Annotated in this window: 56 protein-coding genes and 3 tRNA genes (1 of these 59 only partly in view); 23 read left to right on the forward strand and 36 right to left on the reverse strand. The window is 62.2% G+C overall.

Annotated features, from left to right (window positions below; translation table 11 throughout):
• Positions 1–201, reverse strand: a 201-nt coding sequence (locus tag NKH30_RS10035; protein WP_352995129.1) for a glycosyltransferase, incomplete at its 3' end; no start/stop codon positions are given.
• A 494-nt stretch (positions 202–695) separates the two neighbouring features.
• Between NKH30_RS10035 and NKH30_RS10040 the strand changes: the two genes are divergently transcribed.
• The 10 genes from NKH30_RS10040 (at position 696) to NKH30_RS10085 (ending at position 8,467) form a co-directional block, all read left to right on the forward strand.
• Positions 696–1,052 (forward strand): SPW repeat protein, encoded by a 357-nt coding sequence (locus tag NKH30_RS10040; protein ID WP_352451366.1) that lies wholly within the window; start codon positions 696–698, stop codon positions 1,050–1,052.
• Between the two features lie 131 nt (positions 1,053–1,183).
• Entirely contained in the window at positions 1,184–1,633 is a 450-nt protein-coding gene (locus NKH30_RS10045; protein ID WP_352995132.1) for a DUF2231 domain-containing protein, read from the forward strand.
• Positions 1,633–2,979, forward strand: coding sequence for a PQQ-dependent sugar dehydrogenase (locus NKH30_RS10050; RefSeq protein ID WP_352995135.1), 1,347 nt, complete (start codon positions 1,633–1,635; stop codon positions 2,977–2,979). The genes NKH30_RS10045 and NKH30_RS10050 overlap by 1 nt, the downstream gene beginning before the upstream one ends.
• A 93-nt stretch (positions 2,980–3,072) precedes the next feature.
• Positions 3,073–3,261: a hypothetical protein gene (locus tag NKH30_RS10055; protein WP_352567649.1), complete on the forward strand. Its 189-nt coding sequence runs from the start codon at positions 3,073–3,075 to the stop codon at positions 3,259–3,261.
• Between the two features lie 59 nt (positions 3,262–3,320).
• A complete protein-coding gene (gene coxB / locus NKH30_RS10060) occupies positions 3,321–4,136 on the forward strand; it encodes a cytochrome c oxidase subunit II (protein WP_352719181.1) in 816 nt (271 codons plus the stop codon).
• Positions 4,137–4,227: 91 nt separating this feature from the next.
• A complete protein-coding gene (ctaD, locus tag NKH30_RS10065) occupies positions 4,228–5,997 on the forward strand; it encodes a cytochrome c oxidase subunit I (RefSeq protein ID WP_352470447.1) in 1,770 nt (589 codons plus the stop codon).
• Positions 5,994–6,698: a cytochrome c oxidase subunit 3 gene (locus NKH30_RS10070; protein WP_352539753.1), complete on the forward strand. Its 705-nt coding sequence runs from the start codon at positions 5,994–5,996 to the stop codon at positions 6,696–6,698. Before ctaD ends, NKH30_RS10070 begins: the two co-directional genes overlap by 4 nt.
• Before the next feature lie 13 nt (positions 6,699–6,711).
• Complete coding sequence (locus NKH30_RS10075; RefSeq protein ID WP_352995139.1) at positions 6,712–7,434, forward strand: heme-copper oxidase subunit III family protein; 723 nt, start codon at positions 6,712–6,714, stop codon at positions 7,432–7,434.
• A 10-nt stretch (positions 7,435–7,444) separates the two neighbouring features.
• Complete coding sequence (locus NKH30_RS10080) at positions 7,445–7,849, forward strand: cytochrome C oxidase subunit IV family protein (RefSeq protein WP_352470444.1); 405 nt, start codon at positions 7,445–7,447, stop codon at positions 7,847–7,849.
• A gap of 144 nt (positions 7,850–7,993) precedes the next feature.
• Positions 7,994–8,467, forward strand: a complete 474-nt coding sequence (locus NKH30_RS10085) for an aminoacyl-tRNA deacylase (RefSeq protein ID WP_352470443.1) — start codon at positions 7,994–7,996, stop codon at positions 8,465–8,467.
• 66 nt (positions 8,468–8,533) lie between these two features.
• Here NKH30_RS10085 and NKH30_RS10090 read toward each other — a convergent pair whose 3' ends face one another.
• The 5 genes from NKH30_RS10090 to tig form a co-directional block, all read right to left on the reverse strand.
• Positions 8,534–9,346 (reverse strand): DUF2189 domain-containing protein, encoded by an 813-nt coding sequence (locus tag NKH30_RS10090; RefSeq protein ID WP_023678906.1) that lies wholly within the window; start codon positions 9,344–9,346, stop codon positions 8,534–8,536.
• A gap of 315 nt (positions 9,347–9,661) precedes the next feature.
• The gene (locus NKH30_RS10095) at positions 9,662–10,594 is read right to left on the reverse strand and encodes a heme o synthase (protein WP_352500859.1); all 933 of its coding nucleotides are present in this window, start codon (positions 10,592–10,594) and stop codon (positions 9,662–9,664) included.
• Between the two features lie 147 nt (positions 10,595–10,741).
• Complete coding sequence (locus NKH30_RS10100; RefSeq protein WP_502893720.1) at positions 10,742–11,095, reverse strand: c-type cytochrome; 354 nt, start codon at positions 11,093–11,095, stop codon at positions 10,742–10,744.
• Between the two features lie 212 nt (positions 11,096–11,307).
• Positions 11,308–11,829, reverse strand: a complete 522-nt coding sequence (locus NKH30_RS10105) for a hypothetical protein (protein ID WP_352470439.1) — start codon at positions 11,827–11,829, stop codon at positions 11,308–11,310.
• A gap of 161 nt (positions 11,830–11,990) precedes the next feature.
• Entirely contained in the window at positions 11,991–13,466 is a 1,476-nt protein-coding gene (gene tig, locus NKH30_RS10110) for a trigger factor (RefSeq protein WP_352771498.1), read from the reverse strand.
• A gap of 343 nt (positions 13,467–13,809) precedes the next feature.
• Here tig and NKH30_RS10115 point away from each other — a divergent pair.
• Positions 13,810–13,894: transfer RNA gene (locus NKH30_RS10115), tRNA-Leu, on the forward strand.
• A 91-nt stretch (positions 13,895–13,985) separates the two neighbouring features.
• On the opposite strand, the gene NKH30_RS10120 is transcribed toward NKH30_RS10115, so the two are convergent.
• Both NKH30_RS10120 and NKH30_RS10125 read right to left on the reverse strand, forming a co-directional pair.
• The gene (locus NKH30_RS10120) at positions 13,986–14,570 is read right to left on the reverse strand and encodes a GDYXXLXY domain-containing protein (protein WP_352470438.1); all 585 of its coding nucleotides are present in this window, start codon (positions 14,568–14,570) and stop codon (positions 13,986–13,988) included.
• A complete protein-coding gene (locus tag NKH30_RS10125; protein ID WP_352470437.1) occupies positions 14,567–15,685 on the reverse strand; it encodes a DUF2157 domain-containing protein in 1,119 nt (372 codons plus the stop codon). Before NKH30_RS10125 ends, NKH30_RS10120 begins: the two co-directional genes overlap by 4 nt.
• A gap of 222 nt (positions 15,686–15,907) precedes the next feature.
• On the opposite strand from NKH30_RS10125, the gene NKH30_RS10130 reads away from it, so the two are divergent.
• The 3 genes from NKH30_RS10130 (at position 15,908) to trmFO (ending at position 18,010) form a co-directional block, all read left to right on the forward strand.
• The gene (locus tag NKH30_RS10130) at positions 15,908–16,048 is read left to right on the forward strand and encodes a DUF1127 domain-containing protein (RefSeq protein ID WP_091596947.1); all 141 of its coding nucleotides are present in this window, start codon (positions 15,908–15,910) and stop codon (positions 16,046–16,048) included.
• Between the two features lie 48 nt (positions 16,049–16,096).
• Positions 16,097–16,237 carry a DUF1127 domain-containing protein gene (locus NKH30_RS10135; protein ID WP_023678914.1) on the forward strand — a complete coding sequence of 47 codons (141 nt, stop codon included), beginning with the start codon at positions 16,097–16,099 and terminating at the stop codon, positions 16,235–16,237.
• 363 nt (positions 16,238–16,600) lie between these two features.
• On the forward strand, positions 16,601–18,010 hold the full coding sequence (gene trmFO, locus NKH30_RS10140; RefSeq protein WP_352614036.1) for a methylenetetrahydrofolate--tRNA-(uracil(54)-C(5))-methyltransferase (FADH(2)-oxidizing) TrmFO: 1,410 nt from the start codon (positions 16,601–16,603) through the stop codon (positions 18,008–18,010).
• 26 nt (positions 18,011–18,036) lie between these two features.
• On the opposite strand, the gene NKH30_RS10145 is transcribed toward trmFO, so the two are convergent.
• Genes NKH30_RS10145 through yajC form a run of 4 tightly spaced genes read right to left on the reverse strand, consistent with a single transcriptional unit; the run spans position 18,037 to position 22,240 of the window.
• A complete protein-coding gene (locus NKH30_RS10145) occupies positions 18,037–18,864 on the reverse strand; it encodes a phytoene/squalene synthase family protein (RefSeq protein ID WP_502911460.1) in 828 nt (275 codons plus the stop codon).
• A gap of 25 nt (positions 18,865–18,889) precedes the next feature.
• On the reverse strand, positions 18,890–19,279 hold the full coding sequence (locus NKH30_RS10150; RefSeq protein ID WP_352539746.1) for an Mth938-like domain-containing protein: 390 nt from the start codon (positions 19,277–19,279) through the stop codon (positions 18,890–18,892).
• A 15-nt stretch (positions 19,280–19,294) separates the two neighbouring features.
• On the reverse strand, positions 19,295–21,847 hold the full coding sequence (secDF, locus tag NKH30_RS10155) for a protein translocase subunit SecDF (protein WP_352995147.1): 2,553 nt from the start codon (positions 21,845–21,847) through the stop codon (positions 19,295–19,297).
• Between the two features lie 51 nt (positions 21,848–21,898).
• Positions 21,899–22,240, reverse strand: coding sequence for a preprotein translocase subunit YajC (gene yajC / locus NKH30_RS10160; RefSeq protein ID WP_352451381.1), 342 nt, complete (start codon positions 22,238–22,240; stop codon positions 21,899–21,901).
• Between the two features lie 293 nt (positions 22,241–22,533).
• On the opposite strand from yajC, the gene NKH30_RS10165 reads away from it, so the two are divergent.
• Positions 22,534–23,409: an ATP-binding protein gene (locus NKH30_RS10165; RefSeq protein ID WP_352995149.1), complete on the forward strand. Its 876-nt coding sequence runs from the start codon at positions 22,534–22,536 to the stop codon at positions 23,407–23,409.
• 96 nt (positions 23,410–23,505) lie between these two features.
• On the opposite strand, the gene NKH30_RS10170 is transcribed toward NKH30_RS10165, so the two are convergent.
• The 13 genes from NKH30_RS10170 to NKH30_RS10230 form a co-directional block, all read right to left on the reverse strand.
• The gene (locus NKH30_RS10170; RefSeq protein ID WP_352995152.1) at positions 23,506–25,038 is read right to left on the reverse strand and encodes a peptidoglycan DD-metalloendopeptidase family protein; all 1,533 of its coding nucleotides are present in this window, start codon (positions 25,036–25,038) and stop codon (positions 23,506–23,508) included.
• Between the two features lie 189 nt (positions 25,039–25,227).
• Complete coding sequence (locus NKH30_RS10175; RefSeq protein ID WP_352500868.1) at positions 25,228–25,893, reverse strand: protein-L-isoaspartate(D-aspartate) O-methyltransferase; 666 nt, start codon at positions 25,891–25,893, stop codon at positions 25,228–25,230.
• Complete coding sequence (gene surE / locus NKH30_RS10180; protein ID WP_352995155.1) at positions 25,890–26,648, reverse strand: 5'/3'-nucleotidase SurE; 759 nt, start codon at positions 26,646–26,648, stop codon at positions 25,890–25,892. Before surE ends, NKH30_RS10175 begins: the two co-directional genes overlap by 4 nt.
• Entirely contained in the window at positions 26,648–27,952 is a 1,305-nt protein-coding gene (serS, locus tag NKH30_RS10185; RefSeq protein WP_352539742.1) for a serine--tRNA ligase, read from the reverse strand. The genes surE and serS overlap by 1 nt, the downstream gene beginning before the upstream one ends.
• A 294-nt stretch (positions 27,953–28,246) precedes the next feature.
• Complete coding sequence (gene tatC / locus NKH30_RS10190) at positions 28,247–29,110, reverse strand: twin-arginine translocase subunit TatC (protein WP_023678927.1); 864 nt, start codon at positions 29,108–29,110, stop codon at positions 28,247–28,249.
• Complete coding sequence (tatB, locus tag NKH30_RS10195; RefSeq protein WP_352995158.1) at positions 29,107–29,772, reverse strand: Sec-independent protein translocase protein TatB; 666 nt, start codon at positions 29,770–29,772, stop codon at positions 29,107–29,109. Before tatB ends, tatC begins: the two co-directional genes overlap by 4 nt.
• Before the next feature lie 28 nt (positions 29,773–29,800).
• A complete protein-coding gene (locus NKH30_RS10200; protein ID WP_352490594.1) occupies positions 29,801–30,022 on the reverse strand; it encodes a twin-arginine translocase TatA/TatE family subunit in 222 nt (73 codons plus the stop codon).
• A gap of 178 nt (positions 30,023–30,200) precedes the next feature.
• Positions 30,201–30,980 (reverse strand): SMC-Scp complex subunit ScpB, encoded by a 780-nt coding sequence (gene scpB, locus NKH30_RS10205; protein WP_352816829.1) that lies wholly within the window; start codon positions 30,978–30,980, stop codon positions 30,201–30,203.
• On the reverse strand, positions 30,977–31,777 hold the full coding sequence (locus NKH30_RS10210; protein ID WP_352995406.1) for a segregation and condensation protein A: 801 nt from the start codon (positions 31,775–31,777) through the stop codon (positions 30,977–30,979). The genes scpB and NKH30_RS10210 overlap by 4 nt, the downstream gene beginning before the upstream one ends.
• Positions 31,778–31,835: 58 nt before the next feature.
• Entirely contained in the window at positions 31,836–32,855 is a 1,020-nt protein-coding gene (gene nagZ / locus NKH30_RS10215; protein WP_254818318.1) for a beta-N-acetylhexosaminidase, read from the reverse strand.
• Between the two features lie 116 nt (positions 32,856–32,971).
• The gene (locus tag NKH30_RS10220) at positions 32,972–36,736 is read right to left on the reverse strand and encodes an SPOR domain-containing protein (protein ID WP_352995161.1); all 3,765 of its coding nucleotides are present in this window, start codon (positions 36,734–36,736) and stop codon (positions 32,972–32,974) included.
• Between the two features lie 103 nt (positions 36,737–36,839).
• On the reverse strand, positions 36,840–38,597 hold the full coding sequence (gene argS / locus NKH30_RS10225; RefSeq protein ID WP_352995164.1) for an arginine--tRNA ligase: 1,758 nt from the start codon (positions 38,595–38,597) through the stop codon (positions 36,840–36,842).
• 61 nt (positions 38,598–38,658) lie between these two features.
• A complete protein-coding gene (locus NKH30_RS10230) occupies positions 38,659–39,873 on the reverse strand; it encodes a deoxyguanosinetriphosphate triphosphohydrolase (RefSeq protein ID WP_352831522.1) in 1,215 nt (404 codons plus the stop codon).
• Positions 39,874–39,946: 73 nt separating this feature from the next.
• Between NKH30_RS10230 and erpA the strand changes: the two genes are divergently transcribed.
• From erpA to NKH30_RS10250, 4 genes are all read left to right on the forward strand, one after another.
• Positions 39,947–40,294, forward strand: coding sequence for an iron-sulfur cluster insertion protein ErpA (gene erpA / locus NKH30_RS10235; RefSeq protein WP_254818314.1), 348 nt, complete (start codon positions 39,947–39,949; stop codon positions 40,292–40,294).
• A 2-nt stretch (positions 40,295–40,296) separates the two neighbouring features.
• Positions 40,297–40,686 carry a VOC family protein gene (locus NKH30_RS10240; RefSeq protein WP_352470415.1) on the forward strand — a complete coding sequence of 130 codons (390 nt, stop codon included), beginning with the start codon at positions 40,297–40,299 and terminating at the stop codon, positions 40,684–40,686.
• A gap of 30 nt (positions 40,687–40,716) precedes the next feature.
• Entirely contained in the window at positions 40,717–41,511 is a 795-nt protein-coding gene (gene xth, locus NKH30_RS10245; protein ID WP_023678937.1) for an exodeoxyribonuclease III, read from the forward strand.
• A gap of 77 nt (positions 41,512–41,588) precedes the next feature.
• Positions 41,589–41,906 (forward strand): hypothetical protein, encoded by a 318-nt coding sequence (locus tag NKH30_RS10250; protein WP_023678938.1) that lies wholly within the window; start codon positions 41,589–41,591, stop codon positions 41,904–41,906.
• 24 nt (positions 41,907–41,930) lie between these two features.
• On the opposite strand, the gene NKH30_RS10255 is transcribed toward NKH30_RS10250, so the two are convergent.
• From NKH30_RS10255 to NKH30_RS10265, 3 genes are all read right to left on the reverse strand, one after another.
• Positions 41,931–42,767, reverse strand: a complete 837-nt coding sequence (locus NKH30_RS10255) for a tetratricopeptide repeat protein (RefSeq protein WP_023678939.1) — start codon at positions 42,765–42,767, stop codon at positions 41,931–41,933.
• Positions 42,754–44,478: a dihydroxy-acid dehydratase gene (gene ilvD, locus NKH30_RS10260; RefSeq protein ID WP_352995167.1), complete on the reverse strand. Its 1,725-nt coding sequence runs from the start codon at positions 44,476–44,478 to the stop codon at positions 42,754–42,756. The genes NKH30_RS10255 and ilvD overlap by 14 nt, the downstream gene beginning before the upstream one ends.
• 279 nt (positions 44,479–44,757) lie before the next feature.
• Positions 44,758–45,978 carry an OmpP1/FadL family transporter gene (locus tag NKH30_RS10265; RefSeq protein ID WP_352995170.1) on the reverse strand — a complete coding sequence of 407 codons (1,221 nt, stop codon included), beginning with the start codon at positions 45,976–45,978 and terminating at the stop codon, positions 44,758–44,760.
• 142 nt (positions 45,979–46,120) lie between these two features.
• Between NKH30_RS10265 and NKH30_RS10270 the strand changes: the two genes are divergently transcribed.
• Positions 46,121–46,360: a hypothetical protein gene (locus tag NKH30_RS10270; RefSeq protein WP_352995173.1), complete on the forward strand. Its 240-nt coding sequence runs from the start codon at positions 46,121–46,123 to the stop codon at positions 46,358–46,360.
• 79 nt (positions 46,361–46,439) lie between these two features.
• On the opposite strand, the gene NKH30_RS10275 is transcribed toward NKH30_RS10270, so the two are convergent.
• From NKH30_RS10275 to NKH30_RS10295, 5 genes are all read right to left on the reverse strand, one after another.
• Positions 46,440–49,223, reverse strand: coding sequence for a valine--tRNA ligase (locus tag NKH30_RS10275; protein WP_352995176.1), 2,784 nt, complete (start codon positions 49,221–49,223; stop codon positions 46,440–46,442).
• A gap of 389 nt (positions 49,224–49,612) precedes the next feature.
• On the reverse strand, positions 49,613–50,473 hold the full coding sequence (locus NKH30_RS10280; protein WP_352995179.1) for a DUF2497 domain-containing protein: 861 nt from the start codon (positions 50,471–50,473) through the stop codon (positions 49,613–49,615).
• 199 nt (positions 50,474–50,672) lie between these two features.
• A complete protein-coding gene (locus tag NKH30_RS10285; protein WP_352470406.1) occupies positions 50,673–52,064 on the reverse strand; it encodes a TolC family outer membrane protein in 1,392 nt (463 codons plus the stop codon).
• Positions 52,065–52,251: 187 nt separating this feature from the next.
• A complete protein-coding gene (locus NKH30_RS10290) occupies positions 52,252–52,920 on the reverse strand; it encodes a protein-L-isoaspartate O-methyltransferase family protein (RefSeq protein ID WP_352771452.1) in 669 nt (222 codons plus the stop codon).
• An 89-nt stretch (positions 52,921–53,009) separates the two neighbouring features.
• A tRNA-Cys gene (locus tag NKH30_RS10295) sits at positions 53,010–53,083 on the reverse strand.
• A gap of 217 nt (positions 53,084–53,300) precedes the next feature.
• Here NKH30_RS10295 and NKH30_RS10300 point away from each other — a divergent pair.
• Positions 53,301–53,501, forward strand: coding sequence for a hypothetical protein (locus tag NKH30_RS10300; protein WP_352995182.1), 201 nt, complete (start codon positions 53,301–53,303; stop codon positions 53,499–53,501).
• Between the two features lie 62 nt (positions 53,502–53,563).
• Here the strand turns inward: NKH30_RS10300 and NKH30_RS10305 are convergent, their stop codons facing one another.
• Entirely contained in the window at positions 53,564–53,824 is a 261-nt protein-coding gene (locus NKH30_RS10305) for a hypothetical protein (protein ID WP_023676401.1), read from the reverse strand.
• 219 nt (positions 53,825–54,043) lie between these two features.
• On the opposite strand from NKH30_RS10305, the gene NKH30_RS10310 reads away from it, so the two are divergent.
• Together NKH30_RS10310 and NKH30_RS10315 are read left to right on the forward strand one after the other, a co-directional pair.
• Positions 54,044–54,118: transfer RNA gene (locus tag NKH30_RS10310), tRNA-Asn, on the forward strand.
• Between the two features lie 176 nt (positions 54,119–54,294).
• Positions 54,295–54,618, forward strand: coding sequence for a hypothetical protein (locus NKH30_RS10315; RefSeq protein ID WP_352995185.1), 324 nt, complete (start codon positions 54,295–54,297; stop codon positions 54,616–54,618).
• Positions 54,619–54,633: 15 nt separating this feature from the next.
• Here NKH30_RS10315 and NKH30_RS10320 read toward each other — a convergent pair whose 3' ends face one another.
• Positions 54,634–55,317 carry a hypothetical protein gene (locus NKH30_RS10320; protein WP_352995188.1) on the reverse strand — a complete coding sequence of 228 codons (684 nt, stop codon included), beginning with the start codon at positions 55,315–55,317 and terminating at the stop codon, positions 54,634–54,636.
• Positions 55,314–55,632, reverse strand: partial view of a hypothetical protein gene (locus NKH30_RS10325; RefSeq protein WP_352995191.1) — the 3' portion only. The gene runs 110 nt beyond the window's last position; 319 of the gene's 429 nt are visible here — the last part of the coding sequence; its start codon lies beyond the right edge, outside the window — the gene reads right to left on this strand; the stop codon is at positions 55,314–55,316. Before NKH30_RS10325 ends, NKH30_RS10320 begins: the two co-directional genes overlap by 4 nt.

A 55,632-nucleotide genomic window follows, 5' to 3' on the forward strand; every position in this document is an offset into this window, starting at 1 on the left:
GACCCTGGGGTTCAGGCGCAGCGCGACGTCGCAACACGGCACCAGCTCGGCTGAGGTACGAGAATCGGCGCTGGCGAACAGCGTCACCTCGTGGCCCTGTCGGACAAGTTCTTCGGTCAGATACGAAACAATTCGCTCGGTTCCACCGTAGGTTCGGGGCGGCACGGATTCGGTTAGCGGCGCGATCTGGGCTATTTTCATTTAGAAAATCTTTTCGACGGCGACCGCCGTCTTTCAAACAAGCTTCGGCGGCAACCAAGACAAGCGAGAGCTTCTCGTTGCGAAGTATTCTATGCAGAGTGTATTTATAGTTGTGCCGTCCGTGCTCCTCCCGTGCAATCAGGTTTCCCTTATTCAACTCCTCTGCATCCAAGAACTGCGATCCACGAGAAATGTTTCACCGGCTCGATAAAAAGACAGAATGAGCTACGCGCCGCCGCCCCGCCGCCCCCTGACAGGCAGCTTTGGATCGCTCGATCACCACCAATTGATCCAGGCGTGCCGGTGCCGAATGGAACATAAAGCCCGGAATTCAGTTAGATAGCTGGATTTGGCTGGAGTATCGCCAGATGCGGAATTCCAGCCGGGCAGGGCACTACCTTGACACGGAGTGAGCGGCTTCGGGCGCATCTCACCGAACTCAGGCACCACCTTGCCGAACTCAGGAGCCATAAACGCTCCTTATGGAGGATGCCATGAACCAGTGGACAAACGCCAGGCTCTGTGACGTAGCCAACCTGATCCTTGGGGCAATTCTGTTCTTCTCCCCCTGGATCTTCACCTTTGCGGCAGGCCCGCAGACGCAGAACGCCCTCGGCAGCGGAATCTTGATTGTCGTGCTTTCGGTTGCCGCCCTCGCAGCATTTGCCGTGTGGGAAGAGTGGGTGAACCTGGTCGTCGGACTGTGGGTTCTCGCATCGCCCTGGGTGCTTGGATTCCAGGCGACCACGGCGATGACCGTGCATGTCGTGATCGGCATTCTGGTCGCCGTGCTGGCGGCGATCGAGCTCTGGATGATGTATCAGAACCCGCCGACCCAGTCCGCCGCCTAACAGGCGCAGCCAGCCAGCGCCCTTTTTTGGGCCTGACGGATCTATCGGTCGTCTGCCGGTCTCTCGGCAACAGCCGCTGGAGGCCGGGCAGGCGGCGTTTGTTTGGACGAGAATAGGAAGGATGACGCATTATGGTCGGTGACAATCCGCGTTCGACGGCCAGGATTGCGGGACATCCTATTCATCCGATGCTCGTGCCATTTCCGATCGCCTGCTTCGTCGGCACCCTGCTGACGGATCTAGCCTATTGGCGAACAGCGGAGATGATGTGGGCTGACTTCTCCGCTTGGCTGGTTACCGTCGGCGTGATCATGGGCTGCCTGGCAGCGATCGCGGGGCTGATCGATTTCCTGGCCAATCCGCTGATAAGGGCACAGCCCCCCGCCTGGCCGCACGTGCTCGGCAATCTTCTGGCGCTGGCGTTATCCATCATCAACATGCTCGTGCACACCCGCGATGCATGGACCTCCATCGTTCCTACAGGCTTGATCCTCTCGGCGGTTGTCGTGCTCGTCCTCATCTTCACCGGTTGGCTGGGCTGGTCCATGGTGTACAGGCATCACGTCGGAGTGGCGAATTGATGCGCATAGCAAGCTCCATCGGTCAGACCAGGCGCATCGCGGTGTCCGTCCTAGTTTGCACTGCGGCGATCACTCTTGCAGCGTGCAGCGGCAACGATCCGGACCCCAGCAGTCAGATAGGGCCGAATCCAAAACTGCCGGAGCCGATCCAATATTTCTTCCCGCCGATGCATCTCGCTTCCGTGGTCGGATGGAAGAGCGACGAGAAGCCGACAGTCGCGCAGGGGCTGCAGATCCAGGCTTTCGCCCACGGCTTGCAGCATCCGCGGTCGCTTTATGTGCTGCCCAATGGCGACGTGCTGGTGGTCGAGTCCAAGGCGCCGGGTGGCGAACCGATCAAACGGCCCAAGGATTTGGTGATGGGCTGGATCGAATCCTGGGTCACCTCGGGCGGCGACAGCGGCCCAAGCAACCGCATTACGCTGCTGCGCGACGCCGATGGCGATGGCAAGCCGGAGCTGACCAGCGTATTCCTCGACCACCTGAGCTCCCCCTTTGGCGTGGCGCTGGTGGGAAGCGATCTCTACGTCGCCAATACCGACTCCATCGTCCGCTATCCCTACAACACCGGTGACACAAAGATCACCACGCCCGGGACGCCGCTAACCGCCCTGCCCGGCGGCCCGATCGACCACCATTGGACGAAGAGCCTGGTGGCAAGCCCCGACGGCTCGCTGCTCTATGTCGGCATCGGCTCGAACAGCAACGTCGCCGAAAACGGCATCGAGGCGGAGAAGAACCGCGCCGCCATCTGGCAGGTAGACAGGGCCACCGGCCGGTCGCGCATTTTCGCCAGCGGTTTGCGCAATCCAAACGGCCTGAGCTGGGAGCCGCAGACCGGGGCGCTCTGGGCAGTGATCAATGAACGCGACGAGCTCGGCCCCAATCTCGTGCCGGATTATCTGACCTCGGTAAAGGATGGCGGCTTCTACGGATGGCCATACAGCTATTACGGCCAGCATCTCGATCCCCGCGTCATGCCCCAACGTCCGGACCTGGTCGCAAAAGCGATCGTTCCGGATTATGCACTGAGTTCCCACGTCGCCCCTCTGGGGCTGGCCTTCTATGCGGCAACCAGCCTTCCCGAGGCATATCGCGGCGGCGCCTTCGTTGGCGAGCATGGCAGCTGGAACCGCACGCGCTTCAATGGCTACAAGGTAGTTTTCGTACCATTCAGCGGCGGCCGTCCGAGCGGCGTCGCTACCGACGTGGTGACTGACTTCCTGGACAAGGACAACAAGGCGCGCGGCCGGCCTGTCGGCCTGGCTGTCGACAAAACCGGGGCCCTGCTCATCGCCGACGACGTCGGCAACACAGTTTGGCGGGTGACATCTGCCGGCCAATAAAGTGGCTCCACTCCCTTCGTCGAGCTGTCGGTCGAGCAGGTGGAGGGATCCCCGACGATCGCCGTTCCGGTGGTTCTGCTAGGCGCATTCGGCGTGCCCGCCATTGCCGGCTACTCCACGCTGACGATGTTTGCCGCGTGGCCGCATCGGGCGGGTGAGCTGGAAATAGATGAGGGCCTGCCGCTGATCACCGCCGAACCGAAGGACCGCCAGCGCCGCGAAATGGTATTTTTGCCCTTCCCACAGCCGGCTCTAGAATTTTCATCGCAAATCAAGTTATGATGCACTTGGTATTTCCCGGGACGGCTTGCGCCGCTTGGAATACCGGGAGGAACCGGGACATGGCCGTTGCGCTTGTACTCGTTCTGATAGTCGTGGGCTCGGTGTTGTTCCACTTCCTGAGCCCATGGTGGTGGACGCCGATTGCCTCGAACTGGGACTATATCGACAACACCATCATCATAACTTTCTGGATCACCGGTGTCGTCTTCGCCGCCGTGGTTCTTTTCATGGCCTATTGCGTCTTCCGCTTCCGTCATCGGGAAGGCAATCAGGCGGCATACGAACCTGAGAACAGGCGGCTCGAATCCTGGCTGACGGTCGTCACCGCGGTTGGTGTCACCGCTTTGCTCGTTCCAGGCCTGTTCGTCTGGAGCCGGTTCGTTACCGTTCCAAGCGACGCAACCGAGGTCGAAGTCGTCGGCCAGCAGTGGCAATGGAGTTTCCGCCTCCCCGGCAAGGACGGCAAGCTCGGCACATCCGACACTCGCGACGTCAACGCTGAAAATCCACTCGGCGTCATCGCCGCCGATGCCAACGGTCAGGACGATGTCGTAGTGGAAGCGGCCGACCTGCACCTCCCGGTAGGCAAACCGGTCAAGATGCTGCTCCGCTCGATCGATGTGCTGCACGATTTCTACGTGCCGGAATTCCGCGCCAAGATGGACATGATCCCGGGCTCGGTCACCTATTTCTGGTTCACTCCGACCAAGACCGGAACCTTCCAGGTCCTGTGTGCCGAACTCTGCGGCCAGGGACATCCGATGATGCATGGCGTGGTCATGGTCGATACTCAGGAAGACTATCTGGCGTGGCTTGGCCAGCAGCAGACTTTTGCGCAGCTGTCCGCGCCCCAGCAGATGGGCTCGGCAGAGTAGGAAACCGGAACGACGGCGCGCCGTCGGGATTGAAGTTAATGCGGCAAGTCCGAACTGTCGGGCTGGCCGAGAAGGGCACGGAGGTGTTCCTATGGTCGATATCACACCTGCAGATGCGGTACCGCCGGCCGAAGTCGCGGAAATGGAACTCTACCATCCGCACAGCTGGTGGACGAAATACGTTTTCTCGCAGGACGCCAAGGTCATCGCCATCCAGTATTCGGCGACGGCGACAGCGATCGGCATGGTCGCGCTGGTGCTATCCTGGCTGATGCGGCTGCAACTCGGCTTCCCCGGCACATTCGACTTCATCACCCCGGAAGCCTACTACCAGTTCATCACCATGCACGGCATGATCATGGTGATCTACCTGCTCACGGCACTCTTCCTGGGCGGCTTCGGCAACTATCTGATCCCGTTGATGGTTGGTGCTCGCGACATGGTCTTTCCCTATGTCAACATGCTGAGCTACTGGATCTATCTGCTCGCCGTGCTGGTCCTGGTGTCGAGCTTCTTTGCGCCCGGCGGACCGACGGGTGCCGGCTGGACGCTCTATCCGCCGCAGGCGATCATGACCGGTACGCCAGGCGGCCAGGACTGGGGCATCATCCTGATGCTTGTCTCGCTGATCCTGTTCATCGTCGGCTTTACCATGGGCGGCTTGAACTATGTCGTGACGGTGCTGCAGGGGCGCACGCGCGGCATGACGCTGATGCGCCTTCCGCTTACTGTCTGGGGTATTTTCACCGCCACCGTCATGGCACTGCTCGCCTTCCCGGCGCTGTTCGTCGCCTGCGTGATGATGCTGCTCGACCGGGCGCTCGGCACCAGCTTCTTCATGCCGGCGATCGTCGAGATGGGCGAACAGTTGCAGCACGGCGGCGGCAGCCCGATCCTGTTCCAGCATCTGTTCTGGTTCTTCGGCCATCCGGAGGTCTACATCGTGGCGCTTCCGGCCTTCGGCATCGTATCCGACCTGATCAGCACCCATGCGCGCAAGAACATCTTCGGCTACCGCATGATGGTCTGGGCCATCGTCGGCATCGGCGCGCTGAGCTTCGTGGTCTGGGCGCACCACATGTATGTCAGTGGCATGCATCCCTATTTCGGCTTTTTCTTCGCCACAACGACATTGATCATCGCCGTCCCAACAGCCATCAAGGTCTACAATTGGGTGCTGACGCTGTGGCGCGGCGACATCCACCTCACCATACCGATGCTTTTTGCCTTGGCCTTCATCGTCACCTTCGTCAATGGCGGGTTGACTGGGCTATTTCTTGGCAATGTCGTCGTCGACGTTCCGCTTTCGGACACGATGTTCGTCGTCGCCCATTTCCATATGGTCATGGGGGTTGCCCCGATCATCGTAATCTTCGGCGCGATCTATCACTGGTATCCGAAGGTCACCGGCCGGATGCTGAACGAGACACTGGGCCGGTTCCATTTCTGGGTCACCTTCCTCGGCGCCTATCTGATCTTCTTTCCCATGCACTATCTCGGCTTGATGGGCGTGCCGCGGCGGTACAACGAATTGACCGACATGACGATCATGACGGAATCGGCCCACCACCTGAACTCGTTTATCAGCATCATGGCTTTTATAGTCGGTTTTGCTCAGATTGTGTTTCTGTTCAATCTCATCTGGAGCATCCGCCATGGCCGCGAGGCTGGCGGCAATCCGTGGCGGGCAACGACGCTCGAGTGGCAGACGCCCGAAACACCGCCCGCCCACGGCAATTTCGGCAAGGATCTGCCGATCGTCTATCGCTGGGCCTATGACTACAGCGTACCGGGAGCCAAGGAGGACTTCATACCGCAAAACGTTCCGGGCTCCTTCGCGCCCTCCAGGGAGCCGGCATGAGCGTAATCCTGGTCTTCCTGCTCGTGATCGCCGGTATTGCCGGGTGGTGGCTTTCCCATCAGCGGCTAATGACGAAGCCGTGGCTCGAGCAAGGTATGACCGGGGATTTTGTCGCTCTGGACCGATCGGCGCTGCCGACCGCAAAGATCGGTCTCGGCGTCTTCCTTGCCGTCGTCGGCTGCCTGTTCGCGCTGTTCACCAGTGCTTACTTCATGCGCATGGCGCTGTCGGATTGGCGGCCGCTGCCCATCCCGCCCCTGCTCTGGCTTAACACCGGCGTACTGGTCTTGAGCAGCATCGCGATACAGTGCGCTTCGCTCGCGGCGCGCAAGGGTCAAGTGGACATGGTCAGGCTCGGCCTCGCCACCGCTGGACTCACGGCGCTCGTCTTCCTGATTGGACAGCTTGTGGCATGGCGGGAACTGAGTGCCGATGGCTATTTTCTGGCATCCAATCCGGCCAACAGCTTCTTCTACCTGCTAACGGGAATGCATGGCCTGCATATACTGGGAGGACTGGTCGGGCTGGGCAGAACGAGCGTCGGCGCCTGGAACGGAGCGCAGCCGCAGCGGCTTCGCCTCAGTGTCGAGCTGTGCGCCATGTACTGGCATTTCCTGCTTTTCGTCTGGCTCGCCATCTTTGCGCTTCTGGCCGGCTGGGCTTCGACTTTAATCGACATTTGCCGAGGGTTGCTGACCTAGGAGGAACGGGCGGATGGCAGAGACGACACTGGCGCACATCGGCCGAACAGAGCCGCGGCCCGCAGGCTGGCAAGGCATCGCCGCCGACTGGTCCTCGGATCAGCGGGCGTTCAAAAACGTGTCCTGGGGCAAGGCCATGATGTGGATCTTCCTGCTCAGCGACACGTTCATCTTCGGCTGCTTCCTGCTCTCCTACATGACCGCGCGTATATCAACACGTGTGCCGTGGCCCAATCCGAGCGAGGTCTTCGCCCTGCGCATCGGTGGCTCCGACATTCCACTGATCCTTATCGCCATCATGACCTTCGTGCTGATCTCGAGCAGCGGAACGATGGCCATGGCGGTCAATTTCGGCTACCGCCGCGACCGCCGCAAGACGGCAGCGCTGATGCTCTTGACCGCAGCACTCGGCGCGACCTTCGTCGGCATGCAGGCCTTCGAATGGACCAAGCTGATCACCGAGGGCGTGCGGCCTTGGGGCAATCCCTGGGGCGCTGCCCAGTTCGGCGCATCCTTTTTCATGATCACCGGCTTCCACGGCACGCACGTGACGATCGGGGTGATCTTCCTGATCATCGTGGCGCGAAAGGTCTGGCGCGGGGATTACGATGTCGGACGGCCCGGCTTCTTCACCAGCCGAAGGGGCCGCTACGAGAACGTCGAAATCATGGGGCTTTACTGGCATTTCGTCGACCTGGTCTGGGTGTTCATTTTCGCATTTTTCTATCTTTGGTGAGAGGCAGGACATGGCTGAAGCAACCGCAAACGGCCTGGGACAACACGCACTGGACAGCGCCCGTACCCATGATGCGACGACGACCGGCGTTACCCCGGCGGAGGTTCATCAGGAGCACCCGATCAAGCTCTATCTGGTGGTCTGGGCGTGGTTGTTCATCCTCAGCACCTGCTCCTATCTGGTCGACTATTTCGGTCTCCACGGCTATCTCAGATGGTCGCTGATCCTGATCTTCATGATCCTCAAGGCAGGACTGATCGTCGCCATCTTCATGCACATGGCCTGGGAACGGCTGGCACTGGCATATGCAATTATCCTGCCGCCGGTACTGGTTCTGGTGTTCGTGACGATGATGGTCTTCGAAGCGGACTACACGCTTCTCACCCGAATGGCGTTTTTCGGGGCCGGGCCCTGACATGCAATCCGGATCCGGGCCGTCCGGTCCTGGAGCCTTCGCCTTGAAACAATCCACGACTGGTCCATTTCTGTTGGTATCGGAAACGACAGGCGATGCCGGCGTTTCCACATGCGTCGCGAACACCAGCAAGGGGCGCCCAAGATGACCATCGCAACCAGACTGAAGGACTTCATCGATAGGAAAGGAATTTCCTACGACACCGTCGAGCATCACCGCACGGCGACAAGCAGACAATCCGCCATTGCGGCACATGTGCCTGGCAGCATAATGGCCAAATCGGTGGTCGTTCACCACGACCGTGGCTACGCGCTCGCCGTGGTTCCAAGCACGCACAGGATAGAACTCGCGACATTGCAGGATGTCATGGAGAAGCCTCTTGGACTTGCCTCCGAAGACGAGGTGGTCTCGTTGTTCGGCGATTGCGATGTCGGCGCTGTGCCACCGATCGGCGCTGCCTATGATGTGCCAGTGGTCCTCGATGAAAGCCTCGGCGACGCTCCCGAAATCTATTTCGAGGGCGGTGATCATAGGACGCTGGTGCATGTGAGCGGCAGGGATTTTCGCGACCTGACAAAGGACGCGCGCCAGGCCCGTTTCAGCCACCCGGCCTATTGAAAGCTCTGCCCCACCCTGCCCGCACCGGCACTTTCACCGGTGCGCGCAGGGCTGGTTTTTTTCAGCTCACGGTCTGGTGGCCGGCGGCGATTCCACAACTTTCCGATAGACATGCCAGGTCGCATGACCAAGGATCGGCAGCACGACTGCCAACCCGGCGAACACTGGCAGCGAGCCGACGATCAGGGCGACGGCGACGATAAGGCCCCACACGGCCATCACGATCGGGTTGGCCAGGACAACGCGCACCGAGGTGTGGATGGCTTCGTAGGCGCCGACATCGCGGTCGAGCAACAACGGGAATGCGACGACCGTGGTGCACAACACAACCGCGGCGAACACGAAGCCGATGGCGTGACCCAGGATGATGAGCGTCCAGCCGCGTCCCGTGGCGAATATTTCACTGATGAAGCTGGACAGCGATTGCGGCGGCGCCGGGCCGAACAGGGTCTGGTAGAATATCTGGGCCGTCAAAAGCCAGGCGATAAAGATCGCAAGCAGCATGACGCCGACCGCTGCAATAGCCGGCAGTGCAGGAGAACTCCTGACCTCAAAGGCGTGCCTCCACGAGGCGTCGAGCCCGGCTTCCCGTCGCCGGCTGATCTCATAGAGGCCGATCGCCGCGAACGGACCAATCAGTGCAAAGCCGGACACAAGCGGAAACAGCAATGGCAGCGTGTTGTTACCTGACGTCCAGACAGCAAGCACGACACCCGCAATCGGATAGATCAGGCAGAGAAAAACGATGTGCGACGGCTTGACCATGAAATCATCGACGCCACGCCTGAGCGCATCAAAAAGATCGGAGACACCGATTTTTCGAATTCTGGTGTGTTCCAGCGTCTCGCTGGCGCCTGCTATTACGTGAAAGCTTGCCATGACCATTCCTCCAGACCAGGTCCGGTAAGGTCGCGTTTTACGGTGCTGCCGTTCCGCATGATTGGCCCACGCAAACCGCGACCTGCACCATGATCAATATACTCTCATGCGGGGGACTTGTCGCGCTTTGTAGGAAGGCCCGGGAGTAAGAGGTCCCGGGTAGCCTGACTAGCTACGGACGCCGTTCTTCGATATGCTCTTCTAGTCGAAGGTGAAGGTCATGGACGGAAGGACAGTTCTCATACTCGGCCTTGGCGTCGTTATTCTGCTGTTGCTGGGATTTTGTGCTCTGCCAATGTGATGTTTTGAGCCGGGTCAATAGTCGGCTGAAGCGATCACTCGCATTACAATGGTGTCGGCAAGCAACGCTGCAAATATTGCGAAAAGATAGACAATCGAATACGCAAACAGCGCCTTTGCCGGCTTCATCTCCTTGTCGGCGACGAGAACCTTCCAGGCCTGCCAAATGAAACCTGCACCCAACGCGGCTGAAGCAGTGCCGTAATATCCGCTCGCGAAGCCGAGGCCCCAAGGGAGCACGCCGATTGGCGCCAAGAGCAGCGAATAGGCGAAGATTTGTTTTCTGGTCGAGTGCTGGCCGGCCACATTCGGCATCATCGGGACCCCAGCCGCGGCATAGTCACCGACCTTGAAAAGGGCCAGCGCCCAGAAATGAGGCGGCGTCCAGAGGAAAATGATCAGAAACAGGATGAGACTTTCAATGCCGATTGCGCCGGTTGCAGCAACCCACCCGATCACCGGAGGAAGGGCGCCTGCCGCGCCGCCTATGACGATATTCTGTGGCGTCGAGCGCTTCAGCCACATCGTGTAGATAACGACATAGAAAAAGATGGTGAACGCCAACAACGATGCGGCGAGCCACCCCACCAGCACGCCGAGCGTCATGACCGACAGTGCGGAAAGCACCAGACCGAAGCTGAGAGCTTCGCCAGGCGTGACGCGACCGGACGGAATTGGTCGCTTGGACGTGCGAGACATCAAGGCGTCTATGTCTGCGTCGTACCACATATTGAGCGCGCCGGCGGCTCCCGCTCCAACCGCGATTGCGCCGATGGCAATTAAGGCGATAACTGGATTCATCACGCCGGGCGCCATCATCAGGCCGACGAAGGCAGTAAACACGGCGAGCGCCATGACGCGTGGTTTCAAAAGCGCAAAGAAATCACCCGCCGTCGCCTCCGAGAGGCGGATGCCGGTATCCTTGAGACGGCTTTCTTCAGTCGACATTCAGACGACCACCGATGGGAATGGCAGCCTAGCCGGCCAATGTCTTTTTTGCAACGAGTCGCCCTCCCCACCGACACTGCCGGCAGATTGCGGCCGAGGCTATGCCTCGACCTGTTTGCTATACCAAGATCCGGCGGAAGAGCCGGGCTATTTGGAGAATTGCTTCAGATAAGCAATGACATTGGCGACGTCCTCGTCCTTCTTGAGGCCGGGGAATGCCATCTTGGTTCCTTTGACCATCGCCTTGGGATCGTGAAGGTAGGTCGTCAGCGTGGCCTCATCCCATTTGACGCCGGACTTGCCGGCCTCGGTCATGGCCTTGGAATAGCTGAACCCTGGATGCGTGCCGGCCGTTCGGCCGATGACGCCGTTCAAGGACGGGCCGACCTTGTTCTGATCCTTGTCCGCGATATGGCAGACCTTGCATTTGGCGAAGACCTTCTCACCCGCCGCGGCATCCTGTGCCCGCGAGGGGCCGGCAATGACGGTGGCGACGGACATGATGACAAAAAACACAAAGGCACGCATGGCATTTCCTCCCTGATCGCCAATTTGCCCTGGCTGACCTGCACAGGCCGACATTTAGTCCGCTGGCATGCGCTCTTGAATGGCAGAACGGATATCCACTGCCTGGGGTTGCGGCACCTACATACCACGGAACCCGGCCGGCAGATAGAGTTCGGCCGTGCCAAGGTTTAATGCGGACAATCTGCTCAAGGCAATTTGGTGTTGCAGCTGGCGGCGATCCGGCCGATCGCCTCTTCAACTCCGGTGAGGTCAAACTCGGCTTTGCCGCGCCCCGACAGCAGCCCGAACCGCCAGGACAGCAGCAGCCGGTCCGCGGCAATCAGTCGCCTGATGCCGTCGGCACCGTCGCGGACCAGCATCCTGCTGCGCGGGCCGACCGACCAGCTTTCGTTGAGCTTGCCGGATTGGCCGACAGTCACCGACATGGCGATGGTTCGGCTGGCGGAAACGGTGTCGCTCAGCTGCAGCCATTCGCTCCAACGCGGTTCGCCGGCGGTCCGGCACGCGATCGTCAAAACCGGGCTGTAGCTCAATGCGCCGCCGCCGGTGATGAGCTTGTTGGTCGCGTAAAGCGAGGCGGTGACAAGGCCATCGCTGCTCTTGTCGAACCGCCAGTTGTCGAGAACCGTATCAGCCTGGGCAATGCCACAGACCGACGCAAGCAGGAACGCCGCCGCCACGCTTCCGATACCGAAGAACTGTCTCAACGATGCCTCCAACAACCGCTGCGGTCAGCAACCCAGCGCAGATAATCATCAAAGCTTCATATCGCTACCTCGACCGCCAGATGCGCGAAAATCCGTTGCGTCTGTGCCACAACGAAAAAGGCCGCCTCGAGAAGGCGGCCTTTCGGAATTCAGCAGAGACGTTATTCAGCGTCCTTGGCGGTCTTCTTCTTCGGCGCGGCCTTTTTCTTCGGCTCTTCAGCGTCGTCGTCGGCCTTCTTGGTGTCCGCTTTTTTCGCAGCCGCCTTCTTCGCCGGCTTGGCCTTGGTTGTATCCGTATCCTCCTCGTCGGCCAGCAGCTCTTCCTTGCTGACCTTGACGTCGGTGACCGAAATCTGGCCGAGCAGATGGTCGACCACCTTCTCTTCGAACATCGGCGCGCGCAACGTGTTCAGCGCTTCGGGATTGTTGCGATAGAATTCGAAGGCCTCCTGCTGCTGGTTGGCCGGATAGCGACGCACCTGCTCGAAGAGGCCGCGCTGCAATTCCTCGTCCGTCACCGTGACGCCGGCCTTCTCGCCGATTTCGGCGAGAACCAGGCCGAGACGCACGCGGCGCTCGGCAAGCCGCATGTATTCTGCACGCGCTTCTTCTTCCGTCGTCTCTTCGTCGGCAAAGGTCCGCCCGGCAGCTTCGAGATCGCGATTGACCTGGTTCCAGATGTTGTTGAACTCGGCCTCGACTAGCTTGGACGGCGCCTCGAACGAGTAGGCAGCGTCGAGCTGGTCGAGCAACTGCCGCTTGACTTTCTGGCGCGTTATCGAGCCGAACTGGTTCTCGATCTGACCGCGCACCACCTCGCGCAGGCGCTCCAGCGATTCAAGGCCGAGATTTTTGGCCATCTCGTCGTTGATCTCAAGCGCGCCGGGCTTCGACACTTCCTTGACCGTCACGTCAAAAGTGGCTTCCTTGCCGGCCAGATGCGCCCCCTGGTAGTTTTCCGGGAAGGTAACCGTGACCTGCTTCTCGTCGCCGGCCTTGCTGCCGACCAGCTGGTCCTCGAAGCCGGGGATGAATTCCTTCGAGCCGAGCACCAGCGGCTGATCCGTGCCTGCGCCGCCGCCGAAGGCTTCGCCGTCGATCTTGCCGACATAATCGATGGTCACGCGATCGCCTTCGGCGGCCTTGCCGGTCTTCGGCTCGTAAGTGCGGGCGGATTCAGCGACACGCTTGACCTGCTCGTCGATCTCTTCATCCGGCACGTCGAACACCTGGCGCGTCACCTTGATGTCGGAGAAATCCTTGATCTCGATCGGCGGAATGACCTCATAGTTCAGACGGAACTCGAAATCGGCACCGCCTGCCAGGATCTTCTCGGCTTCCTTCTCGTCCTCGGTCATGATCACTTCGGGCTGCATGGCGGCCTTTTCGCCGCGCCCGGTGATGATCGAACGGGTCGAATCATTGAGGATCTCGTTGACCACTTCGGCCATGAACGACTTGCCGTAGACTTTGCGCAGATGCTGCACCGGCACCTTGCCGGGGCGGAAGCCGTTGATGCGGACCTTGTTCCTGGCATCGGAGAGCCGCGCCATCAGCTTGGCTTCCATGTCACCGGCCGGCACGGTGATCTTGATCTCGCGCTTGAGACCGGAGTTGAGCGTTTCGGTGACCTGCATCATAAAACCTTTGTTTCCACCAATGAGGCCGTCAAACGGCCCCTGCCGTTTACAGCCTGCCGGTATGATCTTGCCGGGAATGGCTTTTGGTGCGGGACTTGGCGATCTGTCCGCTCAACGCGGCACAAATCCTCCAGAAATACGCTCCAAAATGTGAATAAGTCTTTGTTTTTCCTACTTCTTATCACATTCTGCAGAAGCGGATCGTCGCGTCCCGTCACATTCGACACGCCTTTTGTCACAGGCGACGCTGATTTTCAACCATCTTTGCATTCCGGCCAATGATGCCGATGTGGGCTCTGACATTGACAGAATGATGGCTACATGGGATTGGCCGGGCAATGCGGATGTGGCGGAATTGGTAGACGCCCTGGATTTAGGTTCCAGTGCCGAAAGGCGTGGGGGTTCGAGTCCCTTCATCCGCACCACCCTTCGCTCTTCGAGCTTGGGGTGGCAGGCCACTCGAAGCTCCTCCGAAGCCTTGGCGAAGGAGGATCATTGCCAAGGCCGTAGCGCGATCTAGTAAAGCGGCTCCTCGAATAGTGTCTTGTCGCCATCCATCAGCGCTTTGATCTGCGCCGTGCCGTTGGCCGCAATCGCCACGCGGATGCCGAACGGCCGCACACGCATGTCGTTCTGGATCGCCATCCCCTCGCCTTCCGGCAGATAGAAGCGCTCGATGCCGTACTCCGGCGCGATCGTCGTTGCTCCCTGGCTGATATTCCAGCCCTCGGAGACGTGTCCGACGATATCGGCTTCATCGGATACTGCCGGCGCCGGCGCTTGCCCGAACCAGGCCGCGGTCGGCCCCCAATAGCCATCGGCGCCCTGCTTCAACCTGACCACGATCGACGTTTCCTCGCTGGAAAGCTTGCCGGCCGGAATGTTGCCGATCAGTTTCACCGGTATGCGTGAAATGTCGTAGCCGAGCAGAATGTAGTCACCGCGCAAGAGATCGCGCGGATCGATCGGCTCGACCTTGAGCAGGACCTGCTTGCCATCGCGCAGGATCGCCGCGCGTCCGGCGATGATCCAGCTCAGAAAGCCGATCTGGACGAGCGCCAGGACCAGCGCCGAGATGATCAGTCTTTTGCCGGTCATCATGCCGCCGCTCCTGTCATGTTCGAGGCGTTCAAGCGCCTTTCTATGCGGATGATAATGAAAGCAAGAACGGCGAGCAGCACCGCCGCCGCAAGGAAGAAGCCTGCCGTGTCGAGCATTGATTGCAGCATCACCACATAGATGATGGCGAGTTCGAAGGCGAAGCCCGCATAGGCAACCCAGCGCAGTCCCCGGCTCTCGCGGCCGCCCAGCACGATCGCCGCGACGATGCCGGCCAGCGCAACAGCCGAGGCAATGGCGAAGCCGCTATTGTAGCTGCTTTCATCCGCCAGTTCGAATTGGATCATCGCCAGGCCGGTGAGAAAGCCGATCAGCGCGTGCAAGGGCAACCTGCCGCCGAGTTGCAAAACCCTCTCGATCGGCCCGGCAGCAAAGATCGCAGCGGTAAAAAGCAGCAGCGACGCGGCAACGAGCGGGATGGCGACTTGCAGCGTGTCGTATTCCGTGGCCAACAGCACGAGGTAGAAAAGGACCGACAGGATGATCAGGTGGCGCGCCGCCTGGCTGCGCGTCCAGAACGAAACGGCGAACAGAATTAGCGCCATGACCACGAAGAGATGCGGAAATTCCGTGCGCCGGAAGTAGTCGAACCCTCTCAGGAACAGCCAGGCATCGGCGATGCCGACGGCAGCGACGGTCAGCGGGTTTGAGCGCAGCGCCACCGCCGCCAGCGCCGTGCCGGCGCCCCAGGTGATCAAGGCCGAGGCCTCGTCGCCCGACAAATGATACATCTGGCCGATCAGCGCGATCGATCCGCCGAATGCCGCCGCCGCGACGATCCACAGTGCTTCGCCGATCGCCGCATGGTCGCGCATCTTCAGCACCGCGCCGCCGACATAGCCGGCAAGGATAACGGCAAAAAGTGCCGCGACCCGCACCAGCCGCGGGATGACTTCCCAGTTGGCGGCGATGAAGATCAGGATAGCCGCGCCGAACAGCAGCGCCGCCATCATCGCCAGGATCGAGCCGAAACTCAGCGATTTGCGTTCGTTTGCCTCGACGTCGCGCGTTAGAGCCTCGGCTGTCGGCGCGTCGATCAGGCCGGCCTGCTGCCATCGCGCGATATCCGACCTGACCCGTGACGAATAGCTCGCCATGCCCCTCCCCCTTTCCTTGGTTCTTTTAGCTCGTCCGGCCAAGCGTTTGACCTAACGGCATTTTCCGATCTGGGCGGAAAACTGGACGCGCGCTAATGCTGCATTGCACAATTTGCATTGCTGCCATGCACCAATAGCGCTTTTAAATCGATATGACCCCACCTATTTTCACGGTGCACACAAAGACGGAATGATCCGAAAGAAAGACGAAACGAGACTACCATGAACCTGATCCGCAACTATCGCAACTGGCGCCGCTATAGGGACACCGTGTCCGAGCTGAGCCGCCTGAGCACCCGTGAACTGACCGATCTCGGCATCAGCCGCAGCGACATTCACTACGTCGCCCGCAAGGCGGTCTAATCCTTCGGGCCGCAAATGGCCCGAACCAGTTTTGAAAAGAGAACGACAATGAACCTGATCCGCAACTATCGTAACTGGCGCGTCTACCGCGAGACGGTTACCGAGCTGGGTCGCCTGTCGAACCGCCAGCTCAACGATCTCGGCATCGTCCGCGACGAGATCAAGATGGTCGCTCGCAGGGCGATCTAACAACAAGAATTTCGCCAGGGTCGACCTCCTCCCCGACTCTGACGGATACGGTCAGCCTTCACCTCCTCCCGAGGGTTGACCACAAAAACGGCGCCCGCCGGACCTCCTCCCCCGGCGGGCGCTGTTTCTAAAAAGGGTTTCGCGCCCTTTCAAATGGCGAAAGGAATTTCGTCAAAGCCGACCTCCTCCCCGGCGATGACGAATACGGTCGATCTTCACCTCCTCCCGAGGATCGACCAACAAAACGACACCCGCCGGACCTCCTCCCCCGGCGGGTGTCGTTGTTTTGGGGCGGCTTCCCCCGTCAGCCATTCTCCCGAGTGGCAATTGCAATCCCCGCGCCAAGCGACTATTTCGGCGCTCATGGACAAGAACCCCATTCACGTTATCGGCGGCGGTCTCGCCGGCTCCGAAGCCGCCTGGCAGGCGGCCGAAGCCGGCGTTCCAGTTGTCCTGCATGAAATGCGTCCCGTCCGCGGTACCGACGCGCACAAGACCGACGGGCTGGCCGAACTCGTCTGTTCCAACTCCTTCCGCTCCGACGATGCGCAAACCAATGCCGTCGGCCTGCTGCACGCCGAAATGCGGCTGGCCGGTTCGCTGATCATGAGCGCCGGCGACGCGCATCAGGTGCCGGCCGGCGGAGCGCTGGCCGTCGACCGCGACGGATTTTCCGAAGCGGTCACCAGAAAGCTCGAAGCGCACCCGCTCATCACCATTCGGCGCGAGGAAGTGCCCGGCCTGCCGTCGGCGGAGTGGGACCAGGCTATCGTTGCCACCGGCCCGCTGACGGCGCCTTCGCTCGCCCAATCGATCGCCGAAGTGACCGGCGCCGACGCGCTCGCCTTCTTCGATGCCATCGCGCCGATCGTCCATTTCGACACGATCGACATGGATATCTGCTGGTTCCAGTCGCGCTACGACAAGGTCGGTCCCGGCGGCACCGGCAAGGATTACATCAACTGCCCGATGGACAAGGAGCAGTACCTTGCCTTCGTGCAGGCGCTGGTCGACGGCCAGAAGACCGAATTCAAGCAATGGGAAGGCACGCCCTATTTCGACGGCTGCCTGCCGATTGAGGTGATGGCCGAGCGCGGCGTCGAGACGTTGCGCTACGGGCCGATGAAGCCGATGGGACTGACCAATGCGCATAATCCGTCTGTAAAGGCGTATGCCGTCGTCCAGCTCCGGCAGGACAACGCGCTGGGTACGCTCTACAACATGGTCGGCTTCCAGACCAAGCTGAAGCACGCCGAGCAGGTGCGCATATTCCGCACCATCCCCGGGCTGGAACACGCCGAGTTCGCCCGCCTAGGCGGCCTGCACCGCAACACCTACATCAATTCGCCGACGCTGCTCGACGCGTCGCTGCAGTTGAAGTCGCGGCCCGGCCTGCGCTTTGCCGGCCAGATCACTGGCTGCGAGGGCTACGTCGAGAGCGCCGCCATCGGCCTGCTCGCCGGGCGCTTTGCAGCCGCCGAAAGGCTTGGCCATGCGCCGTCGCTGCCGCCCTTGACCACCGCCTTCGGCGCCTTGCTCAACCACATCACCGGCGGCCATATCGTTTCAGACGATGAGCCGGGAAAGCGCTCCTTCCAGCCGATGAACGTCAATTTCGGCCTGTTCCCGCCGGTGGACGCGCCGAAGATCGAAGGCAAGCGGCTGCGTGGCAAGGACAAGACGGTCGCCAAGCGGCACGCGGTAACGTCGCGCGCGCTCGCCGCCTGCCGCGAATGGCTGGGGCTGCCTTCCCAGGCGGAAGCTGCGGAATAACGGTCGGGTTGGCTACGCGGCAGCCTTCATGCGACCGGCCAGCCCCGCGTCGCGCGCCGGAACAAGAGCCAATGCCGGCGCAGGACAGAGAGCCGCGCCACCTCCTTGACAGGCGAGCGGCGGGCGCGCTCCATTTTGTCGAGATAGGCGCCCGAAAGAGCCAGCGGCAGAAACGCCGGGCGCAGCGAAACGGGTAGAGCGGACGCCCCCTGCTCGAAGGCGGAAAGATGTTCCCGTGCCAGCGCGATTGTCGCGGCAGCGGCGCGTTCCGCGCCCGGCCCGCCGTCACCTGTAACGAATTCTTCCGGCGAGGATCCCGCCGCCGCCAAAATATCGGCCGGCACAAAGCACTGTCCCCGCTCGCGATGTAGCGGCAGCAGAAGCAGCAGACCGGTCATCGCCTGCGCACAACCTGCCCTGCCGGCAAGTTCGGCAAAGCGCGGTGCTGCGACCGGATCGAGCACCATCGCCGCAAGCTGGATAAGTGCTGCGGCAGTCTCGCCGCAATAGCCTTCGAGGTCGCTGCGCGACGGCATCGGGTCGTCATAGAGATCGAAGATGCGCGCTTCGAGCATGTTCTCGAAAGCGGCCTTGGGCAGATGGTGGGCGGAAATAGTCGCCTTCAGCGCGTCCGCCACGGGATGGCCGACCTCAGCCCCATCCTCTTCGGCTGCGATAACGTCTCGCCACCATTGCAGCCGCACCTCGCCCGGCAGCGCCTCGTGGATGCGGTCGCGTATGCCGGCAATTTCGGCGTTGAAGGCATAGAGCGAAAACAGCGGGTCCCGCTTGTCTTCGGGCGCGTAGAGCGCGGTCAGGTAGCGGTCATGATCAGCGGCGCGCACCGTCTCCATGACGAGTTTGGTGTTTTCGGCCACGTCAGTCGACGGCGATGAGTGCTGCGGCCACCGCGCGGTCTTCAGCCAGCAGCACATTGTAGGTCCGCACAGCCGCCCCGGTCGACATCGGATCGGCGGAAATGCCGGCATCCTTCAGCGCGGCACGCAGCGCGGCCGGCAACGGCCTCAGATCCTTGCCGCTGCCGACCAGCAGGATCTCGACCTTGTCTGCCTCGTTGAACAGCTTGGCGAAATCCGCTGCCGTGAGCGCCAGCGGATCGGCCGGCTCCCAGCCATAGATGCCCGAAGGCAGGCACAGCAGCGAGCCGCGATGCGACATGTCGGCAAAACGGAAGCCGCCGTTGCCGTAAGCCTCGATCGGTGCGCGGCCGGGGAAATGCGCCTCGCGGATGACGATGCCCTTGACCACTTTTGAGGCAAGCCGTCAGGTGGCTATGGCTTTGCCGCCGCCCACCGGCTTTTCCTCGTCCGACGCTGTGGCCTGCGGTCGCAGCTTGAACAGGATAAGCAGTGGCGCGGCGATAAAGATCGACGAATAGGTGCCGAACACGACGCCGAACAGCATGGCCATGGTGAACGAGCGGATCACCTCGCCGCCGAACAGCACCAGCGCCAGCAGCGCCAGGATCGTCGTCACCGAGGTCAGCGTCGTCCTCGACAGCGTCTCGTTGATGGCGTTGTTCAGCAATTGCGGCAGCGGCATTCGCTTGTATTTTCGCAGATCCTCGCGAACACGGTCATAGACGACAATCGTGTCGTTGAGCGAATAACCGATGATGGTAAGGATCGCCGCCAGCGACGACTGGTTGAATTCGAGGCCGGTGAGGACGAAGAAGCCGATCGTCATGACCACGTCGTGAACGGTCGCAACAATGGCGCCGACCGCGAACTGCCATTCGAAGCGGAACCAGACATAGATCAGAATGCCGAGCAGCGCGACCAGCATGGCAATGGTGCCTTGCTTGGCAAGCTCGCCCGAGACCGTCGGCCCGACCACTTCGACGCGGCGGAAATCATACTGGTCCTGCAGCTCGCCGCGCACCTTGTCGATGACGGTCTGCTCGGCGTTCTCGCCACCCTCCTGGGTACCCACGCGGATCAGCACGTCGTTCGGCTCGCCGAACTGCTGAACCTGCACCTCGCCGACATTGAGTTCCGTCAGCCTGCCGCGGATGTCGGCCAGATCGGCATTGCCGGCCTTGGACTGCACCTCGATCAGTGAGCCGCCCTTGAAATCGATGCCGTAATTGATGTCGATGGTCATGAAGCCGATGACCGACAGCACCGAAAGCACGCTCGACAGTGTGAACGTCCAGCGGCGGATGCCCATGAACGGAATTTTCGTTCCCGGGGGAATGAAGGTCACCGGCGCCCGTGGCAACTCCTTCGGACGGGCCCGGCGAAGCCAGATCGACACCAGCAGGCGGGTGAAGGTGAAGGCGGTGAAGACCGTGGTCAGGATGCCGATGGCATAGGTGACGGCAAAACCCTTCACCGGCCCGGTGCCGAGGTAGAACAGCACCACGGTGGCAATCAGCGAAGTGACGTTGGAATCGACGATGGTCGCCAGCGCCTTGCTGAAGCCGGTATCGATCGCCTGGATCACCGAGCGGCCGGCACGTCGCTCCTCGCGAATACGCTCATAGATCAGCACGTTCGAATCGACCGCCATGCCGATGGTCAGCACGATACCGGCGATACCCGGCAAGGTCAGCGTCGCGCCAAGCAGCGACAGCAGCCCGACGATCATCGCGACATGCACCGCCAGCGCGATGTTGGCGAGGAAGCCGAGGAAACCGTAGGCGACGAACATGAACGCCACGACCAGGATCGAGCCGATGATGCCGGCGACCTTGCCGGCATGGATGGAGTCCTGGCCGAGGCCAGGGCCAACCGTGCGCTCCTCGATCACGGTGAGCGTCGCCGGCAAGGCGCCGGCGCGCAGCAGCACGGCGAGATCGTTGGCGCTCTCGGCAGTGAAATTCCCCGATATCTGGCCGGAACCGCCAGGGATCGGTTCGTTGATCCGCGGCGCCGAAATCACCTGATTGTCGAGGATGATGGCAAACAGCTTGCCGACATTCTGCGCTGTCGCCTGGCCGAACCGCTGCGCCCCCTTGGAATCGAAGCGGAACGAAACCACCGGCTCATTGGTCTGCGAGTTGAACGTCGCCTGGGCATCGACGAGGTTTTCACCCGAAACGATGACGCGGTTCTCGATCAGATACGGAACCGGCGGATCGTCCTGCGAATACAGCACCGAGGATCCCGGCGGCGGACGGCCGTTCAGCGCATCCTGCACCGGCATCGATTGGTCGACCATCTGGAAGGTCAGCTTGGCGGTCTGGCCGAGAATTTCCTTCAGCCGTTGCGGGTCCTGCAAACCGGGCACCTGCACAAGGATGCGGTCGTCGCCTTGCCGCTGCACGATCGGCTCGGTCGTTCCCAGTTCGTTGACACGACGGCTGACAACCTCGATCGACTGGGTCAGCGCCGTCGACGTACGGTATTTGATGCCGGCATCGGTGACGGTGAATTTAAGCAGGCCGGCCTCGGAATCATCCAGGGTCATCTCCTGGATGGACCCGCCGCTGAACAGGCCGGCCGCCACCGGATTGGTCAACGGCTTCAGTGCGTTCTTGGCGGCGTCGATCTGTGCGGGATCGGTGATGCGGACCTGCACCGTGCGCCCCGACCCGGCAAGGCCGGTATAGCCGATCTTGGCATCGCGCAGCAGCGTCCTGATTTCGTCGCGCGTCGTCTCCAGCCGATCCTTGATCAGATCGTTCGGATCCATCCTGAGCAGGATGTGCGAGCCGCCCTGCAGGTCGAGGCCGAGCGTCATCTGCCGCTTCGGCACCCAACTGGGCAGTTGAGCCAACGTGCTTGCCGAGAAAAGATTGGGCGCAGCGAGGACCACTGTGGCGGCCACGGCCAGCCAGATCAGGATCATCTTGAAGCGCGAAAAATAAAGCATATGGCGTCGTCCGTCCGGGCGTACTGGCGGATCGTTCCGCCGACAATTCGGTTATTTCTTGGCGTTCTGGTTCGCCACCGGCTCGCCCTTGACGCGCACGTCGGCGATCGTCGAGCGCAGCGCCGTCACCTTGGTGCCGCCGCCAAGGTCGATCTCCAGCTCGTTATCGTCGATCACCTTGGTCACCTTGCCGACCAAGCCGCCGCCGGTGACAACGGTATCGCCGCGACGAACCGCCGCCAGCATCTCGCCGCGCTTCTTTAGCTGCGTGCGCTGCGGCCGGATGATCAGAAAATACATGATCACGAAAATCAGAGCAAACGGCACGATCTGGATAAACATTGCGGACGAGTCCCCGCCGATGCCTTGGGCGTATGCCGGTGTCACGAACATCGAGGTACTCCTGAATTTTAAAAACAGCCGCCTTAACCGTTCTGGGAATTTGACGGCCCCGCCAAATTTGGCCGGAATATAGTCGGTAACGTTGCCAATGCAACTGCGCCGCCGGGCAAATCGGCTGCTTTTCCGGCCTGGTGAGCCGTGTTAGAGGGTGATCCCGAAAAGCGACGCTCGGTTTCCGCAAAAGATCATGCCCGAACAAATGCTTGGGACGAGTTTCGAAACCGCTGAAATCAGGTAGGTTGGCCTGCCGCACCATCCCGAAAGCGAAACAAAAAAGACAAGAGATGACCGACAGCACCATCGATACCCTGAGCCAGAAGCTCGACCGCCTGATCGAGGCGGTCGCTCGCCTCGCCCCGCCGCCGGTGCCGCAAACCAACCTCGGCGAGGCCGATTGCTTCGTCTGGCAGGCCGATCCCGGCTATCTGGAGCCGGTGCTCAAGGTCAACCGCGTCGACATCGGCCTGATCCGCGGGGTCGATCGCGTCCGCGACATATTGGTCGACAACACCGAGCGCTTTGCCTCAGGCTATGCTGCCAACAACGTGCTGTTGTGGGGCGCGCGCGGCATGGGCAAATCGTCGCTGGTCAAGGCGGTGCACGCCGCGGTCAACGCTTCGGCCAACCTCGATCTGCCGCTCAAGCTTATCGAGATCCATCGCGAAGACATCGACACGCTGCCGAAGCTGATGGGCCTGCTGAAGGCAGCACCCTTCCGCTTCATCCTGTTCTGCGACGACCTGTCATTCGACCATGACGACACGTCCTATAAATCGCTGAAGGCAGCGCTTGAAGGCGGCGTCGAGGGCCGCCCGGCCAACGTCATCTTCTACGCCACCTCGAACCGGCGGCATCTGTTGCCGCGCGACATGATCGATAATGAGCGCTCGACGGCGATCAATCCGTCCGAAGCGGTCGAGGAAAAGGTTTCGCTGTCGGACCGTTTCGGCCTGTGGCTTGGCTTCCACAAATGTTCGCAGGACGAATATCTCGACATGATCGACGGCTATGTCCGCCATCACGATCTCGCCATCGATCCCGAGACGCTGCGCGCCGAGGCGCTGGAATGGGCGACGACGCGGGGCAGCCGTTCGGGCCGCGTCGCCTGGCAGTTCACCCAGGATCTGGCAGGCCGGCTCGGCAAATCGCTGAAGGATTAGCCGCTCAACGACTAACAGCAGAAGAAGCCCGCACCTTGCGGAGCGGACTTCCTCGGCGGGCTGAAGGTCAGGTGGCCCGCAAATCGCTTTCGTCATCTATTCGAGATAGGTCGAAGGATCGACCGGCGCCGAGTTCTTGCGCACTTCGAAGTGCAGTTTCGGCGAGTCGGTGGTGCCGCTCATGCCGGACAGGGCGATTTCCTGGCCGCGCTTGACCTTCTGGCCGCGCTGCACCTCGATCGAACTGGTGTGGCCGTAGACGGTGACCAGACCGTTTTCGTGCCGTACCAGCACCGTGTTGCCGAATTCCTTGAGGCCGTCACCGGCATAGATGACGACGCCGTTTTCAGCTGCCTTGACCGGCGTCCCCTCGGGCACGGCAATGTCGACGCCGTCCTTGCCGCCGCCGAAGCTTGAGATCACGCGGCCGCGCACCGGCCAGCGCATCTTGCCGATGCCCGTTGCGTCCGGCGCCACCGCATCGTCGTCCTCGGCCTGCTGGATGACTTTCGCGTCCTTCCTTGGCGGCGTGTAGGAGGCGAGCGTCTGCGTCGGCGTGGCCTTGGCAGGCGGCTGGGTGGTGGCCGTCGTCACCGGATCGACCTTTGCCGGCTTCGCACCGGCGACAACAGCGGTTCCGCCTGCCGGCACTTTCAGGGTCTGGCCGATCTTGAGCAGTCCATCCTGCATGCCGTTCGCCTGCTTCAACGCGACGACGCCGACGCCGGTCTTTCTGGCGATGGCCGACAGCGTATCGCCTTGCTGAACCGTGTAGGTGCCGCCGGCACCGGCTGGCTTGGCCGTCGCCGAAGCCACTTTGGGCGCGGCCTTTCCATCCTTCGGCTGGCTCGCGGCAGCCGAGGCGTCCACCTGCGCGGCAGACTTGCCTTCCCTGAGCTTCGGTTGCTGCGGCAGCACGGCCACCTTCTCCGGCGCGTCGGCCGGCTGGTCGTGCCTGGTGCCGTTCGCGGGCTTGGCGTCGGCGACTTTCGGCGTGGCGCCGTTGCTCGAATACGCATAGGCCGGGATGACGAGCTTCTGGCCGGTCTTCAGCCCCTTGGTCGCGCTCAGCCCGTTGACTTTCATGATGGCATCGGCCGGCACGCCGTAGCGCCGAGACAGGCCGGAAATGGTCTCGCCGTCCTTGACGACGATCTCGGTTGCATGCGGTGCGCCGGCGGCCGTCGCCATGCGCGGCGCGTCGGGCTCGGCGTTCTTGAACGGCCTTGCCGCCGGAGCGACGGTGCCGGTTGCCGTCCTGTCGACACGAGGAGCGGCAGGCGCCATCGCCGGCGCGGCAGCGGTACGCACCGGGCGGGCGGCGGGTGCCAGGGCGGGAGCCGGCGGTGGCAACTGCTGCGCCGTAACCGGTTCGAGGCTTGAGCGGCTGACCGACTGGGTGTGGCTGCCGTCGACCGGCGCGGCCGCAACATCGCCCGGATAGGGCTGGGCAGCATCCTGCTTGTCGATGATGGCGCGCTGGTTGTTGGTCGAGGCGGTGAACACGTCATCGACGCTGTTGAACCGCGCCACCTGGGAACTACACCCCGTCGCAGCGCCTGCGATCATGAGGACGGCGCAGCCACGCGCCAGATTGCGTCCGTTTGCCTTCAAAACACTGAATTGCATCGCACTAACCCGCACAGACCCGGTACAACTGAGTGTGATTAAAGCGCGTTAATGTTACCGGTCGGTTAAACCTGTAGAATCAGACGCAAATTTTCTTAAAATATTCGAGGAAGGCTCTCAACTTCGTCGTTCTAGGATGACGAAACGACAGGCTTCGGCTGATCCCCAAGCGGCGCGATGTACCCGGAATCAGATCACCGCGGCGACACCGTGCAGGATCGGCTGCAGGCGCACCAGGCCGATATCCTCGCGTTCGAAGCGGCTGCCGACCTTGGTCAGCTTGGCCAGCACCTGCTCGCCTTCGTCGGGTCCGATCGGCGCGATGACGATGCCGCCGCTCGACAATTGGTCGAGCAGGAAGCGCGGTAGGCTGTCGAAGGCCGCCCAGGCGACGATGCGGTCGAACGGCGCTTCGTTGGCCAGCCCGTTGGAACCGTCCGCCTGGCGCACGATGACATTGCCGATGGCGAGCGCCTCGAGCCGCTGCCGGGCTTGTTCGGCCAGCGTCTTGTAACGGTCGATGGTGACGATCCGCGCGGCAAGCCGCGACATCACCGCCGCCGTGTAGCCGGACCCGGTGCCGATCTCGAGCACCCGGTTGCCCGGCTCGATGGCAAGTGCCGCGATCACCGCCGCCTGCAGGTCGGCGCCTTCGATGGCCTCGCCGCATTCGATCGGCAGCATACGGTCCGACCAGGCTATCGAGTGGAAATGCGGAGACAGAAAGCCGCGCCGCGGCGTCGCCTCGAAGGCGGCGATAAGCGCCTTCGGCACCGTCCCCCTGCCGCGCAGGCGAAGCAGGAAGGCAGCGAAACCTTCGCGCTCGTCGACCGTTGCAGCGTGGTTCAAGTTCATGCGAGCGCCTTGGCCAGTTGATCGCGGATTTCATGCGCGGTGAGATCGAGCTGCAGCGGCGTCACCGACACCAGCCGATTGCGCAAGGCATTGAGGTCGGTGCCTTGCTTGCCCTCGACTGGCTCGCGGCCGAAGCGCAGCCAGTAGTAAGGCAGGCCGCGCCCGTCGCGCCGCTCGTCGACCCACAGGCTGTGGACCAGCTTGCCCTGCGAAGTGACTACAGTTCCGGCGATCTCTTCCGGCGCACAGTTCGGAAAATTGACGTTGAGCAGCACGCCGTCCGGCAACGGCATGGCGACGAGCTTTTCGAGCAGGGCCGGCGCCAGCGCTTCGGTGGTCTCGTAGGGAACGACGCGGTCCTCGCCGACATAGGAATAGGCCTGGCTGATGGCGATCGATCGCGCGCCGAGCAGCGCGCCTTCCATGGCGCCGGCGACCGTGCCCGAATAGGTGACGTCGTCGGCGATGTTGGCGCCGGAATTGACGCCGGACAGGATCAGGTCAGGCGCTGCGGGCAGGATCTTCTTCACGCCCATGATGACACAGTCGGTCGGCGTTCCGCGCACCGCAAAGTGCTTTTCGCCGATTTTCCTGAGCCGCAGCGGCTCCGAGATCGACAGCGAATGCGCATAGCCGGACTGATCCTGTTCCGGTGCTACCACCCAGACGTCGTCCGACAGCGTGCGCGCGATGCGTTCGAGTGATGCAAGGCCCTCGGCATGGATGCCGTCGTCGTTGGTCAGAAGGATGCGCATTATTTCGATTCGATCTTTTCCAGACCGCCCATGTAAGGCCGAAGCGCTTCAGGAATGGTTACGCTGCCGTCCTCGTTCTGATAATTTTCGATGACGGCAATGAGCGCACGGCCGACGGCGGTGCCCGAACCGTTCAGCGTGTGGACGAAGCGGTTGCCCTTGCCGTCCTTGTCCTTGTAGCGGGCGTCCATGCGCCGCGCCTGGAAATCGCCGCATACCGAGCACGACGATATCTCGCGATAGGCATTCTGGCCGGGCAGCCAGACCTCGATGTCGTAGGTCTTGCGCGCGCCAAAGCCCATGTCGCCGGTGCACAGCGTCATGGTGCGGAACGGCAGGCCGAGCCGCTTCAGCACCTCCTCGGCGCATTCGGTCATGCGCTCATGCTCGGCAACCGAAGTCTCCTGGTCGGTGATCGACACCAGCTCGACCTTGTAGAACTGGTGCTGGCGCAGCATGCCGCGCGTGTCGCGCCCGGCCGAGCCCGCCTCGGAGCGGAAGCACGGCGTCAGCGCCGTATAGCGCAGCGGCAGTTGTTCGTGCGGCGTGATCTCGTCGCGAACGAGATTGGTGAGCGGCACTTCGGCGGTTGGGATTAGGCCAAGCCTGCCGTCCCCGTGCCGAACGAAGAACAAATCCTCCTCGAATTTCGGCAGTTGCCCGGTCCCGAAAAGCACCTCGTCGCGCACCATCAACGGCGGCTGGATCTCTACATAGCCGTGCTCGGTGGTGTGCAGATCCAGCATGAACTGGCCGAGCGCGCGTTCCATCCGCGCCAGGCCGCTTTTGAGCACGATGAAGCGCGAGCCGGAAAGCCGTGCTGCCCGCTCGAAATCCATCATGCCGAGCGCTTCGCCGATCTCGAAATGCTCCTTCACCCAATTCGGCCGCGTCGGCACCTCGCCGACGACGCGTTTGACGACGTTGTCGTGCTCGTCCTTGCCGACCGGCACATCGTCGAACGGCACGTTTGGCAGCACTGCCAACGCATCGTTCAGCGCCTTGTCGAGCTCGCGCTCGCGCGCCTCGCCATTCTGGATGAAGGCCTTGATCTCGCCGACCTCGGCCTTCAGCCTTTCGGCAAGAGCTGCATCGCCCGAGCGCATGGCATTGCCGATCTCCTTCGATGCGGCGTTGCGGCGTTCCTGCCTGGTCTGCAGCTCGGTCAGATGCTCGCGCCGCGCCTCATCCGCGGCGATCAGGTCGTCGACCGTGGACTGCGCATCCCCGGCCGACCACGAGCGCTTCTGGAGCGCTTCGACAAGGGCCCTCGGGTTGTCGCGAATCCATTTGATGTCAAGCATGGTCTGTTCGTCCTCGGCACGGCGGTTTCGGGGCAAGGAAATGCCCAAAACAAAGACCAGAGGGCGTAAACCGCATCGATACAAGACGTCAAGGCAGAGTTCCTTCGCGCCGACCTCAGGTAGGCAGCACGCGCAACGTTCGATCGAAAGAACCCTGGAAACAAAAACCCGCCTCGAGAGGCGGGTTTTTGGAGCCAATTGGCACCATACTTAAATTAGTAGCATTGCTGCCGGCACAAAGCAAGAACAAAGTTGCTATGGCCGGCAAAAAAATGCTGCCCGCTTCAACCGAACCTATGTCGAAGACGCGTCCGCCGGCTTTTCGGCCACCTCTTCGGTGGCGTCCTGCTTTTCGCGGGCCACACGGTCGCGCTCCTTGCTGCGTTCGATCAGCCGGGCCGACCAGATCGAGACCTCGTAGAGCAGGATCGTCGGAATGGCGAGGCCGATCTGGCTCATCGGGTCGGGCGGCGTCAGCACCGCCGCCACCACAAAGGCGATGACGATCGCCCATTTGCGCTTCTCGGCCAGGGCCGTTGACGACAGCATGCCGACCCGCGTCATCAGGCTTGTCACCACCGGCAGCTGGAACACCAGGCCGAAGGAGAAGATCAGCGTCATGATCAGGCTGAGGTATTCGGACACTTTCGGCAGCAGCGAAATCTGCACCTGGTCGTTGGTGCCGGTCTGCTGCATGGCGAGGAAGAACCACATCACCATCGGCGTGAAGAAGAAATAGACCAGCGATGCGCCCATCAGGAACAGGATCGGCGAGGCGATCAGGAACGGCAGGAAGGCGTTGCGCTCGTTTTTGTAGAGGCCGGGCGCGATGAATTTGTAGATCTGCGTGGCGATCAGCGGAAAGGCGATGACCATGCCGCCGAACATGGCGAGCTTGACCTGGGTAAAGAAGAACTCCTGTGGCGCCGTATAGATCAGCTCGACCTTGTGCGGGTCGAGCCCGGCCCATTGGGTCGCCCATCTGAACGGAATGACCAGAAGGTTGAACAGCCGCTTGGCGAAAAAGAAGCAGACCAGGAAGGCAACAAAAAAACCGCCGATCGACCAGATCAGCCGCCGGCGCAACTCGATCAGGTGCTCCATCAGCGGAGCCGACGATTTTTCTATCTCGTCCTTTTCCTTGTCCGAAACGCTCACTTGGCGGCTCCCGCCGTTTTCCTGGCGGCCGGCTTCTTCGCTGCTGACGACTGCGCTTTTTGCTCAGCTTTTGCGGCAGCCTTTGGCGCAGCAGTCTTTGCCGGCTTGGCCGGGACGGCGGCCGCGGCTTTCGCGGGCGCTGGCTTCTTCTTTGCCGCAGGTGCTTTTTTCGGCACGGCCGCTGCAGCCGTTTGCGCCTGCACTGCCGGCGCTACGACGGACTCGTCCGTCATCGCCGGAAAGATCGGCGTGGCCGGCGTCGGCTCCGGCGGGCTGACGCCCGGCATCGTCGTTGCGCCGTTCTTAAGCGGCTCGGCCGCCTGCTCCGTCGAAGCGGCGGCATCGACGGCCGGCTTGGGTTTCATCACTGCGTCGACGCCGGAACGGACGTCGGCGGCGGCCTGCTCGAATGGATTGAGCTGCTTCCTGATCTCGGCTGCCGGATTGAGGCTTCTCAGCGAATCGACCGACTTCTTGACGTCGTCGAGCTCGGCTTCCTTCAACGCGTCGTTGAACTGCCGCTGGAAATCGGACGCCATGGCGCGCAGCTTCGCCGTCGTGCGGCCGAAGGTGCGCAGCATGTTGGGCAAATCCTTGGGCCCGACGACCACGATCATGACGATCGCGATCACCAGCATCTCGGTCCAGCCGACTTCGAACATGGCTATACGTTCCGACTAAAGTTTGGGCTCAGCTTTTGCTGGCCTTTTCCTTCGGTACCGAAACGGTTTCGTCGGCACGGTGTTCAACGGTACGCTTGTCCTCGGCAGTCTCGTCGTCCGCCATGCCCTTCTTGAAGCTCTTGATGCCCTTGGCCATGTCGCCCATCAACTCGGGGATCTTGCCGCGGCCGAACACCAGCAGCACGATCACCAGAACGATCATCCAGTGCCAAATCGAAAATGAACCCATAGCAAATCTCTCTCGAACGGTTTCCCAGACGCTGATCTATGCGCTTTCGGGTTCGGATTCAAACAGAACTGCGACAGAGTTCATGAATGAGTCGCCGAAGTCACGCACTTTCGGCACGGTGGCCCGCTACCAATCGGCGCAGTTGCATCCTGCCTGTGGCTTTAAGATGGCGCTCGGCTCAATCTTCCGTGACGCGCGGCGTCAAAAGGCCGAGTTCTTCGAGGTCGATGTCGGTCAGCGGATCCTCGTCGTCGGTGAGCGCATCGGGGTCGGCCGGCGGCAGCGGCACCGAGAAATTCGACGGCATGCGGCCGGACAGCAGCCCGGCACCCTTCAATTCCTCCATGCCGGGGAGATCGCGTATCTCCTCCAGTGCGAAATGGTCGAGGAAAATGTCGGTCGTGCCGTAGGTGACGGGACGGCCCGGCGTGCGGCGCCGGCCGCGCATCCTCACCCATTCGGTCTCCATCAGCGTGTCGAGCGTCCCCTTTGACGTCTCGACGCCGCGGATGTCCTCGATCTCGGCGCGCGTTACCGGCTGGTGGTAGGCGATGATCGCCAGCACTTCGAGGGCAGCGCGGGACAGTTTGCGCTGCTGCACCGTGTCACGGCTCATCAGGAAGGCGAGGTCGCCGGCGGTGCGAAACGCCCAGGCATCGCCGACGCGCACCAGATTGACGCCGCGCCGCGCATAGATCTGCTGCAGTTCGGCCATTGCCGCGGCAATGTTGATGCCGTCGGGCAGTCGCGAAGTGAGCTGTTTTTCGCTGACCGGCTCGGCGCTGGCGAATACGATCGCCTCGGCCATCCGTACGGCCTCCGCCATATGCAGCCGCTCGCCAGGATTCCGCGACAAATTCTGCCCCTGATTTTGTGCCGGGTTTTCGGCGACCGCGCCTTGCTCGGCGTCGTCGTCGACGTTGAACGGAATGACCGAAGCGTTGGCGCGTTCGTTCATGGTGTTACCTCGACTATCTTGATGGCCTGGGCGCGGCCGCGCAGATAAAGCGGCGCGAACACCTGGTCCTGCCGCATTTCCATCTTGCCTTCGCGCACCAGTTCCAGCGTCGCCGCAAACGAGCTGGCAACCGCGGTGCGCCGCTCTTCCGGGCCGGCCAGATATTCGACCAGGAAGCTGTCGAGCGCCGTCCAGTCGCGCAGCGACCCGATCAGCCTGGTCAGCACGTCGCGCGCATCCTTGAGCGACCACACGCCGCGCCTGGCGATCGTCACATTGGTGATTGCCTGCTTCTGGCGCTGCTGGGCATAGGCGGTCAACAGGTCGTAGAGCGAGGCCGAATAGGCATTGCGCTTCTCGACGATGACCATTTCCGGCATGCCGCGTGGAAACACGTCGCGTCCGAGCCGGTTACGGTTGACCAGCCGTGCCGCCGCGTCGCGCATCGCCTCCAGGCGCTTCAGCCGGAACTGCAGCACCGCCGCCAGTTCCTCGCCGCTTTCGCCTTCGTCGCCGGGCTGCTTGGGGATCAGGAGCTTCGACTTGAGAAACGCCAGCCATGCCGCCATCACCAGGTAGTCGGCGGCAAGCTCCAGCCTCAGCGCCCTCACCTTCTCGACGAACGCCAGATACTGTTCGGCCAGCGCCAGGATCGAGATGCGCGACAGGTCGACCTTCTGATTGCGGGCAAGATGCAGCAGAAGATCGAGCGGACCTTCGAAACCGGCCACATCGACGACCAACGCCGGATCGCCGGTCAGCCGGGAATCGTCGTTCTCGGCCCACAAGCGGTCCATCGGTGCGGCCTTGCCGGCCTTCAGGTCCAATGTTTCCGCCACTTCGCTTCCTTTGATGCTAGGCCACCGCGTCGAAATAACTGGCAAATTCGGCCCGAATCTCGGTCTCGTCCGCCACGTCGCGGTTCCTGATATAGGTCAGCGCCCGCTCCGCGCGCTCAAACGACTTGCCTTCCAGCCCGGTCGTGCGCGACGCAATGCCGGCCATCTCCTCGAACACGCCGTTGCAGTGAAGGACCAGATCGCAGCCCGCCGCAAGGATCGCCGCCGCCTTTGACGGGAAATCCCCAGAAAGTGCCTTCATCGAGGTGTCGTCGCTCATCAACAGGCCGTCGAAGCCGATTTCGCCTCGGATGATCTTTTCGATGACCTTACCGGAAGTCGTGGCCGGGTTCTTCGGGTCGATCGCGCTATAGACGACATGCGCCGTCATCGCCATCGGCAAATGGTTGAGCTCCCTGAACGGGGCAAAATCATGCCGCTGCAAGTCGCCGATCGAGGCGTCGACGGTCGGCAGTTCGAAATGCGTATCGGCGAAGGCCCTTCCATGACCGGGAATATGCTTCATCACCGGCAGCACGCCGCCCGCCATCAGGCCTTCCGCCGCGGCGCGACCCAACTCGATGACGGCGCGCGGCTCCTTGCCATAGGCGCGCGCGCCGATGACGTCGCTGGCGCCCTCGATCGGCACGTCGAGCACCGGCAGGCAATCCGCCGTGATGCCGTAGCGCAGCAGGTCGAAGGCATGCAGCCGCGCCATCAGCCATGCGGCACGGGTGCCGGCGTCATGGTCGTCGCGCCACAAGGCGCCGAGTGCACCGGCAGCCGGATAGTTCGGCGCCAGCGGCGGCCGCAGGCGCTGCACACGGCCGCCCTCCTGGTCGATGAACACCGGCGCATCCGCACGCCCGACGCAGTCGCGCATGGCGGCGACCAGATCGCGGATCTGCTCGGTCTCGCCGATATTGCGCGCAAACAGGATGAAGCCCCACGGGCATTCGTTGCGATAGAAACGGATTTCGTCGCGGGTCAGTGATTTCCCGGCGCAGCCGAGGATCATGGATTTTGATTCGGTCATGCGGAACAGTTTAGAGCTTCGCGCCGACAAAGGGAATCGCCCCCAATTGCCTTCAGAGGTTTCCGTTGACGCAAAAAAGCCGGCGCGGACGCCGGCTTTTCGAGGGGTTTTGGTGGCTAGTGGGACACGAAGCAATTGCCGCCGGCCGCCTTGTAGCTGGTGCACAGTTTGATCGCCTCGTTGCGAGACTGCGCCGGAACGCGGACGCGGTAGAAGGTGCCCTTGCCGGCGATCTCGGCCTTGACGATGTTGGCGGTGCGGCCGGAAAGCACGCTGCCGTAGCGGCGCTGCAGATCCTGGTAAGTCGCCTGGGCGCTTTCGACTGTCGGCTGCGAAGCGATCTGTATCGACCACGAACCAGCCCCGGCCGCGGCCGGATCGATGGAAGCGACCTGATCGGGCTTGACCTCGCCGACCACGTCGACCGGCTGGTCGGACGGACGCTGCGGCGCCACCGGAACCGTGGCCGGGGTGCTGGCGGACTGCTTGCTGGCTGACGGCTTGGCTTCAGCCTTTGTGTCGGGCTTGGGCGCCGGCTGCAGCTTGGAGGTTTCGGCCTGATCGCCGCTCGCCTGATCGCCACTCGGCTGGTCGCCAATCTTCGGATCACTTGTGATTTGGTCGATCAGGGGCACGGTGCCGGTCTGCGCGGCGGCGTCGGCCTGGGCCGACGGAGCGACGTGCTGCGGCGCCGGATCGGCCGGCTCGGCAGCAGCCATCTGCGGGGCGGCAGGCGCCGGATCCTCGCGCGCCACCAGCGAACCGTCAGGTTTCACGACCATGGTCCGTACCTTGCGCGGCGCAACGGCGACGATCTCGGGGGTTGCACCCTTCTCGGCCTCCTGCAGAACCTGCGCGATGCGATCCTCGGACTTGGGCGCCGGTGCGGCGGCGGTTTCGGCAGCGCCAGCCGCACTGGCGCCAAGCGTGCTGGAGTCAGACGCGCTGGTGCCGGGCGCATTGGTGCCAGCCCCGTCGGTGTCGGACGCCGCGGTGCCGGGCGCGTCGATATCGTCCGCGGCATCGGGGTCATTGGGCGAAAGATCGACGACGCGGCTCTCCGGTTCGTTGGCCTTCAGGTCCACAGGCTCTTCGGTGTTGGTGACCAGCTTCTGCTGAACCGGCTCGGCGGGCTTGGTGCCCTTGACCACAGCGTCATAAACCTTGTTGTCCTGGTTCGGCACGACGGTGCCGCCTGGATTTTCCGGCTTGATCTTGATCGGCCTGTTGTCGGCCTTGACGATAACCGGCGCATCGCCGCCGCTCTTGCCGCCGAGGGTCAACGCAAAGGCGCCAAGGCCTCCGGCGATCGCCACGGCGCCGACCACCGCACCTATCAGCAGCCCGCGCCTGCGCGGCTGCCTTTCGGCCCCGCGTTCGGCAAGGCCCGGAACCGACATCTCCTCGTCCAGTTCGGGATCGTAGTCGAGCTCATCGAAGGTGAAATCGTCTGCCTGCGAAACAGGCTGGCCGCCGGGCAATGGGCCCAGATCGAAACCGTCCGCTGCATCGGCATAGGAAGCGGCCGTCGCGCTGACGGGGGCTTCCGCAGGCTTGGCGCCATAGGCACGCGTCTCGCTACGATCTTGCTTGTAGCCAGACACGAAGCCGGCATCGTATTCATCGTCATAGCCAGCACTGCGCACCGGGGCAGGCGCTATATCCGTTGCATTCATTTCGATGAGAAGGCTGGCAAAATCGGCATCGAGATCGTCGTAGGCGGGCGCCACCGGCTCGTCATCGTCGAAGTTGAGCTCCGGAATGTCGAGATCGTCCGCCAGCGCCACGACGCGCTCGGGCACGTCGACCGTCTCGACATCGGGCATCTCGTCATAGGCGGAAGGCTGTTGATGCGAGGTTGGTGCAGCTTCCGTGTAGGCGGGCCGATCTTCATAGGACGGCCTCTCTTCACGGGATGCCTGGCCTTCATAGGACGGCCTCTCTTCGACCGGTGCGGCCCGATAGGACGGCGTTGCAGCCGGCTGCGGCGGTGGTGCCGAACGCGCCGAAGCCATCGGCTGGCTTGCAAAAGCGGGCTGAGGCTGTGCGACCGGTGTCACGCGGCTCCACGAGCGGGCCGGCTCGGGCGGTGTGGCGCGTGTCGTCAGCCAGTTCAGCGCATCGAGCGGGTCTTCTTCGGCAGCAGCTGCCGCACTCTTGTCGGCCGAGTCATGATCCAGGCCGATATTCCTGGCGAAGTCGGCATCGAGCGCATCGCTGTCGAGATCATCCGCGGGTCCGGCAGCGGCTTCAACACCGAAATCCTCGCCTTCAAGCTCATCGAGGAGGACACTGCCAAGATCGGCGTCATCGACGGCACTGGACTGCTGCGGCTCAGCGGGCTCGTGCTCGTCGAGTTCCCAATCCAGCTCGTCGACAGCATGCACCGGTTCGTTGGCGACGTCTTTGACCGCCGCCATTGGCTGTTCAGCGGCCACTGCTGGCTTCTGAATTACCGGCGCGATAGGCTGCTGAACAGCCATCACGGGCTTCTGGGCAGTCTGCGGGCTTGTCTGAGGTTCGTTGACCACTTGTGCCGGCCGTGTGCTCATCGCACCGAGCAGCGCGTTCAGTTCGTCTTCCAGGCTGCGTTCCTCAGCCACTGGGGCCGTCGGGACGACAGCGGCCGGCGCCGCTGGTTCGGCCGCAACCTGCGCAACGGGCTCTTCAGCTTCCTCGGCAGGCGCATCGTCGAAGCCCAGATCGAAATCGTCGTCGAACGCCGCTTCAGCGGCCGCGCCGGAAAGCCGGGCGGCATCTGGCTCTTCGATCGACTGCTCTTCGATAAACTCTGGTTCTTCGATTTCGGCAGGCCCGTTCGAGCGAACGTCGAAGTCCATGTCGACATCGGCCATGGCATCATCGAAATGGCCGGCAAGATCCTCATCGGCCGAAACCGCCTCAACCGGCGATGCCGGGGCGGCGACGTTTTCCGCCGGCTCATGCTCGTCGAACATCAGCTCGTCTTCGAGCGAGCTTGCAACGGCATCGTCGAACTCGTCATCGAACGCAGGCGCGGCCGCTTGCGCGGCGGTTTCAACGGCGACGGTCTGCTCCATCGGCTCATGCTTGTCGAACATCAGCTCGTCTTCGAGCGAGCTTGCAACGGCATCGTCGAACTCGTTTTCGAACGCAGGCGCGGCCGCTTGCGCGGCGGTTTCAACGGCGACGGTCTGCTCCATCGGCTCATGCTCTTCGAGCATCATCTCGTCTTCGAGCGAACTTGCCACGGCATTGTCGAACTCATCGTCGAAGGCGGGCTCGTCGACCGGTTCGATCGCCTCGGCTGCGGCCTTGGGTTCATCCTCGCCGGTCACCGCGATCTTGGCCGTCACATCGTCGTCGTGCCGAAAATCCTGGTCGAGCGAGGCGGCAAGTTCGTCGTCACTCGAAAGGTCGTCCTCGAACGGCGACACGTCTTCGAGCGAGCCGGCGACGGCGTTATCGAACTCGTCGTCGAGCTCCGGCTCGACGGCGGGAGCGAACGCCCTTTCGTCGGCGGCAACAGGAGCGGCCGCAACAGGAGCAGCATCGTCCGCCTCATTGTCGTCGAACGCGAAATCCTGTTCGAACGAGGCAGCAAGCGCGTCCTCCATTTCGTCGGCGGCGGCCGGTTCGGGTGTCGACTCGCGAAGCTTGGCAGGGGAAGCATTGTCATTGGCGTCGGCGCCGAATTCGCCCATCAACTCCTTCTCGAGATCGATCTCGAAATCGCCCTCGTCCAGCGACGGTTCGGCGGCAGCGGTTTTCGGCTGTGCCGGCGTTTGCGGTTTGACCGGCTGGCGCGGGTCGAACCCCATGATCCTGGTCAGTTCCGCGAACGGATCATCGTTGGCGATGTCGTTGTGGTCGGCTGCTCTCAGCTGGGTTCTGTCTGCCATTATTGTTCCCGAACTCGCACTCATTCGGACGCCATGGACGTCGCGTAGGGTTGGCCCTTACCAGCGCAATGTGGGCAAAAGGTGACAGGTTTTTTACTCAAACCTAACGCATTTCGGTGGGCGCATTGGCTCCGATCAGCGTCAGGCCGGACATCAAAACGTCCGAAACAGCCTGCACCAGCCCTAGTCTGGCATGCGTCAATTGTCGGTCGTTAACCTTAACAAAACGTAAGTCGGGATTATCGGTGCCCCGGTTCCAGTGTCCGTGGAAGCTGGAAGCGAGTTCGTAAAGGTAAAATGCCAGCCGGTGGGGCTCGAGCGCGAGCGCCGCGGCTTCGATCAGCCGAGGATATTCGGCGAGCTTCCTGATCAGGCCGATCTCGCCCTCGTCGGTCAGCAAAGCCACTTCGGCGGCCAGCTGGTTGCGGTCGAACATGGCCTCGCCCAATTGCTCGCTCGCCTGCCGGAACACCGAATGGCAGCGCGCCGAGGCGTACTGCACGTAGAACACCGGATTGTCCTTCGACTGCTCGGTCACCTTGGCGAAATCGAAGTCGAGCGGCGCGTCGTTCTTGCGGTAGAGCATCATGAAGCGGATCGGGTCGCGGCCAACCTCCTCGACCACTTCGCGCAAGGTCACGAACTCGCCGGACCGCTTCGACATGCGCACCGGCTCGCCGGCGCGAAACAGCCTCACCAGCTGGCAAAGCAGCACAGTAAGCTTGACCTCGTCGCCGGCAATCGCCCGGGCAAGCGCTTCCAGCCGCTTCACGTAGCCGCCATGATCGGCGCCAAGCACATAGATCAGATCGACGAAGCCGCGATCGACCTTGTCCTTGAGGTAGGCGACATCGGCGGCGAAATAGGTGAAGGTGCCGTCCGATTTGACCAGCGCCCGGTCCATGTCATCGCCGACCGCGGTCGAACGGAACAGCGTCTGCTCGCGGTCCTCCCAGTCGTCCGGCTTCTCGCCCTTGGGCGGCGGCAGCTTGCCCTTGTAGATGTGGCCCTTCAGCGTCAGGTCGCTGATCGCCGAGCGTATCTTGCGGGCGTTGTTCGCATGCAGCGTCCGCTCGGAGAAGAAGACGTCGTGATGCACGTTGAGCAGCGCCAGATCCTCACGGATCATCGCCATCATCGCATCGATCGTCCTGTCCTTGACGATGGCAAGCGCCTCCTCGTCCGGCATCTGCAGCAGGGAGCGGCCGAATTCGCTGGCCAGCGCCTGACCAACGGGGATCAGATAGTCGCCTGGATAAAGCCCGGCCGGAATCTCGCCGATCTCATCGCCGAGCGCTTCGCGGTAGCGCAGCATGACGGAGCGTCCGAGCACGTCGATCTGCGAACCGGCATCGTTGATGACGTATTCCTTGGTCACGTCGTAACCGGCGAAGGCCATCAGATTGGCCAGCGCGTCGCCGACCACAGCACCCCGGCAATGGCCGACATGCATCGGGCCGGTCGGGTTGGCCGAGACATATTCGACATTGGTTTTCTTGCCGCCGCCGATAGTCGAGCGGCCGTAGTTGCGGCCTTCGCCGAGCAGCGCCGTCAGATGCGCCTGCCAGAAACCGTCCTTGAGCCTGAGATTGACGAAGCCCGGGCCGGCGATCTCGGCGGCCGCGATATCCTCGTCGGCGCGCAGCGCCTCGGCCAGCCTTTCGGCCAGCGCACGCGGGTTCTGGCCGGTCGGCTTGGCCAACACCATGGCTGCGTTGGTCGCGAGATCGCCATGGCTGGCATCGCGCGGCGGCTCGACGGCGATGCGCGACAGGTCCGGCGACACGCCATCCTTGTCTTTCAAATCAAGCGCTTCGACGGCCTTTATGATTCGCGCGTTGAAATCGGCGAAGATGTTCATTGCTGTGGCTCTGACGGTTTTGCAGGGATCCGGCGCGTTGGCCGGCAAAATCGCGCCCGCCCTAGCTCAAATCCGGCGTATGGTCAAACAAACGCCTGTGTTCCTTGAGCGCATAAGTGTCCGTCATGCCGGCCAGGAAATCGGCAACACTGCGCGCCTTGACGCGGTCCTCTGCCCGGTCGAGCCCTTCGCGCCAGCCATCCGGCATGGCGCGCGGATCGGCGAAATAGACGTCGAACAGGTCCCTGACGATCTGGTCGGCATCGGCGCGCACCCGCATGACCTCCGCATGCCGGTAGAGGTGCTTGTAGAGAAAGGCCTTCAGCTCCTTTTCCAATACGGCCGTCTCGGCGGAGAAGCTCACCATCGGCTCGCCGGCCGCCCTTACCGCTTCGGCGCTGTCAGGCTTGATGCGCGCCAGATTGGCCGTCGTCGAGACGATCACGTCCTCGACCATGATGGTGATCTGCCGGCGCATCAGCTCGTGGCCGGTGCGTACGTCATCGAGCGCCGGATAGCGCTGACGCACGCCCTTGAGGATCGACCCCGGCAGCGAGACGCCTTCCAGCATATCGAGCGTCAACAGCCCTGCCCTCAAGCCGTCATCGATGTCGTGGGTGTTGTAGGCGATGTCGTCGGCAATCGCCGCGCACTGCGCCTCGATACCAGCGAAGCGGTCGAGCTCGAGGTCGTGCAGTTCGGAATAGTCGCGGATAGCCTGCGGCACCGGCCCCTTCAGCCCTTTCCCCTTGGCATCGGTCAGCGGGCCATTGTGCTTGACCAGCCCCTCCAGCGTTTCCCAGGTGAGGTTCAGCCCATCGAACTCGGCATAGCGCCGCTCCAGCCGCGTCACCACACGCAGCGACTGTGCATTGTGGTCGAAGCCGCCCCAGGCGGCCATCTTGTCGTTCAGCGCGTCCTCGCCGGTATGGCCGAAGGGCGTGTGGCCGAAGTCGTGCACCAGGGCCACCGCCTCGGCCAGGTCCTCGTCGCCGCGCAGCGCCCGCGCCAGAGCGCGTGCGATTTGCGCCACCTCGATCGAATGCGTCAGCCTCGTGCGGTAATGGTCGCCTTCGTGTGCGACGAACACTTGCGTCTTGTGCTTCAGCCGGCGGAACGCCGTCGAATGGATGATGCGGTCGCGGTCGCGCTGGAACGGCGTGCGCGTCGGGCTTTCCACCTCGTCGAACAGCCGCCCGCGCGACTTCGCCGGGTCGCTGGCATAGGCCGCGCGCGGCCGATAGCCGAATCCGATGTCGCCCAACTCATTGGTCATAGCGTATGCCGCAGTTGACTTGCCCCGTCGCGCTTCATACCTATCATACGAAACCGAAAGCAAGGTGACGCCCATGGGCGCTGATGCCAAGACCGCCATGAAAGTCGAGATGACCGACGCCGCCGCCAGGCGGATCGCCAAGATTGTGGCGAGCGAAGCCGGCAAGACGGCCCTGCGCGTTTCGGTCGAGGGCGGCGGCTGTTCCGGCTTCTCCTACAAGTTCGACCTGGTCGACAGGCGCAATGACGACGACGTCGCCATCGAGAAGGACGGCGCCACCGTGCTGATCGACGACCTGTCGCTGGTCTATATGGGCGGCTCGGTGATCGATTTCGTCGACGATCTGATGGGCCAGTCGTTCCAGATCAGAAACCCCAATGCGGTCGCCTCCTGCGGCTGCGGCACCAGCTTCTCGATCTAGAAATGCCCGACATCGGCGCGGTCCGTCAGGTCGCGCTTTCCGCCGGGCGCGACCTCGATGCGACGCTGGCGTTCTGGCGCGAGGTGCTCGGCATGAACCTGCATGCGCGTTTCGATCCGCCGGGCATCGCCTTTATCATGGCCGGTGACGTGCGCCTGCTTTTCACCGACGGCCTGCCTGCCGGCACCGTCTATCTCGACATATCGGGCCTCGACGAGTTCCACGCTTCGGCAAGGGCCGCGGGTGTTCCCTTCACCGCGCCGCCGGCGCTCGTCCATCGCGACACCGAAGGCCTGTTCGGCCAGGCGGGGGAAAGCGAATGGATGGCCTTCCTAAAGGACCCGGCAGGCAATACGATCGGCCTTGTCGAACGTCATCCACCGGATCGCTAGTCTCCGGACCACCAGCCTATCGAGGCCGTCATGAAAATCGTCACCTGGAACATCAACGGCGTTCGCGCCCGCATCGGCAACTTGACCCATTGGCTGACGGAAAGCGCGCCCGACATCGCCTGCCTGCAGGAGATCAAGACGGTCGACGAGCAGTTTCCCCGCGCCGAGATCGAGGCGCTCGGCTACAATGTCGAGACTTACGGCCAAAAAGGCTTCAACGGCGTCGCCATCCTGTCGAAGCTGCGTTTCGACGAGGTCAATCGCGGTTTGCCGGGCGACGATGCCGACGAGCAGGCGCGTTTCATCGAGGGCGTGTTCTCGACCGACAAGGGCGCCTTGCGCGTTGCCTCGATCTATCTGCCGAACGGCAACCCGATCGACGACGAGAAGAAGTTCTCCTACAAGCTTTCCTGGATGGCGCGACTTGAGCGCTGGGCCGAGGAGCGGCTTGCTCTGGAAGAGCCGCTGGTCCTGGCCGGCGACTACAATGTCATTCCCGAGCCGATCGACGCGAAGTATCCGGAAAACTGGCTAAGCGATGCACTGTTCCAGCCCGCGACGCGGCAAGCGTTCCGGCGGCTGAAGAATCTCGGCTTCACCGAAGCCGTGCGTGCCGTCACCGACGCCCCGGACATTTTTACGTTCTGGGACTATCAGGCCGGCGCCTGGCAGAAGAACAACGGCATCCGCATCGACCACCTGCTTCTGTCGCCCGAAGCCGCCAACTGGTTTTCCTCGGCTTCGATCGAAAAACAGGTGCGCGCCTGGGAAAAACCCTCCGACCACGTGCCGGTGGCGATCGATCTGGCGCTGCAGCCGGCCTGACCGGAGCTGCTGTCCGGCGGCACATTGATAAGTTGACCTCTTATCGCCACAAATCGCGCGCTTAATGAGAAATCATCATGGTGGCTGGGGTTCCCATGACTACTCGATTTGCACTCTGCCCGATCGGCTGCGCGCTTGCGATGGCGGTGGCGACGCCGGCTTTTGCCGATGCAGAGTGCCTGGCTAACGGCAAATCATTCCAGATCGGCCGGGTCGCCTGCCTGACGCTTGCCGGCCAAAGCTACCTCGCCCGTTGCGAGATGGTGCTCAACAACACATCCTGGACAAAGCAGCGGGATGGCTGCCCGGAGAACACGCTGGCCCCACATCTGCAGGGCACGCCGATCTCAACACCGGCGCCCAGCGGCATGCCGGCGGAACCGACCGACAATTGATCTCAAAACGGAAATTCTGCCGACCTATTGGTCGCCGCCACCCTTGGTGAGGATGTCGTCGGCCAGCGAGATCGCGGTGCGGCGGTCGGCTTCGCCGGCGGCCGCAAACGCTTCTTCCTGCATGCCGCGGATCCATGGCTGGTCGGCGGGTGAGGCCCGTTCGAGCGCCGCGGTCATCATCGCCAGCCCCCGCACGATCTTGCCGCTTTGGAAAAGCAGGTTGCCGAGCGTCGCCTGCGCGCCCGCATGGCCCTTTTCGGCCGCCAGCTGGAACCAGCGTCCGGCCTGCTTGACGCTGGCCTTGACGCCGCCCTCACCCTTGAGGAACATCTGGCCCATCTCGAACTGGGCGTTCGGGTTGCGGTAGTTGGCGGCGGCGCGCATGTAATATTCCTGGGCCGCCACCTCGTTCTCCTCGACGGGGCTGCCGGGAATGCCCTTCCTCAGATAGTCGCCAAGCGCCACCAGCGCGTCCGAAACATAGCTTTCCTCGGGCGAACCGGGCTCGACATCCTGGTCGACGATCTCGCTGAAGAACTTGAACGCCGCGTAGTCGTCTCGCGCCACGCCATCGCCTTCGGCATACATGCGCGCAAGCTTCCAGGTGGCGCCGATCTGGCCGTTCTCGGCGGCATATTTATAGGCTTCCGCAGCCTGCTCCTTATGGCCGTTCTTGTAGGCGGAAAAGCCGAACTGGAACACCGCCCACGGGCTCGACTGCGGCTTCACGCCGGTCTTGTCGTCGAACACCTTGTCGTCGAAGGCCATGGCCTGGCCGACGGCGCCCAAGGTCGCGCCAAACGTGGCGAGCGCAACCAGTGCCGAAAGGACAGACGACCTCAACAACTCAGATGTCCGCATAGCAGTGTGTTTCTTTGGCACCGCCGGGATGGGTGACTGCGCCGTCGCGGGCAGATCCGACAGTCTGTGCGTATTTCCAGATCGCGCCCGACTGATAGTCGGTCGTGCGCGCCTTCCATGCCTTTGCCCTCGCTGCCAGTTCGGCTTTGGACAATGCAACCTCGATCGTGCCGTTCACCGCATCGATCGAGATCAAGTCGCCATCCCTAAGCAGCCCGATCGGGCCGCCGACAGCCGCTTCCGGCCCGACATGGCCGATGCAGAAACCGCGCGTTGCGCCCGAAAAACGCCCGTCGGTGATGAGCGCCACCTTGCCGCCCATGCCCTGGCCGTAGAGAGCCGCCGTCGTCGACAGCATTTCGCGCATGCCCGGGCCGCCGCGCGGACCCTCGTAACGGATGACGAGAACCTCGCCTTCGCTATAGTTACGGTGCGTAACAGCCTCGAAACATTCCTCTTCCGAATCGAAGCAGCGTGCCGGACCCGAGAATTTGAGTTCCGCCATGCCTGCGACCTTCACGATCGCGCCTTCGGGGGCAAGGTTACCCTTCAAGCCCACGACCCCGCCGGTCTGGGTAATCGGCCTATTGGCGGGACGGACCACATCCTGGCTGTCATTCCAGGAAACATGTTCCATATTTTCGGCCAAAGTGCGGCCGGTCACCGTCAGGCAATCGCCGTGAAGATAGCCATGGTCGAGCAGCGTCTTCATCAAGAGCGGAATGCCGCCGGCCTCGAACATGTCCTTGGCGACGTATTTGCCGCCCGGCTTGAGGTCGGCGATGTAGGGTGTTTTCTCGAATATCCTGGCCACGTCGAAAAGATCGAACTTTATCCCGGCCTCGTGCGCGATCGCCGGCAGATGCAGCGCCGCGTTGGTCGAGCCGCCGGTGGCCGAGACCACAGTCGCGGCATTTTCCAACGCTTCTATAGTAACGATGTCGCGCGGGCGGATGTTCCTTGCGATCAGCTCCATGATCTTTTCGCCGGAAGCGAAATTGAAGCGGTCGCGCATCTCGTAGGGTGCCGGCGCGCCGCAGGAATAGGGCAGCGCCAGGCCGATCGCCTCAGCGACGGTGGCCATAGTATTGGCAGTGAACTGGGCGCCGCAGGAGCCGGCCGACGGACAGGCGGCTTGTTCGATCTCGAGCAGCTCGGCGTCGCCGATCGTGCCGACCGAATGCTGGCCGACCGCCTCGAACACGTCCTGCACGGTGATCTGCCGGCCACGGTAGCTGCCGGGCAGTATCGAGCCGCCATAGATGAAGATCGACGGTACGTTGAGGCGCACCATGGCCATCATCATGCCGGGCAGCGACTTGTCGCAACCGGCCAATCCAACCAGCGCATCGTAGCAATGGCCGCGCATGGTGAGCTCGACCGAGTCGGCGATGACCTCGCGCGACACCAGCGACGACTTCATGCCCTGATGACCCATGGCGATGCCGTCGGTGACGGTGATGGTGCAGAATTCGCGTGGCGTGCCGTTGGCGGCCGCCACGCCCTTCTTGACCACTTGCGCCTGGCGCATCAGCGAGATGTTGCAGGGCGCGGCCTCGTTCCAGCAGCTGGCGACACCGACCAGAGGCTGCGCGATCTCGGCCGCCGACAGCCCCATAGCATAAAGGTAGGAGCGATGCGGCGCCCGCTCGGGACCAACGGTCACGTGGCGGCTCGGCAGCTTGGCCTTGGAGATCGCTCTGGCGTCCATACTCGTCCTTGCCGCGGGCGGTGCGGCCTGCCTCTTCGCCTAGCCTTTTGGCGCATGTCCCGAGACAAGTTCGAGGTGCGCCGGGTTTATGGCGGGAAATGGGCAATGTTCCCGGGCGGCCGGGTGGCGCGAGGGTTGTTCAGAAACTGTTGCCAAAACGTCACAATTACAGAAGCGAACATCATGGGGACAATTGTTGCGCCGGCCGAATGCCGGACGCCACGCATCCAACCAACGGCCGGGCAGTGCCCGGCCGTTTTGTCGTTTAAAATTTAATAGTTAGAACTTGATCTTGACGGAAGCCGAACCGGCGAGAAGCAGGTCGTTGCCGTAGGTATAGGTAACGGCATTTGCCACGTCGCCGACACCGCTGAAAGTCGATGAGCCGCTCGTCAGCACACCGATCGAGCCGCCGAGCCTGACCTCGACCTGGTCGTTCGGCGAATAGGAGACGCCGCTGGCAACGGCCCAGGTATCCGACTGATAGCCGGAGGTCGTCGAGGTGCCGCGATCCCAGGTCAGCGAAACCACGCCCGACAATTGATCGGTGAACTTGTGCCCGATACCGCCCGTGACCGTCCAGCCGTCGCGATAAAGCAGGTCGAATGAAACGGGCGAGGGCAAACCGGTTACCGGACTGCGCACGCCATTGATGTCAATGACGCCAAGCTTGCTCCACTCCTGCCAGCGGATGGAACCAAAGGCCAGCCAGCCAGGAGCTATGCCGCTCTGCAGCTTGAATTCCAGAGCCTGAGGTATCTCAGCCGACGCCGAGACTGGGTACACGCCGGTAGAGCCGGGAATCAGATCCGCCGGAAAGGCGCCCCTGAAGCCGGTCGTGTCGACGGTTCCCGACAGCCCGTCATATTTGTAGCTCGAAGAGTACATCAGGCTGGCGCGCAGAGCGATCTCGGGGATCTCATAGGCTGCGCCCGCACGCCAACCCCATGCCTCGTCGGATAGCTTGAAGACACCGAGGCCGGTATTGCCGAAGGCGAGCAGTGTCTGACGGGAAAGAAACGCGTCTACCTGCTGGTAGGAGACACCGCCGATGAATCGTATGGCGCCCTTGCCGACGTTCACCTTATAGGAGCAGGTGAGACCGAAATCGTCTGTGTCGACGGCGTATTTGACCGCTGTCGGCGAATAGGCGTTGTTCATGCCGAAATTCGCGTCCGCACCATACGGTCTCGTATAGGTGGCAAGACAGTCTACGGGCTCAAAGATGTTGGCTTTGATGCCGACATGCGGCACCGCATAATCGCCACCAACGTCCACCGCCGATGTCGACAAACCCGAGCCATCGAGGCGCTGCACATTCTTGAGTTTGCGCTGTGGCGAAACATAGGTGACGCCTGCGTCGAACGAATATGGCGCCGCGTCGAACAGCTGGTCGATGTTGACGCCGCCCCGGTCAAAGCCCCCGGCCTGCACCGTCCCAGCCAAAGCCAGCGAAAAAGCCCCCGCGCCCAGCAGCACTTTCAGACGCGAATAACACATGAATCTCCTCCCCGAAATGTCCTTGCATCAAGCTAGAACCAATTCAGGTTAACGGCGCAACAACGAATTCGCCGTGCGTACATGTACAGCTTGGCTGAACGCATTTCCGACAAGGTGTCGGCCTTCTTACCGAGGCGGGAAAATGGCCGCCACAATACAGATCGACGAGAAAACTCGGGAAAAACCCCTAAATCACTACAAAACAGGGCATTTTTGCGTGCCCAGTCAGCCATTGTTACATTATGGCAACAATGGGGCAAAAACATTCAGTTTGCCTCAAGATTTACGCTGCGGAATGCCCGTTTTCGTGGCAGGCGGCCTGTCTGGAAGGCAGATTCGTGACCGGCGAATCTATTGCGGCCAGCAGGCCCAATTTGTTTGATCGGCCGGCCCAATCTGTTCGATCAACTTGTTTGATCAGCCGGCCCAATCTGTTCGATCAACCGGCCCAATCTATTCGATCAACCGGCATCGCGCACCCGCGCCAATGCCACCGAAAGCTTCTCTTGCGCCTCGCGATATTCGGCGAGTTTTTCACGCTCGGCCTCCACCACCTCTTCCGGCGCGTTGGCGACGAATTTCTCGTTGGACAGCTTCTTGTAGAGCCGCGCTATTTCCTCGGTCACCTTCGCAAGCTCCTTGTGCAGGCGCGCTGCCTCGGCGGCAAGGTCAATCAGGCTGCCGAGCGGCAGACAGATCGTCGCCTCGTTGACCACGATCTGGGCGGATCCCCTCGGTGGCGCCTCGGCGAGCGAGATGTCGCCGACCCGCGCCAGACGCTTGATAGCCGAGCCCTGACGCTCGAGCCTTTCGCGTGTCGTTTCGTTGGCGCCGATCACCACGAGCGGTGCGATAGCCGCCGGCGGCACGTTCATCTCCGAACGCACCGAGCGGATGCCGGAGACAAGGTCGACCAGCCAGTTGATATCGGCGGCCGCCGCCTCGTCCTCGAAGTCGGGCGACGGCCATGCCGCATGACAAAGCAGCGATTGCCGTTGCCTGCCCTCGCCGGCGGTTTCGGCCCACAGTTCCTCGGTCATGAACGGCATCATCGGATGCAGCAGCTTGTAGATCTCGTCGAGCACGAAGGCGACGCATGCCCTGCTCTCGGCCTTGGCCGCCTCGTCGGTGCCCATGAACACCGGCTTCAGCAGTTCCAGGTACCAGTCGCAGAACTGGTTCCAGACGAACCGGTAGGCGGCACCCGCCGCCTCGTTGAAGCGGTATGAGGTGATACCGTCCGTTATGTCGCGCGCGGCTCGCGTCAGCTCCGTCAGGATCCAGCGGTTGACCGCCAGCTTGGCGTCCCGCAGCCAGAAATCGTCGTCGCGCGCCACTTCGTTCATCTCGGCGAAGCGCGTCGCGTTCCACAGCTTGGTGCCGAAATTGCGATAACCGGCAATGCGGGCCGGATCGAGCTTAACATCGCGGCCTTGCGCTGCCATCACAGTCAAGGTGAAGCGCAGCGCATCGGCGCCGTATTCGTCGATGAGCTCGAGCGGATCGATGACGTTGCCTTTCGACTTCGACATCTTCTGCCCGTTCTTGTCACGAACCAGCGCGTGGACATAGACCGTATGGAACGGCTCCTGGTCCATAAAATGCAGGCCCATCATCATCATGCGGGCGACCCAGAAGAAGATGATGTCGAAACCGGTCACCAGCACGTCGGTCGGGTAATAGGTCTTCAGCTCCGGCGTCTGGTCCGGCCAGCCAAGCGTCGAGAACGGCCACAGCGCCGACGAGAACCATGTATCGAGCACGTCCTCGTCGCGGGTCAGGATCTCGCCAGGCTGGAAATTCTCAAGCTTGTCCTCGACCCAGGCCTTCCACGGCCCTTCCAGCGCCAGATAGTATTCGACGGCGGCACCGAGCGCCTCTTCCTCGGTCTTTTCGACAAAGACATGCCCGTCCGGCCCGTACCAGGCCGGGATCTGGTGGCCCCACCAGAGCTGGCGCGAAATGCACCAGGGCTGGATGTTTTCCATCCAGTCGAAATAGGTCTTTTCCCAGTTTTTGGGCACGAAATTGGTACGGCCCTCGCGCACCGAGGCGATCGCCGGCTTGGCCAGTTCCGCCGCATTGACATACCACTGGTCGGTCAGAAACGGCTCGATCGGCACGCCGCCGCGGTCGCCGTGCGGCACCGTGTGGCGATGCGGCTCGACCTTCTCGAGAAAGCCGCCCGCCTGCATCAGCTCGACGATCTTCCTGCGCGCATCGAAACGGTCGAGGCCGTCGAGGCTGTCCCAGACGGCCTGGCGCTCCGGCGTCACGTCCAGTCCGGCGAGAAAGTCCTCATTGTCCTTGAGGCTCACCGCCGCATTGACGGTGAGGATGTTGACCGCCGGCAGCCGGTGGCGCTTGCCGACCTCGAAATCATTGAAGTCATGCGCCGGCGTGATCTTGACCGCACCACTGCCTTTTTCGGGATCGGAATACTCGTCCGCAACCACAGGGATCCTGCGGCAGACGATCGGCAGGATGAGGTTCTTGCCGACAAGATGCCGGAAACGCTCGTCGTCGGGGTGGACGGCGACAGCCGTATCACCCAGCATCGTCTCCGGGCGGGTCGTCGCAACGGTAATGAAGGTCTTCGGATTTTCCGGATCGAAGGTCATGCCTTCGACCGGATAGCGGAAGTGCCAGAGGTTGCCGTTGACTTCCTGCTGCTCGACCTCGAGATCCGAGATGGCGGTCAACAGCTTCGGGTCCCAGTTCACAAGGCGCTTGTCCTTGTAGATCAGCCCTTCCTTGTAGAGCGTCACGAACACTTCGAGCACGGCCTTGGACAGGCCCTCGTCCATGGTGAAGCGCTCCCGGCTCCAGTCGGCCGAGGCCCCGAGCCGCTTCAACTGGTTGAGGATGGCGCCGCCGGATTCGGCCTTCCATTCCCACACCTTGTCGATGAACTCATCTCGGGTCAGGTCGCGGCGGTGGATCTGCTTCTCCATCAGCTGGCGCTCGACCACCATCTGCGTGGCGATGCCGGCATGGTCCATTCCCGGCTGCCACAAGACGTTCTTGCCGCGCATGCGCTCGAAGCGCACCAGAATGTCCTGCAGCGTGTTATTGAGCGCGTGGCCCATATGCAGCGAGCCGGTGACGTTCGGCGGCGGGATGACGATGGTGAAGGCTTCAGCCCCCTCCTCGGCCCCGGCGCCGGCCCGAAACGCGTCGGCCTCTTCCCAGATCCTGGCAATCTTCGGCTCGACGGCTTTGGCGTCGTAGGTCTTTTCGAGCATGGGAAAACGGTCCGCGCTGTCCGGAATTTGTGGTCCGGTGTAAATCGGAAGGTTGTTGCCAAGTCAACCGCAAGGGCGGCATGGCCAATAGATAGCGCCGGGATGGTTCGGTGCAACTCGCGGGACTGAATGTTGCAAGGCAATCGCTTCAGGTTTGCGCTGCCCCTCATTGCCCTGCCGGGCATTTCTCCCCGTATAGTGACGGGGAGAAAAACGCCTGCACTGAAGCTTTCGCCAGTCACGAACGTTGCGGAAAAGGCGCCTAAATTGCGGTCAACCCCTTCTCCCCGTCACTATACGGGGAGAAGGTGCCGGCAGGCGGATGAGGGGCAGCGCCGACTTCGACAATTCGCCGGTCGAGCGCCGCCCATTGGCGGCTCTCCGAATTGCTACTGCGCGCCGCGCGCGACGCGCTCGATTTCCTCGCGCACCAGCCGCTCGACCAGCGTCGGCAGGTTGTTGTCCAGCCAGTCCTGCAGCATCGGCCGCAGCATCTCCTCGGCCATCTCGTCGAAGGTCTTCTTGCTGCGGCTGGCAAACGCGTCCGAAAGTTCACCGAAGGCGGCGGCAACCTGCCGGCCCGCATGCTCCGAAAGGATCGCCGGCCGAAGGGACGGCGCCTCGCTGGCCGCCGGACGCGCCAATCCGATTCTAGAAGATTCCGGGCCGATTTTAGAACGTTCCGGGCCGCTTTCCGAAGGCTCCGGCCCAATTTCCGAAGGCTCCGGCACAGGTTCAGCAGTCGCCTCGTTCTCGAAAACCTCGGCTTTCGGCTCGGCGTCCGGCGTCCGGCGTGGCTCGGCGCGCTCCGGCTTGGCCATCGCGTCGCCGACCGCCGCGATCTCGCGCCGCCAATCGGCGATGATGGTGTCGGTCGTCTCGGCAGCCTTGGCTGTCGCAGGCCGATCCGGCTTTGCGGGAGCGGTGTTCACCTCAGCCAGCGTCACCGCTGCCTTTTCCGGGCCGGCGCGCAGCGGCGTTTCCAGGGGCTCAATGACCGGCGCGGCCGTTGGCTGCACCTCGGCGCGCGTGGCCGGTTTGGCGATCTCCGGTCCGCCGCGCAGTTCGGAGCGGAACGCATCCCCCTCCGCTGCCCGTCCGGCTGCCGGCGCCGGTTGCAGATCCTGGCGCAGCTCGTCGGCGTCGCCCGGCTGCTTGCGGCCGGTATCGCTGTCCTCGATGATCCTTCTGATGGAAGCTAGTATTTCTTCCATGGAAGGTTCGCGCTGTACGCTGCTTGCCGTCGCCATCGTCACATCCGCCGCCCTTGTGACTCGTTCTCAGATTTCCTGTCCGGCAATGCCGGATTCGAATCATGGCAACAGCGTAACCGACGGAACGGCTTGCGAGAATCCCCAATCTGGCGACATCTCGGATTTCAACAGATTAGGGTCGGGAGTTGAAAGCCCGCGCGTCGTTCGAGCGCGGGCTGAAAACACGGCCTGGCGATCAGCGGCCGTCCGGCGTGCGCAGACCGATCCACTTGTCCTTGACGGCGTTGTAATGCTCTTCGGGCCTGTACTTCGTCACGTTGAGCGCAAGGCGGTCTGCCGACAAATGGCCAACCGCCGAGAGGATGGCATAGCTCGCCACCACCACGTCGCGTTCGGCGCTGACAAGATTGATCTTGGCGGTGATGAGGGTCGCCTGCGCGTTGAGCACGTCGAGCGTGGTGCGCTGGCCGACATTGCGCTCTTCGATGACGCCGTTCAGGGCAAGCTGCGCGGCGGCGACCACCTGCCGGTTGGCCGTGACGCTTTGCTGCGCGGCGGTGTATTGCGACCATGCCGAGGTCACCGCCTGGCGCACGGTGTCGCGGCTGACATCGACCTCGATACGGGCCTGGCTAAGTGATTCCTTTGATTGGCGAACCAATGCCGAGGTCCGGCCGCCGGAATAGATCGGTATCGTCAATGTCGCACCGATGTTCGCCGAATTGGTTACGCCATCCTGTGTCGAGGAGAGCGAGCCGGGCGCGGTGCCGCGATAGGCGCTCGAAACACCCGCCGACGCCGAGAGTTGAGGCAGCAGCGCGCCTTCGGCAGACTTCACCGAAAACGCCGCCGCGTCGACCAGATGCGCGGTGGCGAGGATGGCCGGATGCTCGGCCGATGCGATCGCGATCGCTGCATCGAGGCTCGACGGCAACAGCTTCGACACCGGCGAAGCCGGCCTGAGCCTGCCCGGCTCGTCGCCGACGATCTGGCGATAGGTCGCAGCGCTTGCCAGCGCCGTGGCGCGGGCGGCGCTCAACTGCGCCACCGCGGAGGCACGCTGGGCGTCGGCTTGCGCGACGTCGGTGCGGGTACCTTCGCCGACCTCGAAGCGCGAACGCGCCGCACGCGCCTGCTCGGTCAGGAATTGCAGGTTCTGTTCGGTCAGCACGGCGACCTGACGGTCGCGGATAACATCCATATAGGCGCTTGCCGCGTTGAAAAGAGTGTTTTCTTCGGCGTTGCGCAGGCTTTCGAACGAAGCGCGGACCCGCGATTCGGCGGCCGCCACATTGTTCCTGGTCTGAAAACCGTCAAACAGCGTCTGGTCGATCTCGACGCCGAAGTTGCCGGTGGTCAACGAGATGTTTCGGTGCAACAGGTTGCTGTGGCTGGCGGTATAATCAATACTTCCGGAACCGGTGATGGTCGGGCGCCAGCCGGACTTGGCGATGGCAACGCCCTCGTCGGTGACGCGAACGCCGGCGCGTGAAGAATTGAGAGAGGAATTGTTCTGATAGGCCTTTGAAAGTGCCCCGAGAATGGTTTCGGCCGAGGCGGCCATTGGAGAAAGCGCGGTCGCCGAAACGAGGACAGCGGTAAAAAGCAACTTGCGTACAGACGGCACGTTATATTCCCTCATTCGTTTTGCACGGGAACTGCGCCACGCTGGCTTCTCCTTCTGATCAGCCGGCGCCGCGTTTTTTATCGTTCCCCCGCTGAAAGCCCCCAAGAAACACCCGGTTATGCAGATCAGCAACGATTGTTCAAACGCAAGCGATCATGACAGCGCCTTCGCTGCAAGGCAAAATCACTCAGAATTCGAAGGCGGGAATGCGTTCGAATCCCGGTAGTGGCTTAATTGCCGCATTAAATGCGCGTCTTCCCGTTACAACCCCTCCAGTCTTAAAAAAAAGCCGGGCTACGCCCGAATTGCCCTGCCCTTCAACGGCGACGAGTCGGCCGCCTTCGGCAAGCTGGTCGAACAGCGCCGCTGGCACCTCGCCGACGCTGCCGCCGATCAGGATGACGTCGTAAGGCGACTTCTCTGCGTGGCCTTGCGGCAGCGGCCCGTGGACCACCGTGACATTGCCGCAACCCAGCGCCGCAAGCGTCGAAGTGGCGGTCTCGGCCAGCGCCGGATCGCTTTCCAGCGCCACCACGGACCTTGCCAGCCGCGACAGGATCGCCGCCGCATAGCCGGTGCCGCAGCCGACATCGAGTGCCGAATCGCTTGGGCCGATATCGGCCAGCTGCATCAGCTTGGCCAATGGCGACGGTTCCATCAGATAGCGCGGGCCATCGGCCGTATCGGCAATGCGGATGTCCTCGTCGATATAGGCAAGATCGCGCTGGCCGGGGGCAACAAAGGCCTCGCGCGGCACCACAAGCATCGCCTCGAGCAACGGCGCGCTGGTCACGTCGGTGGTGCGGATCTGGCCGTCGACCATCTTCACCCGGCGTTCGGCAAAATCAGCGCTCATGTTCCAACCATCCGCTTGCCGCGCAAAGGCCGCGGCTGTTTCGACCGGAACTGAAGCCCCCTGGCGCTGACGCGCGGGAGCTCGGGCATTGGAGGCCTCGCCCGGAATCGAACCGGGGTGCAAGGATTTGCAGTCCTCTGCGTAACCACTCCGCCACGAGGCCTCATTGCTCCCGGCGTTCCACCCGGCTCCAATAGGTTGCGGCGAAAATGCCGTCAAGCGGCCACCATGCATTCCCAACGGTTCCTCGACATTCCATGCCCTGCCTTATCAACGCAATGCCCATCTTAGCAATAACATATTAGCTTATCGTTAAGCATGATTCTGGGCGACGGGAACCCGAAACCGGCGGCCACGTTGGGCGAAGAGGAGGCTCCGCCATGCGTCGAGCAGCTACGAAGGACGGCACGTCGCGCGGATTGTCGCAGTCTGCAGAGCTTGTGCGCTATGCCATCCACCGCCTCAGCATAGAAGGCGCAAACACCCTGCCGCCGCGCGACCGGGCGCGGCTGGCATCGGCTACCGCCGTTCTCAAGGAGCTTTGCGAACGCCTGGAAAGCTGTTTCGACCAGCCTCGGTGAGGCCTGGACGACCACGCCGCTCTCAAACAATTGCCGGATACCGGCCTGTCAGCAGGGCAGTCTCAATCCGGCCGGCGCCGTCGCTCCCACCAGACGACGAAGCGGCGCCGGTGACGGCGCACCAATGCGAATTCGTAGGAGAGCACCAGCAATCCGATCGGCACCATCCAGAAACCCAGGATCGGCAGGAAGCCGAGAATGCCGCCGATGATCAGCACGACGCCGATCGCAATCCTGAGGCCGCGCGAGCGCGGCATGGTGAACTGGCGGCCGAAGACCGAGATTTTCCGGGCCGGTGGCTGTTCGTCGCTCATTGCCGTCATGTGAAATGTCGATCCGTTTGCATCAGTAGCACCATCAGCCGGAGAAAGCCGCAACGGCCTTTTCTGTTCCTTGACAGGCGAGGGACAGCTCATATGAGGGCGCTCGCCGGCCATTGCCAGCAAGCCCTGCGCCAAAAAGCATCGAAAAAATGCGAAATGCTTCTTTGCAAAGCCGAAACGGGTTTGCTATAGGCTGCCCACTCACGCAAGAGCCTCTGTTCCCCGGTAGCTCAGTGGTAGAGCAACCGGCTGTTAACCGGTTGGTCGCTGGTTCGAATCCGGCCCGGGGAGCCAAATCTTTCAAGCACTTAGCTGAACGCCGTCTCCACCAAAAATCTGCCATGGGTACGCCATGGGTACGGAAGGGCCGGCGCGTTCACTCCTTCGTCGATTGCTCTTCAGCCCCCTGCCCCGCACGGGATATTGCGATTCCATTAGCGGAGGCGCATGTTTTCGCTGGCCGGGTCGCTATGATGCTGGCTGGTGGGGGGATCATCATGCAAAAATCTATTTTCGCAGCGCTCGGGCTGTGGAGCTTCTGCTCGCCGTCCTATGCCGAACAGTCGTGCGAAATGATCTCAAACATAGAGGCAGGCAATTGCCAAGATGGCGATATTGTTAAGGTGTCCGGCACAAGTGCCAGCGAACTGCCCAAGATCGTGCAAAAGTACTGCGACTTCGATTCTCAGATTTTGACGCTCGCTGATCCACTCCTAGCTGGCTTGGGCGTCGGGAGACCGGACTACATCGTTCTCTGCAAATACCACGAGCGAAAGGCCGCTCCGCGACAATAGCACTGTCCGAACCGGTCAGGTGGTCAGCGCGGGCAGATCGGCGGGCAGCTTTGCCGGATAGAGCGTGATCGAGCGCAGATAGGCGTTGTCGAGTAGCTCGTCGGTAGTGCCGTCGTTTCCGATCGCGACTGTCGCCAGCGTCCACGAAGCGGCATAGTTCACCGTCTGCGTATCGGCAGCGCCACCATCCAGCGACCAGGCGTACTCATAATTGCCGCCGCCGACATCGCGATTGAGGGTCACCGCCAGCTTGTGATTCCCGGTCGATCCGAGGCCGTCGGTGTTGCCGATGAGGACGTCACCGAAGTCGCTCGTATGCCAGTCAGCTTCAATGCTGATTCCATTGACGGAGGCGTCGTAGTCGACATCATCGCCAAGGAACATCAGAAACCCGTAGGGCGGGTTGATCTGGTTGAGATCGAAGACGATAGTGCAGCCGGCGGCCAAGGCGGACGCGAAGTCAGAGAGCAACGGGCCGGCAGCGAACGGACAATTGGAAAGATTGTTGAAGTCATAGAACAGCCCTGAGGCAGTTAGCGCGCTAGGGTCATAGCCGGTCATCACATCGCTAACTGAGCGCTCGGCGCCGCCGGAATAGTAGAACCCGTTCTTGATATCGATGAAGGCCGTGGCACCTGGAGGCAGGGAACCGCCACCGGCCGAAGCCGCCTGTGATGCAATGATGCCGAGCGGGATCATGCGAACTTCCCGAATCCCATCCAGGTGTCTATTTCGAACTGCCAGAAGGCTGCAGGCTTCATCGAACCATCTAAGACGACAGAACCGCCGCTCGAGCCGTTCACCGTCACGCCGGTGTCGCCCGTCACTGTGACCGCACCAGCACCTATCCCGGCGGCGGCAAAGATCGCACCTATCGGAAATGGGACATCAGCATGTGCCGGGATGGTCGCCGAGATTGGTGAGGCATTTTCAAACGTGACGCCAACGCCCATGTCTGTCAGACCGAAAATGTAGACCGTGCCAGTCTGAGCGTTGACCGGCATCAGGGCAAAC

This window comes from Mesorhizobium sp. M1273, assembly GCF_040318195.1.
Lineage (GTDB): Bacteria > Pseudomonadota > Alphaproteobacteria > Rhizobiales > Rhizobiaceae > Mesorhizobium.

Bases quoted from the DNA above. Each gene is read 5' to 3' on its own strand.
- NKH30_RS10040 (WP_352451366.1), top strand. From the start codon at position 696: ATGAACCAGTGGACAAACGCCAGGCTCTGTGACGTAGCCAACCTGATC.
- NKH30_RS10045 (WP_352995132.1), top strand. From the start codon at position 1,184: ATGGTCGGTGACAATCCGCGTTCGACGGCCAGGATTGCGGGACATCCT.
- NKH30_RS10050 (WP_352995135.1), top strand. From the start codon at position 1,633: ATGCGCATAGCAAGCTCCATCGGTCAGACCAGGCGCATCGCGGTGTCC.
- coxB (WP_352719181.1), top strand. From the start codon at position 3,321: ATGGCCGTTGCGCTTGTACTCGTTCTGATAGTCGTGGGCTCGGTGTTG.
- ctaD (WP_352470447.1), top strand. From the start codon at position 4,228: ATGGTCGATATCACACCTGCAGATGCGGTACCGCCGGCCGAAGTCGCG.
- NKH30_RS10070 (WP_352539753.1), top strand. From the start codon at position 5,994: ATGAGCGTAATCCTGGTCTTCCTGCTCGTGATCGCCGGTATTGCCGGG.
- NKH30_RS10075 (WP_352995139.1), top strand. From the start codon at position 6,712: ATGGCAGAGACGACACTGGCGCACATCGGCCGAACAGAGCCGCGGCCC.
- NKH30_RS10080 (WP_352470444.1), top strand. From the start codon at position 7,445: ATGGCTGAAGCAACCGCAAACGGCCTGGGACAACACGCACTGGACAGC.
- NKH30_RS10085 (WP_352470443.1), top strand. From the start codon at position 7,994: ATGACCATCGCAACCAGACTGAAGGACTTCATCGATAGGAAAGGAATT.
- NKH30_RS10090 (WP_023678906.1), bottom strand. From the start codon at position 9,346: ATGGCAAGCTTTCACGTAATAGCAGGCGCCAGCGAGACGCTGGAACAC.
- NKH30_RS10095 (WP_352500859.1), bottom strand. From the start codon at position 10,594: ATGTCGACTGAAGAAAGCCGTCTCAAGGATACCGGCATCCGCCTCTCG.
- NKH30_RS10100 (WP_502893720.1), bottom strand. From the start codon at position 11,095: ATGTCCGTCGCCACCGTCATTGCCGGCCCCTCGCGGGCACAGGATGCC.
- tig (WP_352771498.1), bottom strand. From the start codon at position 13,466: ATGCAGGTCACCGAAACGCTCAACTCCGGTCTCAAGCGCGAGATCAAG.
- NKH30_RS10120 (WP_352470438.1), bottom strand. From the start codon at position 14,570: ATGATGACCGGCAAAAGACTGATCATCTCGGCGCTGGTCCTGGCGCTC.
- NKH30_RS10125 (WP_352470437.1), bottom strand. From the start codon at position 15,685: ATGGCGAGCTATTCGTCACGGGTCAGGTCGGATATCGCGCGATGGCAG.
- NKH30_RS10130 (WP_091596947.1), top strand. From the start codon at position 15,908: ATGAACCTGATCCGCAACTATCGCAACTGGCGCCGCTATAGGGACACC.
- NKH30_RS10135 (WP_023678914.1), top strand. From the start codon at position 16,097: ATGAACCTGATCCGCAACTATCGTAACTGGCGCGTCTACCGCGAGACG.
- trmFO (WP_352614036.1), top strand. From the start codon at position 16,601: ATGGACAAGAACCCCATTCACGTTATCGGCGGCGGTCTCGCCGGCTCC.
- NKH30_RS10145 (WP_502911460.1), bottom strand. From the start codon at position 18,864: ATGGAGACGGTGCGCGCCGCTGATCATGACCGCTACCTGACCGCGCTC.
- secDF (WP_352995147.1), bottom strand. From the start codon at position 21,847: ATGCTTTATTTTTCGCGCTTCAAGATGATCCTGATCTGGCTGGCCGTG.
- yajC (WP_352451381.1), bottom strand. From the start codon at position 22,240: ATGTTCGTGACACCGGCATACGCCCAAGGCATCGGCGGGGACTCGTCC.
- NKH30_RS10165 (WP_352995149.1), top strand. From the start codon at position 22,534: ATGACCGACAGCACCATCGATACCCTGAGCCAGAAGCTCGACCGCCTG.
- NKH30_RS10170 (WP_352995152.1), bottom strand. From the start codon at position 25,038: ATGCAATTCAGTGTTTTGAAGGCAAACGGACGCAATCTGGCGCGTGGC.
- NKH30_RS10175 (WP_352500868.1), bottom strand. From the start codon at position 25,893: ATGAACTTGAACCACGCTGCAACGGTCGACGAGCGCGAAGGTTTCGCT.
- surE (WP_352995155.1), bottom strand. From the start codon at position 26,648: ATGCGCATCCTTCTGACCAACGACGACGGCATCCATGCCGAGGGCCTT.
- serS (WP_352539742.1), bottom strand. From the start codon at position 27,952: ATGCTTGACATCAAATGGATTCGCGACAACCCGAGGGCCCTTGTCGAA.
- tatB (WP_352995158.1), bottom strand. From the start codon at position 29,772: ATGTTCGAAGTCGGCTGGACCGAGATGCTGGTGATCGCGATCGTCATG.
- NKH30_RS10200 (WP_352490594.1), bottom strand. From the start codon at position 30,022: ATGGGTTCATTTTCGATTTGGCACTGGATGATCGTTCTGGTGATCGTG.
- scpB (WP_352816829.1), bottom strand. From the start codon at position 30,980: ATGAACGAACGCGCCAACGCTTCGGTCATTCCGTTCAACGTCGACGAC.
- NKH30_RS10210 (WP_352995406.1), bottom strand. From the start codon at position 31,777: ATGGACCGCTTGTGGGCCGAGAACGACGATTCCCGGCTGACCGGCGAT.
- nagZ (WP_254818318.1), bottom strand. From the start codon at position 32,855: ATGACCGAATCAAAATCCATGATCCTCGGCTGCGCCGGGAAATCACTG.
- NKH30_RS10220 (WP_352995161.1), bottom strand. From the start codon at position 36,736: ATGGCAGACAGAACCCAGCTGAGAGCAGCCGACCACAACGACATCGCC.
- argS (WP_352995164.1), bottom strand. From the start codon at position 38,597: ATGAACATCTTCGCCGATTTCAACGCGCGAATCATAAAGGCCGTCGAA.
- NKH30_RS10230 (WP_352831522.1), bottom strand. From the start codon at position 39,873: ATGACCAATGAGTTGGGCGACATCGGATTCGGCTATCGGCCGCGCGCG.
- erpA (WP_254818314.1), top strand. From the start codon at position 39,947: ATGGGCGCTGATGCCAAGACCGCCATGAAAGTCGAGATGACCGACGCC.
- NKH30_RS10240 (WP_352470415.1), top strand. From the start codon at position 40,297: ATGCCCGACATCGGCGCGGTCCGTCAGGTCGCGCTTTCCGCCGGGCGC.
- xth (WP_023678937.1), top strand. From the start codon at position 40,717: ATGAAAATCGTCACCTGGAACATCAACGGCGTTCGCGCCCGCATCGGC.
- NKH30_RS10250 (WP_023678938.1), top strand. From the start codon at position 41,589: ATGGTGGCTGGGGTTCCCATGACTACTCGATTTGCACTCTGCCCGATC.
- NKH30_RS10255 (WP_023678939.1), bottom strand. From the start codon at position 42,767: ATGCGGACATCTGAGTTGTTGAGGTCGTCTGTCCTTTCGGCACTGGTT.
- ilvD (WP_352995167.1), bottom strand. From the start codon at position 44,478: ATGGACGCCAGAGCGATCTCCAAGGCCAAGCTGCCGAGCCGCCACGTG.
- NKH30_RS10265 (WP_352995170.1), bottom strand. From the start codon at position 45,978: ATGTGTTATTCGCGTCTGAAAGTGCTGCTGGGCGCGGGGGCTTTTTCG.
- NKH30_RS10270 (WP_352995173.1), top strand. From the start codon at position 46,121: ATGGCCGCCACAATACAGATCGACGAGAAAACTCGGGAAAAACCCCTA.
- NKH30_RS10275 (WP_352995176.1), bottom strand. From the start codon at position 49,223: ATGCTCGAAAAGACCTACGACGCCAAAGCCGTCGAGCCGAAGATTGCC.
- NKH30_RS10280 (WP_352995179.1), bottom strand. From the start codon at position 50,473: ATGGCGACGGCAAGCAGCGTACAGCGCGAACCTTCCATGGAAGAAATA.
- NKH30_RS10290 (WP_352771452.1), bottom strand. From the start codon at position 52,920: ATGAGCGCTGATTTTGCCGAACGCCGGGTGAAGATGGTCGACGGCCAG.
- NKH30_RS10300 (WP_352995182.1), top strand. From the start codon at position 53,301: ATGCGTCGAGCAGCTACGAAGGACGGCACGTCGCGCGGATTGTCGCAG.
- NKH30_RS10305 (WP_023676401.1), bottom strand. From the start codon at position 53,824: ATGACGGCAATGAGCGACGAACAGCCACCGGCCCGGAAAATCTCGGTC.
- NKH30_RS10315 (WP_352995185.1), top strand. From the start codon at position 54,295: ATGATGCTGGCTGGTGGGGGGATCATCATGCAAAAATCTATTTTCGCA.
- NKH30_RS10320 (WP_352995188.1), bottom strand. From the start codon at position 55,317: ATGATCCCGCTCGGCATCATTGCATCACAGGCGGCTTCGGCCGGTGGC.